Source organism: Nodosilinea sp. FACHB-141, from assembly GCF_014696135.1.
Lineage (GTDB): Bacteria > Cyanobacteriota > Cyanobacteriia > Phormidesmidales > Phormidesmidaceae > Nodosilinea.
This window is the reverse complement of sequence record NZ_JACJPP010000010.1, coordinates 57,672-98,921: the sequence shown is the minus strand read 5'-3', so window position 1 is coordinate 98,921 and position 41,250 is coordinate 57,672. Positions and strand designations below refer to the sequence as shown.

Annotated in this window: 52 protein-coding genes and 1 pseudogene (1 of these 53 cut by a window edge); 30 read left to right on the top strand and 23 right to left on the bottom strand. The window is 55.6% G+C overall.

Annotated elements, in window-relative coordinates; all coding sequences use genetic code 11:
- Positions 1 to 279: 279 nt before the first annotated feature.
- From H6F59_RS08525 to H6F59_RS08510, 4 genes are read left to right on the top strand one after another with little or no spacing between them, the layout of a single operon-like run.
- Positions 280 to 1,086 carry a sulfite exporter TauE/SafE family protein gene (locus tag H6F59_RS08525; RefSeq protein WP_190697725.1) on the top strand — a complete coding sequence of 269 codons (807 nt, stop codon included), beginning with the start codon at positions 280 to 282 and terminating at the stop codon, positions 1,084 to 1,086.
- The gene (locus tag H6F59_RS08520) at positions 1,083 to 1,553 is read left to right on the top strand and encodes an HAD family hydrolase (RefSeq protein ID WP_190520483.1); all 471 of its coding nucleotides are present in this window, start codon (positions 1,083 to 1,085) and stop codon (positions 1,551 to 1,553) included. Before H6F59_RS08525 ends, H6F59_RS08520 begins: the two co-directional genes overlap by 4 nt.
- A gap of 49 nt (positions 1,554 to 1,602) precedes the next feature.
- Positions 1,603 to 2,133 carry a hypothetical protein gene (locus H6F59_RS08515; RefSeq protein WP_190697721.1) on the top strand — a complete coding sequence of 177 codons (531 nt, stop codon included), beginning with the start codon at positions 1,603 to 1,605 and terminating at the stop codon, positions 2,131 to 2,133.
- Between the two features lie 16 nt (positions 2,134 to 2,149).
- Positions 2,150 to 2,839 (top strand): phosphatase PAP2 family protein, encoded by a 690-nt coding sequence (locus tag H6F59_RS08510; RefSeq protein ID WP_190697718.1) that lies wholly within the window; start codon positions 2,150 to 2,152, stop codon positions 2,837 to 2,839.
- A gap of 14 nt (positions 2,840 to 2,853) precedes the next feature.
- Here the strand turns inward: H6F59_RS08510 and H6F59_RS08505 are convergent, their stop codons facing one another.
- The 12 genes and pseudogenes from H6F59_RS08505 to H6F59_RS08450 all read right to left on the bottom strand — a co-directional run bounded on the left by H6F59_RS08505 (position 2,854) and on the right by H6F59_RS08450 (position 11,463).
- Positions 2,854 to 3,048 carry a hypothetical protein gene (locus H6F59_RS08505; protein WP_206755197.1) on the bottom strand — a complete coding sequence of 65 codons (195 nt, stop codon included), beginning with the start codon at positions 3,046 to 3,048 and terminating at the stop codon, positions 2,854 to 2,856.
- 76 nt (positions 3,049 to 3,124) lie between these two features.
- A complete protein-coding gene (locus H6F59_RS08500; RefSeq protein ID WP_190520477.1) occupies positions 3,125 to 3,802 on the bottom strand; it encodes a cadmium resistance transporter in 678 nt (225 codons plus the stop codon).
- A gap of 279 nt (positions 3,803 to 4,081) precedes the next feature.
- Complete coding sequence (locus H6F59_RS08495; protein WP_190697713.1) at positions 4,082 to 4,351, bottom strand: DUF5615 family PIN-like protein; 270 nt, start codon at positions 4,349 to 4,351, stop codon at positions 4,082 to 4,084.
- A 2-nt stretch (positions 4,352 to 4,353) separates the two neighbouring features.
- A pseudogene (locus H6F59_RS26985) lies at positions 4,354 to 4,679 on the bottom strand (DUF433 domain-containing protein).
- A 93-nt stretch (positions 4,680 to 4,772) separates the two neighbouring features.
- Positions 4,773 to 5,165 (bottom strand): GFA family protein, encoded by a 393-nt coding sequence (locus H6F59_RS08485; RefSeq protein WP_190697710.1) that lies wholly within the window; start codon positions 5,163 to 5,165, stop codon positions 4,773 to 4,775.
- A gap of 258 nt (positions 5,166 to 5,423) precedes the next feature.
- Positions 5,424 to 6,272, bottom strand: a complete 849-nt coding sequence (locus H6F59_RS08480; RefSeq protein WP_206755196.1) for a hypothetical protein — start codon at positions 6,270 to 6,272, stop codon at positions 5,424 to 5,426.
- Between the two features lie 281 nt (positions 6,273 to 6,553).
- A complete protein-coding gene (locus tag H6F59_RS08475) occupies positions 6,554 to 7,741 on the bottom strand; it encodes a YeeE/YedE family protein (protein ID WP_190697704.1) in 1,188 nt (395 codons plus the stop codon).
- Positions 7,742 to 7,765: 24 nt separating this feature from the next.
- The gene (locus H6F59_RS08470; RefSeq protein WP_190697701.1) at positions 7,766 to 7,978 is read right to left on the bottom strand and encodes a hypothetical protein; all 213 of its coding nucleotides are present in this window, start codon (positions 7,976 to 7,978) and stop codon (positions 7,766 to 7,768) included.
- 90 nt (positions 7,979 to 8,068) lie between these two features.
- Positions 8,069 to 9,019: a sulfurtransferase gene (locus tag H6F59_RS08465; RefSeq protein WP_190697698.1), complete on the bottom strand. Its 951-nt coding sequence runs from the start codon at positions 9,017 to 9,019 to the stop codon at positions 8,069 to 8,071.
- A gap of 109 nt (positions 9,020 to 9,128) precedes the next feature.
- Complete coding sequence (locus H6F59_RS08460) at positions 9,129 to 9,710, bottom strand: carbonic anhydrase (RefSeq protein ID WP_190697693.1); 582 nt, start codon at positions 9,708 to 9,710, stop codon at positions 9,129 to 9,131.
- A 52-nt stretch (positions 9,711 to 9,762) separates the two neighbouring features.
- Positions 9,763 to 11,001: an NAD-dependent epimerase/dehydratase family protein gene (locus H6F59_RS08455; protein ID WP_190697690.1), complete on the bottom strand. Its 1,239-nt coding sequence runs from the start codon at positions 10,999 to 11,001 to the stop codon at positions 9,763 to 9,765.
- Positions 11,002 to 11,463: a beta-lactamase hydrolase domain-containing protein gene (locus H6F59_RS08450; protein WP_190697687.1), complete on the bottom strand. Its 462-nt coding sequence runs from the start codon at positions 11,461 to 11,463 to the stop codon at positions 11,002 to 11,004. It abuts the gene before it with no gap.
- A gap of 266 nt (positions 11,464 to 11,729) precedes the next feature.
- Between H6F59_RS08450 and H6F59_RS08445 the strand changes: the two genes are divergently transcribed.
- The 6 genes from H6F59_RS08445 to metX all read left to right on the top strand — a co-directional run bounded on the left by H6F59_RS08445 (position 11,730) and on the right by metX (position 16,789).
- Complete coding sequence (locus H6F59_RS08445) at positions 11,730 to 12,296, top strand: MgtC/SapB family protein (RefSeq protein ID WP_199325706.1); 567 nt, start codon at positions 11,730 to 11,732, stop codon at positions 12,294 to 12,296.
- 64 nt (positions 12,297 to 12,360) lie between these two features.
- Positions 12,361 to 12,651, top strand: a complete 291-nt coding sequence (locus H6F59_RS08440) for a hypothetical protein (RefSeq protein ID WP_190697684.1) — start codon at positions 12,361 to 12,363, stop codon at positions 12,649 to 12,651.
- A 192-nt stretch (positions 12,652 to 12,843) separates the two neighbouring features.
- A complete protein-coding gene (locus H6F59_RS08435) occupies positions 12,844 to 13,056 on the top strand; it encodes a hypothetical protein (RefSeq protein ID WP_190697681.1) in 213 nt (70 codons plus the stop codon).
- Between the two features lie 120 nt (positions 13,057 to 13,176).
- Complete coding sequence (gene cysK, locus H6F59_RS08430; protein ID WP_190697678.1) at positions 13,177 to 14,166, top strand: cysteine synthase A; 990 nt, start codon at positions 13,177 to 13,179, stop codon at positions 14,164 to 14,166.
- A 128-nt stretch (positions 14,167 to 14,294) separates the two neighbouring features.
- On the top strand, positions 14,295 to 15,587 hold the full coding sequence (locus H6F59_RS08425; protein ID WP_190697675.1) for an O-acetylhomoserine aminocarboxypropyltransferase/cysteine synthase family protein: 1,293 nt from the start codon (positions 14,295 to 14,297) through the stop codon (positions 15,585 to 15,587).
- 101 nt (positions 15,588 to 15,688) lie between these two features.
- The gene (gene metX, locus H6F59_RS08420) at positions 15,689 to 16,789 is read left to right on the top strand and encodes a homoserine O-acetyltransferase (RefSeq protein ID WP_190697672.1); all 1,101 of its coding nucleotides are present in this window, start codon (positions 15,689 to 15,691) and stop codon (positions 16,787 to 16,789) included.
- Positions 16,790 to 16,844: 55 nt separating this feature from the next.
- Here metX and H6F59_RS08415 read toward each other — a convergent pair whose 3' ends face one another.
- The 6 genes from H6F59_RS08415 to H6F59_RS08390 all read right to left on the bottom strand — a co-directional run bounded on the left by H6F59_RS08415 (position 16,845) and on the right by H6F59_RS08390 (position 21,361).
- Positions 16,845 to 17,423 (bottom strand): hypothetical protein, encoded by a 579-nt coding sequence (locus tag H6F59_RS08415; RefSeq protein ID WP_190697670.1) that lies wholly within the window; start codon positions 17,421 to 17,423, stop codon positions 16,845 to 16,847.
- Positions 17,404 to 18,615, bottom strand: coding sequence for a sulfite exporter TauE/SafE family protein (locus H6F59_RS08410; RefSeq protein WP_190697667.1), 1,212 nt, complete (start codon positions 18,613 to 18,615; stop codon positions 17,404 to 17,406). The genes H6F59_RS08415 and H6F59_RS08410 overlap by 20 nt, the downstream gene beginning before the upstream one ends.
- A gap of 304 nt (positions 18,616 to 18,919) precedes the next feature.
- Complete coding sequence (locus H6F59_RS08405) at positions 18,920 to 19,195, bottom strand: hypothetical protein (RefSeq protein WP_199325705.1); 276 nt, start codon at positions 19,193 to 19,195, stop codon at positions 18,920 to 18,922.
- A 121-nt stretch (positions 19,196 to 19,316) separates the two neighbouring features.
- Positions 19,317 to 19,955, bottom strand: coding sequence for a hypothetical protein (locus H6F59_RS08400; RefSeq protein ID WP_190697664.1), 639 nt, complete (start codon positions 19,953 to 19,955; stop codon positions 19,317 to 19,319).
- A 28-nt stretch (positions 19,956 to 19,983) separates the two neighbouring features.
- A complete protein-coding gene (locus tag H6F59_RS08395; RefSeq protein WP_190697661.1) occupies positions 19,984 to 20,592 on the bottom strand; it encodes a cadmium resistance transporter in 609 nt (202 codons plus the stop codon).
- A 13-nt stretch (positions 20,593 to 20,605) separates the two neighbouring features.
- A complete protein-coding gene (locus tag H6F59_RS08390) occupies positions 20,606 to 21,361 on the bottom strand; it encodes a cadmium resistance transporter (RefSeq protein ID WP_313887157.1) in 756 nt (251 codons plus the stop codon).
- A 169-nt stretch (positions 21,362 to 21,530) separates the two neighbouring features.
- Between H6F59_RS08390 and H6F59_RS08385 the strand changes: the two genes are divergently transcribed.
- Entirely contained in the window at positions 21,531 to 22,466 is a 936-nt protein-coding gene (locus tag H6F59_RS08385) for a LysR family transcriptional regulator (protein ID WP_190697658.1), read from the top strand.
- 112 nt (positions 22,467 to 22,578) lie between these two features.
- Here H6F59_RS08385 and H6F59_RS08380 read toward each other — a convergent pair whose 3' ends face one another.
- From H6F59_RS08380 to H6F59_RS08370, 3 genes are all read right to left on the bottom strand, one after another.
- The gene (locus H6F59_RS08380; protein WP_199325704.1) at positions 22,579 to 23,439 is read right to left on the bottom strand and encodes a prohibitin family protein; all 861 of its coding nucleotides are present in this window, start codon (positions 23,437 to 23,439) and stop codon (positions 22,579 to 22,581) included.
- A 146-nt stretch (positions 23,440 to 23,585) separates the two neighbouring features.
- Complete coding sequence (locus tag H6F59_RS08375) at positions 23,586 to 24,035, bottom strand: YidH family protein (RefSeq protein ID WP_190520439.1); 450 nt, start codon at positions 24,033 to 24,035, stop codon at positions 23,586 to 23,588.
- Positions 24,036 to 24,246: 211 nt separating this feature from the next.
- Entirely contained in the window at positions 24,247 to 24,894 is a 648-nt protein-coding gene (locus tag H6F59_RS08370; protein WP_190697655.1) for a Crp/Fnr family transcriptional regulator, read from the bottom strand.
- Between the two features lie 420 nt (positions 24,895 to 25,314).
- Here H6F59_RS08370 and H6F59_RS08365 point away from each other — a divergent pair, with 420 nt between their 5' ends.
- The 8 genes from H6F59_RS08365 (at position 25,315) to H6F59_RS08330 (ending at position 30,678) form a co-directional block, all read left to right on the top strand.
- Positions 25,315 to 26,547, top strand: coding sequence for an RNA polymerase sigma factor (locus H6F59_RS08365; protein WP_190697652.1), 1,233 nt, complete (start codon positions 25,315 to 25,317; stop codon positions 26,545 to 26,547).
- A 275-nt stretch (positions 26,548 to 26,822) separates the two neighbouring features.
- The gene (locus tag H6F59_RS08360; protein ID WP_190697649.1) at positions 26,823 to 27,218 is read left to right on the top strand and encodes a YciI family protein; all 396 of its coding nucleotides are present in this window, start codon (positions 26,823 to 26,825) and stop codon (positions 27,216 to 27,218) included.
- A 132-nt stretch (positions 27,219 to 27,350) separates the two neighbouring features.
- Entirely contained in the window at positions 27,351 to 28,079 is a 729-nt protein-coding gene (locus tag H6F59_RS08355) for a DUF899 domain-containing protein (protein ID WP_190697646.1), read from the top strand.
- 99 nt (positions 28,080 to 28,178) lie between these two features.
- Positions 28,179 to 28,655 carry a DUF1579 domain-containing protein gene (locus H6F59_RS08350; protein ID WP_190697643.1) on the top strand — a complete coding sequence of 159 codons (477 nt, stop codon included), beginning with the start codon at positions 28,179 to 28,181 and terminating at the stop codon, positions 28,653 to 28,655.
- Positions 28,656 to 28,689: 34 nt separating this feature from the next.
- Positions 28,690 to 29,049 (top strand): YciI family protein, encoded by a 360-nt coding sequence (locus H6F59_RS08345; RefSeq protein ID WP_190697639.1) that lies wholly within the window; start codon positions 28,690 to 28,692, stop codon positions 29,047 to 29,049.
- Between the two features lie 142 nt (positions 29,050 to 29,191).
- The gene (locus tag H6F59_RS08340; protein WP_190697637.1) at positions 29,192 to 29,611 is read left to right on the top strand and encodes a nuclear transport factor 2 family protein; all 420 of its coding nucleotides are present in this window, start codon (positions 29,192 to 29,194) and stop codon (positions 29,609 to 29,611) included.
- 95 nt (positions 29,612 to 29,706) lie between these two features.
- Positions 29,707 to 30,111: a VOC family protein gene (locus H6F59_RS08335; protein WP_190697634.1), complete on the top strand. Its 405-nt coding sequence runs from the start codon at positions 29,707 to 29,709 to the stop codon at positions 30,109 to 30,111.
- A gap of 156 nt (positions 30,112 to 30,267) precedes the next feature.
- Complete coding sequence (locus tag H6F59_RS08330; RefSeq protein ID WP_190697630.1) at positions 30,268 to 30,678, top strand: VOC family protein; 411 nt, start codon at positions 30,268 to 30,270, stop codon at positions 30,676 to 30,678.
- A 177-nt stretch (positions 30,679 to 30,855) separates the two neighbouring features.
- Here H6F59_RS08330 and H6F59_RS08325 read toward each other — a convergent pair whose 3' ends face one another.
- Positions 30,856 to 31,254 (bottom strand): WxcM-like domain-containing protein, encoded by a 399-nt coding sequence (locus H6F59_RS08325; RefSeq protein ID WP_190697627.1) that lies wholly within the window; start codon positions 31,252 to 31,254, stop codon positions 30,856 to 30,858.
- A gap of 197 nt (positions 31,255 to 31,451) precedes the next feature.
- The gene (locus tag H6F59_RS08320) at positions 31,452 to 31,922 is read right to left on the bottom strand and encodes a BON domain-containing protein (RefSeq protein ID WP_190697624.1); all 471 of its coding nucleotides are present in this window, start codon (positions 31,920 to 31,922) and stop codon (positions 31,452 to 31,454) included.
- A 514-nt stretch (positions 31,923 to 32,436) separates the two neighbouring features.
- On the opposite strand from H6F59_RS08320, the gene H6F59_RS08315 reads away from it, so the two are divergent.
- From H6F59_RS08315 to H6F59_RS08265, 11 genes are all read left to right on the top strand, one after another.
- Positions 32,437 to 32,844 carry a phage holin family protein gene (locus H6F59_RS08315; protein WP_190697621.1) on the top strand — a complete coding sequence of 136 codons (408 nt, stop codon included), beginning with the start codon at positions 32,437 to 32,439 and terminating at the stop codon, positions 32,842 to 32,844.
- A gap of 99 nt (positions 32,845 to 32,943) precedes the next feature.
- On the top strand, positions 32,944 to 33,636 hold the full coding sequence (locus H6F59_RS08310) for an SRPBCC family protein (RefSeq protein WP_190697618.1): 693 nt from the start codon (positions 32,944 to 32,946) through the stop codon (positions 33,634 to 33,636).
- Between the two features lie 33 nt (positions 33,637 to 33,669).
- On the top strand, positions 33,670 to 34,092 hold the full coding sequence (locus tag H6F59_RS08305; RefSeq protein WP_190697616.1) for a hypothetical protein: 423 nt from the start codon (positions 33,670 to 33,672) through the stop codon (positions 34,090 to 34,092).
- Positions 34,093 to 34,217: 125 nt separating this feature from the next.
- A complete protein-coding gene (locus tag H6F59_RS08300) occupies positions 34,218 to 35,399 on the top strand; it encodes a zinc-dependent alcohol dehydrogenase (RefSeq protein ID WP_190697613.1) in 1,182 nt (393 codons plus the stop codon).
- 102 nt (positions 35,400 to 35,501) lie between these two features.
- The gene (locus tag H6F59_RS08295) at positions 35,502 to 35,795 is read left to right on the top strand and encodes a hypothetical protein (protein WP_199308892.1); all 294 of its coding nucleotides are present in this window, start codon (positions 35,502 to 35,504) and stop codon (positions 35,793 to 35,795) included.
- An 89-nt stretch (positions 35,796 to 35,884) separates the two neighbouring features.
- Positions 35,885 to 36,115: a hypothetical protein gene (locus H6F59_RS08290; RefSeq protein WP_190697610.1), complete on the top strand. Its 231-nt coding sequence runs from the start codon at positions 35,885 to 35,887 to the stop codon at positions 36,113 to 36,115.
- A 419-nt stretch (positions 36,116 to 36,534) separates the two neighbouring features.
- Positions 36,535 to 38,235: a beta-carotene ketolase CrtO gene (gene crtO, locus H6F59_RS08285; protein WP_190697737.1), complete on the top strand. Its 1,701-nt coding sequence runs from the start codon at positions 36,535 to 36,537 to the stop codon at positions 38,233 to 38,235.
- Positions 38,236 to 38,387: 152 nt separating this feature from the next.
- The gene (locus H6F59_RS08280) at positions 38,388 to 38,780 is read left to right on the top strand and encodes a BON domain-containing protein (protein ID WP_190520407.1); all 393 of its coding nucleotides are present in this window, start codon (positions 38,388 to 38,390) and stop codon (positions 38,778 to 38,780) included.
- A 278-nt stretch (positions 38,781 to 39,058) separates the two neighbouring features.
- Positions 39,059 to 40,084 carry a hemerythrin domain-containing protein gene (locus H6F59_RS08275; RefSeq protein WP_190697607.1) on the top strand — a complete coding sequence of 342 codons (1,026 nt, stop codon included), beginning with the start codon at positions 39,059 to 39,061 and terminating at the stop codon, positions 40,082 to 40,084.
- Positions 40,085 to 40,326: 242 nt separating this feature from the next.
- The gene (locus tag H6F59_RS08270; protein WP_190697603.1) at positions 40,327 to 40,788 is read left to right on the top strand and encodes a hypothetical protein; all 462 of its coding nucleotides are present in this window, start codon (positions 40,327 to 40,329) and stop codon (positions 40,786 to 40,788) included.
- A gap of 169 nt (positions 40,789 to 40,957) precedes the next feature.
- Positions 40,958 to 41,250: the 5' portion of a DUF3891 family protein gene (locus tag H6F59_RS08265; RefSeq protein ID WP_190520401.1), read on the top strand. It continues 442 nt past the right edge of the window; 293 of the gene's 735 nt are visible here — the first part of the coding sequence; it begins with the start codon at positions 40,958 to 40,960; the stop codon falls past the right edge of the window.

Sequence of the window (41,250 nt, the reverse complement as noted above, 5' to 3'; positions counted from 1 at the left end):
CGACAGCTTTATAACGTCTTATGTTCTACCGCTAAGGCGCCGAAGGGGCACAACTTTATGTCGTGCCTTGGGGGTACAACCTTACGTCGGATGACACACTGCAATGCCCCTACGGCGAACCTGTTCTGCCCCATGAACGTTGGTGATAGTTGGGGCAAGACAGCCGTTTAAGTCTGTTTGAATCTCAAAAATATTGAAACTGTACTGAAACTGTGGCATAGTTTTTGGAGGAAACACCGGTAACCCGATGGGTTTTTAGTGGTTTTTTGCGGACTCGCCATGGTTGATGTTGCGATCGCAGGTCAGGTCAGGCTCAGCTCAGGCGGGCTGGGGCCTTCTCCGACGGTGCTGGCGCTCTTGGTGGGGGTGTTTTTTATCACCAGCGCTGTCAGCATGGTGACCGGCAGCACCTCGCTGATTACGGTGCCCGCACTGCTGCAAGCGGGGGTAGAGCCGCAGGTGGCGATCGCCACCAACATGGCCGCCCTTACTCTAATGAGTGTCGGCGCTACCCTACCCTTTATGGGCCAAAGCAAACTCGACAGCCTCCGCGCTCCGGGGCTAATTGGCCTCACCCTGATGGGGTCGGCCCTGGGGGCGATGCTGCTTCAGCGGTTGCCCACCAGCGCCCTGTCGCCCTTTATCGCCGCCTCTATGCTGGTGGTGGTTGGGGTTTCTTTGACGATAGGCGATCGGGGCCTTCAGCCCAGCCCAGCTCAGAATTCTACCCTGGGGATTGCGATCGGGTACCTGGCCGCTTTTCTGTTGGCCATCTATGGCGGGCTGTTTAGCGGCGGCTACGTCACCCTGCTTACTGCCACCTTTGTGGGCTGCTTTGGCCACAGCTTTATTGAGGCGATCGCCACCAGCAAATTGGTCAATATTTTTTCTTCTCTGGTTGCCACCCTGGTATTTATCTACCTGGGGCTAGTAGATTTTGGCCTCGGTTTGCTGTTAGGTGTGGTTATGTTTCTGGGCGCGTTTTTGGGAGGCCGAGTGGTGCTGCGCTTGCCCAACTGCTGGCTCCGCCGCATCTATGTTGTCACCGTGATCGCTCTTGCCCTGAGATTGTTGCTAAGCTCATGATCGACATCAACATCCCCGGCTTTCGCCATCTTCAGCTGTCTGATCTCGTTTTAGACTACAACGGCACTCTGGCCACAGACGGTCGCCTCATTCCCCAGGTGGGCGAAACCCTCGCGGCGATCGCTGAGGCGTTGCAGATTCACGTGATTACCGCCGACACTTTTGGGCTGGCCCAAGACGAACTGGCGGGTCTGCCCCTCAGTCTGACCATTGCCCCACCCGAAAATCAGGCCGAAACCAAGCTGGCCTACGTTAGCGATCTGGGCACCGAGCGGGTAGTGGCGATCGGCAACGGCCGCAATGACGGCCAAATGCTCAAGGCCGCCGCCCTGGGTATTGCCCTGGTGCAGTCCGAAGGGGGCGCGGTTGAAACCCTGGTTTCGGCCGACGTTGTCTCCACCAGCATTCTGGACGCCCTGGAGCTGCTGCGTCAGCCTCGGCGACTGGTGGCTACTTTGCGATCGTAGTTTTGCAGCTCCTCTACTCAACGTTAGCCCTTTAGTTAGGATGAACCCCTTGTCACTCCTTCAGTCCGATACCGAGTTAAATTCTGATACCGAGTTAGCACCTGCTGTCTACGACGGCGTAGGCAGCACCCCCGTAGCGGATGACGCCCAGCCGGCAGCTCCCTGGCTGCGTCGACTGTGGGGCGGCAGCCTGGTGGTGGTTGGCTACCTGCTCTCACCCCTGTGCTGGTGGAATGATTTGGTGATTAACCTACCCCTGGCCCTGGGTTTTGGCTATCTGGCCAGCCGCCCGTTTCCCGATACCCTGGTGCCCATGACCGGGCTGGGCTACTGGCTGACTAACGTCGTCGGCTTCGTGCTCATGCAGCAGGGGGCGGTCACCGCGCTACAAAAAGAGGGGCAGGGCAACAGTGCTCACTCGCTGCGCAATGGCCTGATCACGTCCACGCTGTATACCCTGGCGATCGTGGTGTTGCTACAGCTGCACATCCTCGATGTGCCCGATTTTCTCACGGGTGATGTACTCACTAATCTCAGGGCTGTGCTGCCCGACTGGCTCATGACCTGGATTTCAGCCTAAGTTAATTTCTATTCAAATGGAACAGTCTGCTCGCTCTTCAGCCCCCAGCCCACTCTGGCTGGGAGTCATTTTACCGCTGCTGGCCCTGGTGATTTTAATTGGCCTGGGGCTACTGGTAGCGGCTTACCCGGCTCTGCCCGCTTGGGATGCGGCCTTTTTGCTGCACTTGCACCGCTACGCTACTCCAGAGCTAAATCAGGGGGTGGCGATCGCCACCAAGTTAGGCACCAAATGGGGCGTGCTGCCCGCTTCCCTGGGGCTGATAGCTCTAGGCCTCTGGCATCGCCGCTGGCAACCGGCCAGCTACCTGGCCTTGGTGATGGCGGGCAGCGCCGAGCTTAACCAGGTTGCCAAGGTGCTCTGGCATCGGGTGCGTCCCGCTCTCTGGGAGGGCATTCCGCCCCACACCGACTTTAGCTTTCCGAGCGGCCACGCCACCTACTCGATGACCTTTGTGCTGGCCCTCATTTTGCTCAACTGGGATAGTCCTAAGCGCCCTTGGCTGCTGGGTTTGGGTGGCTTGTTTGTGCTTTGCATTGGGGCTAGCCGGGTATACCTGGGGGTGCATTTTCCAAGCGATATTTTGGGGGGCTGGCTGCTGGCTGCCGCCTGGGCGCTGAGCCTGCATCAGGCTATGTTTCGCTGGCTACCACTGCTGCCGGGGTTGGAGCCTGAAGCCGAGGAGCAGCCCATTCAGCACCGCTAGCGGGCACTACTCACTCATTTATTTATTGCCTGCGATCGCCAAGCTAAAAATGCTTCAACGGTGGGAAAGTAGCGCACCACCTCATCTAGCCCTGTCGACCTGCCCAAGCGATCGCCCTTCCAATAGTCGGCGTTGGTGCTTTGGGGCAGCAGGTCCGTGCTGCGATCGCGGCATCCTTGCTCAAACAATCCCTCTCGTCGATTCTCCATAACCATCTTCAACAACTCATCCACTCGTCCACCCATCTACCCATCCACAACTTCCACGCCCTACCTCCGCCGTCCGCTACAACCCAGGAGCCAAAGCATAGAGCAACTGATAGCTGCCGTTTTCGAGCACAATCGAAGAACCCAGCCAGATCAGCACAAAGGGAAACGCGCGCCGCACGTAGTTGGCCATCACAAAGGCCGCCTGCGGCTGGCGAGTCAGGCTGTAAGACAAGGTCAACCACAGGCCGATCGCCGCATAGCACACCGCCAAAATAATGCTGAGGCGCGGCAGGGTGCTGCTGGCAAATAGGGGAATGTAGATAGCGATGTTGTTGCCGCCGTTGGCCAGGGTAACCGCCGACACCCGATAGGTTTGAGGGTCGCGCAGGGTGTGCCACAGCGACTGGCGGCGCACCTGGCGGTAGTGGGGGTGGGTGGGGTTGGCCACTGACACATCTACGGTTTCGTCTTCGGCAATGGTTTGGCGGCTGAGCAGGGCGTTGACGCCAATGGCGATGGGCAAAAAGCCCAATAGACCAATCCAAATGTGAGGAATCATTAGCCCGGCAAAGTAACCAATTAGGCTAATGCCCACTAGCCCGGTAAAGCCTACAAACTCGCCCACCACAATGTGACGCGGCCGAAAGGTGCGGTTGGTTTTGCTAAAAAACATCGTCAAGTAGATGTTGTCATCAAAGGTGGTGGCCGTAGCGGTGGCCAACCCAAGCATAACGGTCGGTACGATCCAGTCCATATGTAACCCCTGAAGGATGAGCACCCTCAATTTACGGGGAGCGAAAAATAAGAGCAAACGCTATTTTTTGTGGAATTGATAGATTGAAGTTATAGATGCAGCGCAAAGGCTAAAACCCTTATCTGACAAAGGTTCTACCACAGTGTCTTGGCCCATTGACAGTACCCAAACGGGTCATTTTTGCAGGGCTGGTTGGCAATTTCTGATTGCGATATGGCTACTTGGTAACGCGCAGAAGCTGAGCCGAAATGTTGTCTTGGCGCCCAAGGCACGATGAATTTAAGCGGTGTACGCATCCCAATCTAAGTTTTTAGAGCACACAACAATGCCCGCATGGGCAGAAGATTGGTTGTGGAGCTTGACAAAGTCTCGCCGATTTTGCGTGATCACGGCCCGCTCTTGACTCGCTGCAAACTGCAAAACCTGCTCATCTGGAATGCGTTGATTGGCTTGCCCAGCCTCTTGCACCGTGAGAATGTCGTAGCCTAACGCTCTTAACCGTTGAACTACCGGAAACGGAAACTGTTCGTCAGCGTAAAGACGCACCACGGTTAAGCGGCCTCATTCTCACAAATGGCCGCCTCAATTTCAGCCTGATAAATGTCGGCGTAGTGCCACGCATTGGCTAAGTTAATGGCTGTGAACTGTGGATAGGCTTCCAAAATTTTGGCGTCGGTGGCCCCTAGTCGACGATACTGCACCAAATCCCAAACGGGAATGCGGGTATCGGTAATGCAGGCATCGCCGCCAACAATGCCAGGTGTTTTTTCGATGCCGGGCCAAGTATTGCTGAGGCTTTGCACTAAAAGCTGTACCGCTTCAGCTTTTTCGGCGGGGTTAGGGCGAGAAGATGGGCTTGCAATTCCTGGAGGGTCATCGCTTGGGCCTGAGCGCTCAATAGGCGCAAGTGCTTTGCGCGCAACGGCTATGAGTCTACGATACTTTGAAGGTGAAGATTTGACCGTGCAACCTACTCTTCAAAGCGACTTGTGGGGTCGCGATCGCGCTCATATCGTCTGGTGAGCGGAAACGGCGGCAGCCAAGATTCGCGACGGGTAATCCAATTTTCGTAGGTCGGTGTCAGCTGGTTAGGGGAATCTAGAGAGCCTAGGTACACTTCAACTTCGTCTGCGGTGCGGGCGAAAACGGACGAGCCGCAGCGGGGACAAAAAAACCGCCCGCCGTAGTCGCGGGTTTCGCCGGCGATCGCTACCGCATCCTGAGGGAAAATCGCGGAGGCGTGAAAAAGAGCCCCATGATGCTTGCGACAGTCGAGGCAGTGACAAAGGCCAACTCGGTAAGGGAGCCCCGTTGCTACTATTCGAACGTTGCCGCATAGACAACCACCGGTGAATTGCTCCATACTGCGTCTCCTCTGAAATAGGCGCTCGGAATAGCTACAACAGCCAGCACTAATACAGTTCCCACGGTGTATTTGGCGCCCGCCGTCACTGTTGAGAGAAAGAGGGCTGCCAAGCCTACGGTAGTACACACAATGGCTGTTAACGCCCCTGTTCGCCGACACAAAAACTGCTCGAACTCACTGAAAGGAGCTTTGCGCGGCCGGTGTGCAATGACTTTGTTAGCTAATTTTCACTCAGTATCACCATAGTTGGCACCATCACGGAGGTGGCATCCACTGACCCTGGCTAATCAGACGGATATCAGTACCCGTGATGTTGGTGTGGTAGACCCAGAGAGGCTGCTGTATCGACGTGCCGGAGATGGCCTGGTCGACCATGATTTGCACCGCCCACCCTGAACGAATAGCCATGCCACAGCTGGGGGCATCTTCACGGGTATTCAAAGAGCGGTCAAAGAAACGCGCCTCTGCCCAGAACAGGCGCAAACTGGAGGTAGAGATTCCAGCTTCCTCTGCGACTTGGGTAAGAATTCGCTGTTGTACGGCTTCTGATAGACTTTGCAACCCATCCGGTTGAGGTGTCCAAAGACCGACTTCAGCCCCTTGCGGGATGTAGTAAACCAAACGGAGCGGCTCGGAGAACCCCTGTCCTACAACAACCACTCGCCAACCAAATACATTGATGTCAGGGCAAATGCCACGCATGGGGCGGGAGGGGCCAGAATCACCCCTACATTCGTTCCACGTAACCGGTTCAATCAATTCAACCTCGACACCGATATCGGTTGGTGCATCTGGAGCCATTTCAAGCATCAGTTCAGTGGTGTTGAACCATTCTTGAGCATCCTGTAAAACCGCAGCGGTTAGCGCATTAGGAAGGCTGCCCATGTCAAGGGGCGAGCGCATTTCTTCCGACACGTTTTGAATGGGAGCGGCAACAGGGCGAGGTAATCCCACGCGCTCAACCACAACGATGGGCTGCGATGACGCGATCGCTGGGCGTCCAATAACGGAGAATGAGGACATGGGCTGAAAATGGGCATGGCTACTGCTAGCGATCGCAACTGATAACCCAACTGCCCCATATATGACTCGTTTAACCTGCATCACCCCACATCCTTCGATAACCGATCTGTCAGAGAATACGACTTGAACCTGTTGCTACCGTAAGTAGAAACGGTTGCTAAATAGTTGTGGTTGCTAAAACTGCAACATACAGCACCCCAAAACACTGGTGGTCTCAGTCGAGATATGGACGGTGATCATGACAAAACCCTGCGGCTAAGGTAGCCCTGTAGATCGTCAAGCCCCAGGATTCCTCAAGAACCCTGGGGCTTGACCTAGGCAGCCGCTGATTGAAGAAGGATAGCTGCGGGAGACCAGCCCAATCAGTTGGAGAGCTGGAACAACGGCCTGAGCTTGACCCCCAGCAGCGTGCCAAGCAGCGCAAAGGCGATCCACAACCAGCCGTGCAGACTGGTAGAAGCAATGCCGCTGAAGTATGCGCCGACATTGCACCCAAAGGCCAACCAGGCTCCATAGCCCATCATCAGGCCACCGATTAACGCCGCCAGCACCGCCAGCCGTGAGGGGGGCTGCCGCACCGTTAACCGCCCGGCGATCGCCGCCGCGATCGCTGCCCCCAGCACAATGCCCACATTCATCACCGAGGTGATATCGGCGAAGACGCTGGCTTGCAGCACCTCAGCGATCGCCTCCTGGCTCCAAAATTCGCTGCTAGCCGGGTTCCAGCCCAGTAGGGTGGCCAGCTTGGCCGTCCAGAGGGTAAACCCCCAGGTCACCCCCCAGGGTCGACCGGCCAGCAGCAAAGTTAGCGTATTCAGCAGGGCCAGCACCACCGCCCCAGTTACCAACGACCAGGGGCCGTAGAGCAGCGATCGCCAGTGCAGCAGCGGTTTCAGCGCCAGGGTTTCATGGCCTTGCCGCCGCTGCCAGTGCCATAGGCCAATCCCTAGCAGTCCCAGCAACGCCAGTTGCAAGGCCACCCCGCCCCAACCCCACAGCGCCACCAGCGCCAGGGGCTCGGTCTGGGGCAGCCCCTGCCAAAAGCCGTTGGTCAACGTGCCCAAAAACGACCCAAGGCCAAAGGTCAGCAGGGTAAACAGCATCATTGAGCTGCCGCCACCAATGGTATAGAGCGTGCCGCAGGCGCAGCCGCTGCCTAATTGCATGCCCACCCCAAACACCAGCGCCCCGATCGCCCCCTGGAGCGCAACGGGAGCCAGCGACCCCCGACCCAGTTCGCCCATCAAGATGGGGGCAAATAGCACCGTCGCCAGCGCCAGCATCACCACCTGCGCCAGCACCCCCTGGCCATCGCCCTGCACCACCAGCCGCCGGTAAGACGACGCAAAGCCAAAACTAGCGTGGTAAAGGGTGAGGCCAAACAGAGTGCCGATCAAAAACAGCAGGCTCTGCCGCCAGCCAAAGCGGATTAAGCTAGCAGCGATCGCCACCACCGCAGCCAGCAGCAGATAAAGCCACAGCGGTTGTGATGGCCCTCTAGAGCCAGTTTTTGACCATGGCGATGCCGTTAAGTTACCAATCGGAGTCATAGCGTCAGCGTCAGGGTAGGGGGTTTAAGAGAATCGCCCGCGAGTTGGGCGGCGCGGCTTCTTGTCGTCTTCGTCTTCATCAGCCTCGTCATCGTCATCGGGCTGGGTGGGGGCGCAGGAGGCAACCGGATCGACGGTGTCACTACCAGCAGCCCCGTGGGTAACCGACCAAAAACTATGCCCCCCCAGGCTGAGCGGGGTGAGCACACTGGCGAGCAGCAACAGGCGTAACAGCATAAATTAATAGATTCCTTCAACGTTAGGTGGCCCCTTCCCGTTGTTTCGTTCAACTGGAAAAGGCCACCGCATTACAACCAATAAGCGCAATTAAACATTCGGATCTTGCCCAGTGGCAACGGGTAAATCAGGCTGGGCTGAATACTCCGTCCAAGCCCCCTCGTACAAACGAACGTTGGGGTAGCCCAGCAGATGCTTGAGCACCACGTACTGAAGCGACGCTTCGCGTCCGGTGCTGCAGGTCACGATAATGTCGTCTTCGGGAGTAATTTCTCGGCGGGCTAGCAAGGCGCGAATGTCGTCGAGGGGCTTGAGCTGGTGAAAGTTGGCTTCACCCACGGTAAAGCTAGGCCAGGGAAGATTGTTGGCCCCCGGAATGTGGCCGTTGCGAATGAACAGGTCTTCTTCACCGGCAAACAGCGCGGGTGGGCGCGGGTCAATAAAGGTAACGCGGGCGCTGCGGTCACGCACAATCGATCGCACCTCGTCGAGCGATACGCGAATGTCGCTGTTGTCTTCCAAAGCGAAGTTGCCCTTGGCATACTCAGGGAACTCCTTCGTCACCGGCAGACCGGCATCTTTGTAGGCTTTAAACCCACCATCGAGTACCGAAACCTCACCGCCAAAGCTGCCTCGCTCTAGCAGGTAGGCCACCTGGGTGCTGCCCAAAATGCTATTGCCCTCGGAGTAAATCACCACATGGCTGTCGCTGTTGACCCCAGCTTCTTGAAACAGCGCCTCAATTTTCTGCTGCTCCCAAAACTGCACCGGCAAACGGCCATTGGGGCCCCGGAAGGTGTTTTCGGCAATGTTCACCGCGCCGGGAATGTGGCTGCTGATGTAGTCGAGCGGGTTAGTGCGCACGTCAAGAATGCGCAGGCTGCGATCGCCCGAATGCTGTGCCACCCACTGAGGGGTCACAAAATCGATGGTCGTCGCCGCTGCACCGGGCTGCACCAGCCCCGGCAGAGTCGCTACGGCGATAACCGCCGCCAAAAAGGCAGCCAGCTGGATCTTCCAGCGCTGTAGTTGCTTAAGCATTGAACGTATCTCCTTTGTATTGATTGATTGTCAATGTGAGGGGTAAGGGGGTGGGCAGGTGCTCAAAATTTTGAACGTTGAATGCCGCCTAGCTGCCCACCCTTTACCCCTAAATCCCTACCCCTACCGCCGTTGCCTCCGGTACCTCCACCAACTCCCCCGTCTTCACGTCGTAGATGTAGCCGTAAATGGGGATGTTGGCGGGCACCAGCGGGTGATTGCGAATGCGGGCCACATCTTCTGCCACGCTTTTGGCCTGGTCAGAGATGGTCAGCCAGTTAATGAAGTCACCCTCATTGGAGCCTAGACCCTGGCCCACGTCGTGCCAGCCATTGGCATCGACCTTAGCGGTCTCCAGGCTGTTGGCCAACAGCCCGCGAATCACGGTATCGGTAAAGGTTTCCATGCCGCAGTTGCTGTGGTGGATGACAAACCACTCGCGGGTGCCCAGCAATTTGTAGGAAATCACCAGAGAGCGAATGGCGTCGTCGCTGGCCCGCCCCCCGGCATTGCGAATCACGTGGGCATCGCCCTCGCTCAGCCCGGCAAACTTGGCCGGGTCGAGGCGAGCATCCATGCAGGTGAGCACCGCAAAGCGGCGACCGGGGGGCATGGGGAGGTTACCTTTGTCGCCGAAGTCGGCGGCGTAGGTCTTGTTGGCGGCGAGGACGGCTTGGAGGGTTTGGGACATGGGAGAGTTGGGGGTGGATGGGTGAAGGGGTAGGGGGTGGATGGGTAGGGGGTTAGTGGGTTATTCCGGTACTCTTCGTTCCCTGCTCTCCACGTCTTACCCATTTCGATGTGGAGGGAATTTTGCTGCGATCGCACCGTTCTGCATACTTCTCTGCCACTTCGGTTACTTCCAGCAGCAGCCCTTTGCTGAGGGTGATGGGCTCTAGGCCCAGTTCGAGAAAACAACGGTTTTCGACGAAAAGGTCGTTTTCGGCGGCTTCTTTGCGGGGGTTATCGAGGTAGGTGATTTCGGCTCCGGTGAGGTCGCTGACCAGCTGGGCCAGGTTGCGAACCCGGTGGGTTTCGGTCATCTGGTTGAAGATTTTGACCGGTTCCCCAGGGCTGGGCGGGTTTTCGAGCGCCAGCTGAATGCAGTGCACGGTGTCTTGAATGTGGATAAAGGCGCGGGTTTGGCCACCGGTGCCGTGGACGGTGAGGGGGTAACCGATCGCCGCCTGCATAAGAAAGCGATTCAACACCGTGCCGTAGTCGCCGTCGTAGTCAAAGCGGTTGATCAGCCGCTCGTCCTGACGGGTTTCGCGGGTGTGGGTGCCCCAAACTACGCCCTGGTGCAGGTCGGTAACGCGCACGCCGTCGTTCTTGTTGTAGTAAAAGAAGAACAGCTGATCCTGGGTTTTGGTCATGTGGTAAACGCTGCCCGGATTCGCTGGGTAGAGAATCCGCTGGGCAATACGCTCCCCACTCTCGGTGGGAATTTCTACATCTAAGTAGCCTTCGGGAATTTTCATGCCCGCCGTGCCGTAGCCGTAGACGCCCATGGTGCCGAGGTGGGTGACGTGGATATCCAGCCCCGACTCGACGATGGCGCAGAGCAGATTGTGGGTGGCGTTGAGGTTGTTGTCAACGGTGTAGCGCTTGTGGCGGGGCGACTTCATCGAGTAGGGAGCGGCCCGCTGCTCAGCAAAGTGCACCACCGCATCGGGGCGATACTGCTGAATTAGACCCAGGAGCTGGTCATAGTCTTGGGCAATATCGACTCGGTGAAAGGGAATGTCACGCCCGGTGAGGGCTTTCCAGGTGGCCAGGCGGACTCCGAGGGGTGCGATCGGGGTGAGGGAATTAACTTCTAGCTCGTTGTCGATGTTGCGCCGAGAGAGGTTGTCGAGAATGACGACCTCGTGACCCAGGTTCGACAAATGCAGGGCTGTGGGCCAGCCACAAAACCCGTCACCGCCCAAAATAAACACCTTGAGCGGCTGGGTCGAGGTCTGACCGTTGGCAACTACCATCTACCCAACCTCCTGCTGGTCAGGTACAGGGTCGCCGTAATAGTCGCGCAAAAATTGCTGAATCTGCGGCTGCTCTGGCCCCAGCCCGTGGGTAGTGGCCTGCTCTAGAAAGGCGTCACGGGAAAGCTTTTCTTGGTTGGCGATCGCAATTAACGCCACCGCCGTCGCCCGTCCGCCCCCCCGACAATGAATCAGCACTGGCTTAGGCAGACCATCCAGCGCAGCCAGGGCAGCGTTGAGGGGGTCGCCCTCCGGCGAGGTTGGGCTTACCGGGGCCTGAGCATAGCCCAAACCAGCGGCGGCGGCCTGCTCAGCTTCGTCGGGCAGCGTACCGGGTTCGTGGGGCGACCTGAGATTTAGCACCGCCTGAAACCCTTGCTGGGCCGCTTGCCGAATCTGCTCTGGGGTAAGCTGACCGGCGCTGCTGTAGTCGTCATTTACGGGGCGAATAGGGTCTGTCATAGCCTGCTTTCTCCAACAGGAAACAAGAAGCGACGCATGGATGTGCCTCTAGGCAACCAGTGCTCCACAAATACTTAGGCGCTTACGAAGAAACTAGCGGAGAGCTTCGTAGCGCGCTTGGCAAACGCATCCGAATCGTACATGAAACCAAAAATGTTTGCAATCTGATTGAAAATTATTTGATGCCATGCCATAGTTGTCAAACACAAATCAATCACCGGTAAACCTACCGGGTTTTCGGTGTATGCAGTGGCGAGGGGGGCATTTTGGCGATTCAGGCTGGCTATATCGAAGCCAACGACTGGCTCAACCTGATCTTTCGAGTCGGGCTTTCCGTCATCATCGGCGGGCTGATTGGCTTCGAGCGCCAGTGGACTGGCACCAACCGCTCTGCCGGGGTCCGCACCCACATGGTGATTAGTCTGGGGGCAACGCTGTTTATTCTGCTGCCCCTTCAGATCCCCCAAGACTATTCCTCCGTAAACGCCCTCAGCCGCACCATCCAGGGCATTGCCACCGGGGTGGGCTTTATTGGAGCGGGGCTAATCTTGCAGCAATCCCACCGGGGCAAGGTTAAGGGGCTAACCTCGGCAGCGGCGATTTGGGCTACGGCCGCCCTCGACACCGCCATTGGCCTAGGCTACTGGCAACTCGCCGTAGTGGGCACCGTGGCCATGCTGCTGGTGCTCAGCGGTGTCAAGCAGGCCAAACGGCCGATCGCCGTGCGTTTGGGGCGAGCGTCGTCCTCATCAAAAAAGCGTCCTGCCGACACACCGTCACCGACTCCGACTGATCGGCGTGCTCACCCACTGTTTTTCGCCCAAGATGACTAGACGCACCTTTACTATTCCTAGTCCTCAACGATTTTCACCTGTTGTTTCCGTTGGTTTACGCACCATGACAACTCCCCAAACTCAGCTCAGGCTTAGAATTTACGGTTCTCCCCAAATCTCCGTTAGAACGCTGCTTGAAGAGCTGGCCGAAAGCTGTCGGGTCGTGGTGCGAGCCATTGCGTTAACCGGGCAGCCAACCACGCTCTCGATCAGCAGTTCGGTCCAGTCAACGGCCTTGGAAGTGGAGCTATCTGGCCCACTCAACGCGGTGCAGTGCTGGCTGAGCCAGCTGCAAAAATATCCCCTCGTCATTCAGGGCAAAGGCAACCCCGATGGCGACGGCTGGCATTACTAGACAGCGCCAGCGGAGCACAGGCGACTTTAAGTTTTCTTGGCCGCAATCCAGGGTTTCACTGCGGGGCACAACAAACCCGACGGCCGAAGGGGGAACCCTAGATGACCGGCTCAGCTCTTGGCCTAAAGCCTGTCTCCGCGCCTTTTCTAGTCAAATTTTCCGTTGTTCTCTTTTCTCTCTTTACTTTTTGCCATGACTTCCTTCTCTCTCAACCAGGCTGAAACTCAGCAACCTTACTCTTCCACCCCCCTACTCATCCACGCCCTACCTAAACCCCTAAAAAGCCGCTGGAGCCACGGCCGCGGCTATGTCGTAATCGCCCTAATTGCGCCGCTGCTGCTAGGCAGTCTGCTACTGGTCTATCTGCACAACGTCACCAAAACGCGACTAAGTCTGTGGCAATGATAGATCTTTGTTAGACAGTGGAGAGTAGGGAGTAGAAGACCCCTAAGCCTGAAGACTTACAAAGCCCTTCACCCATTCACCCCCTACTCCTCACCCATCCACCCCCCACTCCTTTCCCCCATGCCCATCGCTAACAACATCACCGACCTCATCGGCCACACCCCCATGGTGCGCCTCAATCGCATTCCTCAGTCTGAGGGAGCCGTGGCCCACATTGTCTTCAAACTAGAGAGCTTCAACCCCGCCGCCTCGGTCAAAGACCGCATCGGGGCCAGCATGATTCAGGCAGCCGAAGATGCGGGTCTCATCAACCCAGAATCCACGATTCTGGTAGAACCTACCTCCGGTAACACCGGCATTGCCCTAGCCCTAGTCGCCGCCGCCAAGGGCTACCGACTAATTTTGACCATGCCCGACACCATGAGTCTAGAGCGGCGGGCGATGCTGCAAGCTTACGGTGCGCAGCTGGAGTTAACCCCTGGCAGCCAGGGCATGGTCGGAGCCATTCGACGGGCCGTAGAAATTGTCGATTTCTTGCCCGATGCCCACATGCTTCAGCAGTTTCGCAACCCGGCCAATCCCAAAATCCACCGCGAAACTACCGCTGAGGAACTGTGGGCCGACACCGAGGGGGCGATCGATATTTTGATTGCCGGAGTCGGCACCGGCGGTACCATCACCGGCGTAGCCGAGGTGCTGAAGCAGCGCAAACCAGGGTTTCAAGCCATTGCTGTGGAACCCGTCGAAAGCCACGTCCTCTCTGGCGGTACCCCCGGCCCCCACAAAATTCAGGGCATTGGCGCAGGCTTTGTGCCCGAAGTGCTGAACATTGATCTAATTGACGAAGTAATTCAGATCGACAGCGAAACCGCCGTCAACTACAGTCGCCGCCTGGCCCGAGAAGAAGGCATTCTCTCCGGCATTTCTGCCGGTGCTGCCCTAGCCGCCGCCATTCAGGTTGGGCAGCGCCCCGAAAACGCTGGCAAACTCATCGTCGCCGTCCAACCCAGTAACGGCGAACGCTATCTCAGCACCGTCCTATTTAACAACCTGCCGCCCAATCAAGTCGCCGATCTGTCAGCCCTGCGAGGTGATTTGATCAGCGTCTAAAGAGGATGAGGAATGAGGGGTAGGCAATAGAGGCGAGAAATCAAAGCCTATAACTTCCCACCTTCCCCGACCCCCTTACCCATCCACCCCCTACCCTCCCACCCATCTACTCCTCACCCCCTACCCCCATGCCCCACCGCTACGAAACCCTACAGGTGCACGCCGGCCAGGAACCCGCTCCCGGCACCAACGCTCGCGCAGTGCCCATTTACCAAACAACCTCCTACACCTTCGACGATGCCGACCATGGGGCTCGCCTGTTTGCCCTGCAAGAGTTTGGCAACATCTACACCCGCATCATGAACCCCACCACCGATGTGTTTGAAAAGCGCATCGCGGCGTTGGAGGGGGGCGCGGCCGCCCTGGCTACAGCCAGCGGCCAGGCAGCGCAGTTTCTCGCCCTTAGCACTCTGGCCCAGGCGGGGGATAACATTGTCGCCACCAGCTATCTCTACGGCGGCACCTACAACCAGTTCAAGGTAATCCTACCTCGTCTGGGCATTGGGGTGAAACTGGTAGAAGGTGACGATGCCGAAACCTTTCGCCAGGCGATCGATGAGAATACCAAGGCGCTCTACGTGGAGAGCATCGGCAATCCGCAGTTCAATGTGCCGGACTTTGCTGCCCTAGCCCATGTGGCTCACGAAAACGGTATTCCTTTAATTGTCGATAACACCTTTGGGGCAGCAGGCTACCTAGTGCGGCCCATCGATCACGGCGCCGACATTGTGGTGCAAAGTGCCACCAAGTGGATTGGGGGCCACGGCACCTCCATCGGCGGCGTGATTGTTGACTCGGGCAAATTTGACTGGCGCAACGGCAAGTTTCCGCTGTTTACCGAGCCGTCACCGGGCTACCACGGGCTAAATTTCTCCGATACCTTTGGCCCCGATGGCCCCTTTGGCAATATTGCCTTCATCATTCGGGCGCGGGTCGAAGGGCTGCGCGACCTAGGCCCCGCCCTCAGCCCCTTTAACGCTTTTTTGCTGCTGCAAGGGCTAGAAACGCTGTCTTTGCGAGTCGATCGCCACGCCAGCAACGCCCTGGCCCTGGCCCACTGGCTAAAAGACCAGCCCCAGGTAGAGTGGGTCAACTACCTAGGGTTGCCCGAGCACCCCTACCACGATCGCGCCACCAAGTACCTGCACAACGGCTTTGGCGGCGTGCTCAACTTTGGTATTAAAGGCGGTTTGGAGGCGGGTCGCAAATTCATCAACCAGGTCAAACTCGCCAGCCACCTCGCCAACGTCGGCGACGCCAAAACCCTGGTGATTCACCCCGCCAGCACCACCCACCAGCAGCTCGGCGAGCATGAACAACGCTCCGCCGGGGTGTCTCCTGATCTGGTGCGCGTTTCAGTCGGCATTGAGCATATCGAAGATATCAAGGCGGACTTCGAGCAAGCGTTTGAGGCGCTGTAAGGGGAGTGGTAGGGGAGTGATGGAGTAGGGGGGACGGGAAGCCAAGCAGTGTCTACACTCCATCACTTTTTTACCCATCCACCCATCCACTTCCTACCCCTATGTCCTACCTCCACCTTGTCTCGTCGCATACCCGGCTCTACCACCTACCCGATCCCCTAGAGCTAGAACTGGGCGGCATTCTCCCCCAGGTGCAGGTGGCCTATCGCACCTGGGGAGAGCTGAGCGATCGCGCCCACAATGCCGTGCTGGTCTGCCATGCTCTCACTGGCACCGCCGACGTCGATGACTGGTGGCAACCGTTGCTGGGGCCGGGGCGCACCCTCGATCCAACCCAAGACTTTGTCGTTTGCAGCAATATTTTGGGCAGCTGCTACGGCACCACCGGCCCCACGAGCCCTAACCCAGCCACGGGACAGCGCTACGGGGCAAACTTTCCCGCCATCACCGTGCGAGATATGGTGCATGTGCAAGCCAAGCTGCTAGAAGGGTTGGGCGTAGAATCTTTGCGCTTAGTCATAGGAGGCTCCCTCGGCGGCATGCAGGCGCTGGAGTGGGGCTTGCAGTATGGCGATCGCGTAGAAAGCTTAGCCGTCATTGCCGCCCCTGGCCGTCATTCCCCCTGGTGCATTGGTCTGAGTGAAGCCCAACGTCAGGCCATCTACACCGACCCCCTCTGGCAGGGCGGCCACTATTCTTCCGATCGCCCACCCGCCCAGGGGCTAGCGGTGGCGCGGATGATCGCCATGAGCACCTATCGTTCCTGGGCCAGCTTCCACCACCGCTTTGGCCGCAACCCACCAACCGACTCTACCGCTCACGCCTCCACTCCCTACGCCGTCACCCAATATCTCCACCACCAGGGCGACAAGCTAGTGAAGCGCTTCGACGCTAACACCTACGTCACCCTGACCCACGCCATGGATCGCCACGATGTTGGGGCCGCCTATACAGGACAAGATGCCGATCGTCGCTACCAGGCAGCCCTGGCCAGCATTCACCACCCCACCCTAGTGGTGTCGATCGACTCTGACCTCCTCTACCATCCCGCCGAGCAGCAAGAATTAGCCGAACTGATGCCCCAGGCCCAGCTCGGCTGGCTCTATTCTCCCCACGGTCATGACGCTTTTTTGATTGATATGGAGAATCTAAATGAGCAAGTCATGGCCTTTCAGCAGCGCTGGGCGTTGGTCAATCGCTAGCTGAAAGACAGCCTCAGCAGTCCGTTAGAACCCTGTGCTAAACCATTTTGAACAATTAACGCAGCGATTTCCCTTCGTTGAAGACTGCGGCTAGGGCTGCGATCGCAACCACCGCCCCGCCCACTCCGCCTACAATCCACATCGGGGAACGCCTCGCCTCAGGCGCAGCTTCCGGGGCTGGGGCAGGGGTGGAGCTACGGCTACCCGTAGCGACAACGGTGGTATAGCTGAGTTCAAAGGGGGCAAAGGTGGCGTCGGCCTGGGGACGACCGGTGAGCACCAGGCGATATTCCCCCACCTTAGGAAACGTGATCTCGGCCCCGGGAATATTTTGAAACCGCTCGGGCGACATCGCTTCCAGGGTGGGCTGCATAACCGGCACGGCCCCAGACTGGTTGGCGGCATAGACGGCGAGGGTGCAGTCACACTGCTCTAGAGGAATGACCTGGCCACCCTGTTGGGTCAGGGCCACCCAGACTTGCGCTGGTTCTCCGGCTTTGGGGCTGTGGTTGGGTTCCAGGTGCCAGGTGCCCGCAACATCGCCCGACACTTCGGTCTTGTGGGCCTGGGCCGGTAGCCCGGCCAGGATGGCGATCAGTAGCCCGGCCACCAGACTAAGACTTGGCGGGCGCATAGTACTTCTCCAGAGACAGCAGAGACCAAAACAGCCGCCAACGCAACAGCAGTGCCAGTAGCGCCAGCACCACCAGGGCCGCAGCTGCCAGCCAGTGGCGGGTAGAGCGCTCAAACGCACCCAAATAGCTCGAACCCAAGAGCAGTGTGTGGGTCACCGCTAATCCAAAAATGGGGATGATGAGCAGATGGAGCCGTCGCCACTGGTGGCCCAGGCGAGCCTGCGCTCGATTGAAGCTAGTTAGGGCCAGGGGCACCATCAGCCCAAAGGCGACCATGCCCGACCAGCCGCCCGCCTGCAGGCTCGGCAAGAGAAACGGCAAAGCGGCCGGATTCCACCCCATGGTGACCATGTGGGCAACGTGGGCCACAGAGAGCACAAAGGCCCCCACTCCTAAGGTGCGCCGATAGACAAGTAGAGCTGGCCAGAGGCGGCTAAGGGGGCGAGCGATCAGCGCCAGCAGCAATAACACCAGCGCCCCATGGCCAGTGAAGTCGATCATGTCGCTGCCCCGAATCAAGGTCAGCAGGCCAATCAGTAGGGTGATCCAGCCACCTAGGCGAAACAGCTGCCCCCGGCGATCGCCGCTGACCCAGGCCGTCGATACCCCGACCCCAAGCATCATCGGCAGGGTGCCCAACCCAAAGGCCAGCATGATAGCTCCACCCCACCAGAGGTCAGTAGTCTCTGCTGCCTTCAGCTGGGCCGCGTACAAAAATCCACAGGGCATTAGCCCCCAAGCTAAACCCAGCAGCAACGGCGTCCACCGCTGAGGGTTGAGGGAGAGGGCCTGCATGGCGCGGCTCAGCCGATTGTGCCAGCTCGCTTGAGCCATAGGGTTGAGCAGTGGCACGTGAGGCACCTGGCCAGGGCTGATTTGGGCTAGGCCAAACCAGATCAGCAGCAGCCCGGTCACTAGGGCCACCCCCCGCCGTAGGGGGCTGCCGATGCCCGCCATCTGCCCGCTGGCCACCAGCACTGATCCCAATGCCCCAATCATCAGGCCCACCAGGGCATAGCTCGCCAGCCGCCCCAGGTTGAGCAGCAGGTGAAACCTAACCTGCTGCCAACGATCGCGATCGCTGTCGGGTTGCGATAGCGAAAAAGCTACGGTAATGGGTCCACACATGCCCAGGCAGTGGCCAAAACTGCCTAAAAATCCCAAGCTGGCCATGAGCAACAGGTCGAGCATGCTGGCACTGATAGACAATCTTTGAGCGTAACACCCCGCCAAGCGGGTGTCTTGCGACAGCCTGTCTGTTGACTCTAACCCTAGTCTGTTCTCGATATATGCTCCCTAGGGAAGAACGGCAACGCTGTAAATGCCCCAAATAAGAGCCCACGAAAATGGCCTGATTAATCAGGCCATTTTCGTGGGCAGGAGCCTAGGACCGTTGCCCAAAGAACTACCAATTTGTTACGACAGCGCCCAGCTGCGCCGTGGTTTTAGTAGCCAAATTTTTGCCGTCCATGGGATACCCCGCACCCGACAAAACTTAGCCAACACCATCATCTATTAGCTCGACCAGGCGCGAAAACCAGTAGGCAATTTCTGGATCGCAGCAGGTGGTGAGGCGGGCAATTTCTCGGGCCAGTTGAAAGGTGGCCTCTCCCTTAGGATGGCGAGTCATGCCCGCGTGGTGTAGCAGTGCTGCCTTAAGGTCACCAGGGTAGACGGGCAACGATTGACCATCGGTTGGCTGCATTTGGTTAAGAATAGGCTGCCAGTCGATGGCCTGTTTGGGGCGCTTCGGGGGGAGAGGAATTTTCATTGTAGGCCTGCTTTTTATAGGTTTATTTAGGGTTAGTTTTCCCGCTCGGGGAAGGGAGAAAAACAGGCGGGGGTGGGCTGGGCGGGTGAAAATTTACTTCTCACCCCCCACTCCCTACTTCCTAATCGACTGGGGCTGTCGCCACTTGGGTAGCCACGTCGGCCAGGGTAAACTCGGGCAGCGGTAGGGTAGTGTCGGCCGCTTTCAGCACCTTGTAGATCGGGGCATCAAACTCGATCGCGCCAGTAATAGGGTTTTCGCTGATGGTAAGGCGGGTGCCATCGACTAGAGAGGCGATCGCCCCCTCACCGCCTAGGTCAATACCGGTTACCGAGGCATCGCTAGGCAGAAACACGCCGGTACAGGCCCAGTCGTCGTCGGTGGTTTGGCCTGCGCCCAGGTAGGCAATCTCGGGGGTGGCATTTTTGTGGTCGGGGTCATAGCCGTAGACACCGACGGTGGCAGCGGTGGTGTTGCTGCAAATGCCCCAGTCTTCGCTGGTGTCTTGAATGTACTTTTGAAAGCGCAGGTCAGAGAGCTTTTGAGCGAGCGAGTCCGCGGTGTAACCCTCAGCTTTAAGGTCAGCATCGGGGTTAGATTGCAGCTGTTGTAAGTCGGTTAGCGCCTGGGTGATTTCGGCGTATTGAGAGCTTTTTTGAGCGATGGGGTCGGCAAAGGCCGGGCGGGCGACGCCGACGAGCACCAGCAAAATTCCAGCGAACAGTAGAAAGCTCAGAGCATTTTTGATTGTACGAATCATAGGAAAAGTCTCCTTTTTAGGGTGAAAGCTAGCGGCCGATCAGGCGGTAAGTTCCGCTGTCGACCAAGATGAACAGGCCCAAACCAATTAACACCAAGGGCATCAAGCGGTGACCGACGACGGTGAGGCGATCGCGCACCCCAGGCTGGCCAACCAACCCCCGAGCTAGCCAGTACCAGAGGGCGACCAGCACCCCAAACACCAGCAGGGTCACGCCCAGCTCGGCCCAGGTTTGGCCTACAAACAGCGACACATAGATACCGATGTTGTCGCCGCCGTTGGCCAGGGTAATGCCTGCGATCGCCGCCATTTGGGCATTTAGCAGGGGCAGCTTGGGCGGCACAACCTGCTCCTCGGCCCCATCTTCTCGCCTGAATAGCTGCCTGAGACCAATGGCGATGGGCACTAGGCCCAGCAGCCCCACGTAGGCTTTGGGCAGCACCAGACCGCCAAAGAAACCAGGCAAGCTAAGGACAACCAGGGCGGCAAAGCCGAGGTAACGACCCCAAAAAATCTGGCGGTGGGAGAAGCGGTTGGGCACCTGAGAAAAGAACACCATAAGTAGAACAAAGTCGTCTAGGTTGGTGGCTACAAATGCGATCGCGGCTTTGACCAGGGTTTGCGAGAGCGAGGGCATAGGGGCAAAAATGCTACCCGTCCATTCTCTGGGCTGCGGGCATGGGTTTACCAACGGCAACCGCCGCCGAGAGCCGCATCGTCTCCCGCAGCAGATGAATGACGCAGATGCCGAGGATGGTGAGGGTCAGAGCCGTCAACCCTCGGTACTCCAGGGTGTGGCTGTCGACCAAAATCAGCCCGCCCAAGGCCATCAGCACAAAGGGCACCACCTGAGACCCATAGCGGGTGAGCAGGGCTGCGATCGCCCCCACCTGGGTCAGCTGGTAGGCCACAAAACACCACACCCCCACCAGCCCAAAAAACACCGCCAGTGTTACCCCCAGCCCCAGCCCGTCGCTGCTAGCAAACATAGGCATGTAGATGCCCACATTGTCGCCGCCGTTGGCCATGGTAATAGCGGCCACGCTGGTGGTCTGGGGCGACAGCCAACCCGACCCGCCGCTGGTGGGCGCTAGTAGCACCTCGCCGGTATCTTCACCATTTGTCTCATCGGCGACCACCGACAGCAGCTGGCTCAAACCAATGACGATGGGCACCACCCCCAGCAGCCCAATCCAGGGACGGGGGAAGAGTAAACTGCCAAAGAATCCGGGCAAGCTCAGAGCCACCAGACCCGCAAACCCCACATACTGACCTGCCACAATGTGGCGCTTGCCCAGAGCTGCTCCTACCTGGGAAAAAAACAGCATCAAAATGACGATGTCGTCGAGATTGGTGGCGGCAAACGCCATGGAGCTACGCCCCAGAGTGGTCAGTAAGTCAGTCACGATCGCAGCACCTCGTCGATGGGGGTTAACAAACTTTGCCAATTGCCCCTTACCTTAGGTTGAATAAACGGACGGATCAAACAGTCTTTTTTGTGAGTTTGATAAATAGAATTTATGCAATAATTGAACAGTCTTTTTAAACTGTTCAGTCATCACAAAACTAGCTCCCATGAAGCTTGAGCAACTCCGAGTTTTTTTGGCGGTGGCCGAACATTTACACTTTACCCGCGCGGCAGATTCGCTCTACATTACTCAGCCAGCGGTCAGCGCATCTATTCAAACCCTAGAAGAAGAGTATGGTGTAAAGCTATTTCATCGCATTGGCAGGCATATTGAGCTGACCGACGCTGGTGAAATGCTCCAGATTGAAGCCCAAAAAATTCTTGATCAGGTGGAGCTAACTGCCCAGGGTTTGCGTGAGCTAAACGACCTCCAGCGGGGTGGCTTAAAAGTTGGCAGCAGCCTCACCGTAGGCAACTACTGGCTGCCCCATAAAATCAGTCACTTCAAGCAGCATTACCCTGGAATTTCGATCAATTGTACCATTGCCAACGCGGAGGAAATTGTCAGCGGCACCGTGAGCGGTATGTTTGACCTAGGGCTAGTCACCGGAGAGGTAAAACCTTCCCTCAGCCAAAACCTATCGGTGTCGGTGATCGGTCAAGATGTGGTGGCGATCGTAGTTGGCCAAAGTCATCCCTGGTTTGGCCGCGATCGCATTTCTCTCGCTGAGATCACTGACACCGGCTGGATCATGCGCGAACCTGGATCGGGCTCTCGCTACATGTTTGAGCGATCGCTTCAGGGCTGGGGCGTTGACCCCAGCACGTTAGAAATAGCCCTCATTCTAACCACCAGCGAAATGATCAAAGCCGTGGTCGAAGGGGGCATTGGAGCTGCGGCTTTGCCCCGATCAATCGTGCGATCGGAGCTAAAGCTCGGCACCCTAAAAGCGATCGAAATTGTGGATGATATCAACGCGCCTCAGCATACCTATGAGATGACTCAGCCGGTGATCTTGCTGCGCCATCAAAAGCGATTTCGCACCCGCATTTCTAAAACTTTTGAAGAAATTTTAGTGGAGCCGGAGAAAGTGGCGGTTTAAGCTTTTTGAGGATAAAGGGATAGGGAGTATGAGTCTAGTTTTGAATATTGAGTTTTGAGTGTCTATCGTACAAAAATAACTTAACGCTCAAAATTGAAAACTCAAAGCTTCTTTATTTCTCATCACTTGGCAACAAATCGTCCAATTCAATCACCGTACTGGTTCCTTCTCCACTAATCATAGGCAGTCGTCCATCCCACTTTTGTAGCGCTTCATACTTGAGCACACTAGGGGTTAAGGTTTCTAGCAAAATTTGGTGAGCTTCAGCGGTTCCTCTAGCCAAATTAATCTCGATTTCGGCCTGACGCAGGGCTTTTTTGGCAACAAATTCTGCCTGTTTAGCCTCTTGTACGGCGATTTGCTTAGCCTCTACTGCATCGCGAAACTGCTGCGAAAAGTGAATGGTAGTCAGCGAGACATCGTCGATGGCCAGATTGTAGGGAGACAGGCGCGATCGCAGCCCTGCATCTACCTCAGCCTTTACCTGGTCGCGCTGAGTGATCACTTCTTCGGCGGTGTAGTGGGCGATCACGGCCTTGATCACCTCTTCTATGGCGGGGTTGATGATGGAGCGCACCACCGCAGGCTCATCGCCGATTTGTCGATATACCAGGTTGGCTTGGTCGGGCAGAATGTGCCAGTTGAGGGCGACATCGCTAAACACATCCTGCAAATCTTTAGACGCTGCTTCGGTAGCGATTTCCTGCTTTTGCACCCGAGTGCTCAGGGTCTCCACCGAATCCACTAGGGGAATCAAAAAGTGCAGCCCCTCGGCGAGAATTTCCTCCTGCACTTGGCCAAAGCGCATCCACACGCCGCGCTCCCCAGCGGGAATAACCACCCAAAAGCTGGCGGCCAGCCCCAGCGCCAGCAGCCCCAGCAAAATCCAGGCCGCTAGGGTGGCCCCACTCCCCCAGGGGGAAGCGGTGGCTGGCCTGGCGGCGCGATCGCGGTTGCTACTGAGATCAACCAAGGGTGACGGACTCCTGAGATGGGTGGATGGGTAGGGGGGTGGATGGGTAGGGGGTGGGCGGGTAAGGAGTGGAGGTGGAAGCTTTGAATCTTGAAGTCGCCCTTCGGATCAGCAGCTTCATCCCCTACTTCCCATCCATCCACTCCTTACATCATCGAAAACCCTTTCACCGACGCTGGGGCTGAAAACAGCACGTACAGTACCCCTGCCCCCAGCAGCGTGACCACCAGACTAAAGAGAATCACCCAGCGGCGGCTGGGTTCATAGGTGCTGCTTTCAATGGCGTCAAGGACCGCAAAGTAGTGCCAGGTCGACAACAGCACGGTAATCAGGCCAATGGAGGATAGACCTAGCCCCACCAGCCAGCCTTGGCCGGTGCCGGGCACATCGGGCGAAACCAGGTAGCGCAGGCGAGCAATTAAAACGCCGAAGCCAATCAGGGCGATCGCGGTACGCATCCAGGCTAGGTAGGTGCGCTCATTGGCCAGGTGATCGCGGGTGCGAGAGGCGGGTTTTGGGGACGGGGCAGGGGCGGTTGTGCCCTGGGGGCGATCGCCTGTGGGCGGGGTGTCAATTGCTTGAGAAGACTGGGTCATTAACGCAGCAGAGAGTCAGGACAGGCAGCAAAGCTGGCGGGCCAAACCTGACCAGCTTAGGCTAAAGTCTACAGCAGTTAGATTCAATCTGCGATCAACTTGCGATTGATTTTCAATCTAATGCCCTGTGGATTGAGTTATAGAACTCTGTGCCCTGCCCGTCGAGACAGCAGTACCAGGCTCGTTCGCTGCGTTATCACCTTAGCCCTAGCTAAATTTCGTAATGCCAGTGGTCGCTGGATTCAGCCAAAATCAGCTGGCGCGATCGCCGGTAGATCAGCCCCTGCTCTTCAAACTGGCGCAGCAGGCGAGTTACCGTCACCCGGCTAAGACCACTAAAGTCGGCTAGGTCTTGGTGGGTAATTTTGAGATCAATCAGGCAGCCGCGCTCAAGCTGTAGCCCAAAGCGGTTGGCCAACCACTGCAACAGCCCCAGCAAAGCAGCCTCGGCTCGGCGATGGGTGCGCACCACCATCAGCGCTTCGGCGTGCTTGAGGTAGCTGGTGATCACATCCACTGGCGGCTGCCAGTCAGACAAGGAAATGCACACCGCCTCGACATCGTTGACGGCTTCAATTAAATAGGGCTCCGCATTGGAGAGAAATTTCCCTATAATATCGCCCGCGCTCCAAAGGCCTAGGGCGATCGCGGTGCCATCTTCTAGGTAAGTTAGGGTGCGTACCGCCCCGGCTTTCAGCAGCCAAAGGCGATCGCTGGCAGCGGGCAAATAGCTGCGCCGTCCAAAATGACTAGACCCAGACACCGGCAGCCGCTGTAGCTGCTCCAACGAAAGGCCCTGCAAGCGAGCAGCCACCGGCGGGTTTGATAGACCCGCTAAACTATCCAGTTGTCCCAACATTGAGTGACTCCTATGTAAGGATTTGTGAAAAATCCAGCGTGCAGATGCCTTTAGGAAAAGACTACGTGGCCTGGGGTTTGGCTAACCTTGCTAGGGATAAGCGTCAACTATCCAGCCTGTTCTCCAAGCGAGCCGCCCAGCTAGCAAAGGGCTAAAGGGCAGCTCCAGAACTATTCCTAAAAATTCATCTCTGGAGCATAGCTCAATTTCAAAACATTTTCAAATGAAATTCATTTTAGTTCTGACTCCCATTCGTCCAAAGAGTTATAGGGCAATGATCTGAAGCAAGATAGCAGCTGAGTCAGGCTTTCTTGACTTGTTGAATGGCTAAATTGGCGAGCGAATTGGTCGGATAGCAGTACAATTGCACTAAATTAAAATGAATCTAGACGACTGACTTTGCTGGCAGGAGCGCTAACCATGAACGAATCCCTCCAGATGCAGAGGCAGGTAGATGCCATTTATCGGGCTGAGTCGCGTCGGGTTTTTGCCACGCTGATTCGCCTACTGGGAGATTTTGACCTGGCCGAAGAAGCGCTGCACGACGCCTTCGCCGTGGCGATAGAGCAGTGGCCACGGGATGGAATGCCAGTTAAACCAAGGCCGTGGCTGGTATCGGTGGGTCGGTTTAGGGCGATTGATCGCCTGCGTCGCCGCACCCGCTTTGACGCGTCGCTGGCCGAGCTGGCCCAGCAGCTCGATGCCCAGCCCGAGTTGCCCGACGACGATGTCGAGGACGATCGCCTGCGGCTGATCTTCACCTGCTGCCACCCGGCCCTGCCCCAGGAGGCCCAGGTGGCCCTCACCCTGCGAGAGGTCTGTGGTCTCAAAACCGAGGAAATCGCTAGCGCCTTTTTGCTCGCCCCACCTACCTTGGCCCAGCGCATTGTGAGGGCCAAGGCCAAAATCCGCGCGGCGGGTATCCCCTACCAGGTGCCCGCCCTGGAAGATCTGCCCGATCGCTTAGACACCGTACTCCAGGTAATCTATCTGGTGTTTAACGAGGGGTATGCGGCCTCCTCTGGCCCATCGCTGACGCGGGCCGATCTCTCGGGCGAGGCGATTCGGCTGGGGCGACTGGTGCTAGAGCTGCTGCCCAACCCTGAGGTGATGGGGCTGCTGGCGCTGATGCTGCTGCAAGAGTCACGGCGGCAGGCCCGCACCTCCCCTACGGGCGATCTGATTCTCTTAGCCGATCAGAATCGCGCGCTGTGGAACCAGGAGCAGATTGCCGAGGGGCGATCGCTGGTGCAGCAAGCCCTATCCTCAGGGCAGGTGGGACCCTACGGGATTCAGGCGGCGATCGCTGCCGTTCATGCCGAAGCCCCCCAACCAGCTGCAACGGACTGGGCACAGATTGTCGGGCTGTATAGCCTGCTAGCCCAGATCGAACCCACTCCCGTTGTCCATCTCAATCGAGCCGTGGCCGTGGCAATGCGCGATGGCCCCCAGGCAGGACTGCAACTGCTAGATGAGATTCTCGCTGAGGGCGATCTGGCTCACTATCACTTGGCCCATGCGGCCCGAGCCGACCTGTGCCGCCAACTGGGCGAAACCGCTGAAGCCAAGGTGTCTTATCAGCGAGCGCTCGATCTAGTCAAGCAAGAACCCGAGCGCCGGTTTCTCGAAAGCCGCCTGCGCGAACTGGTCTGAGTAGCGCTGAATAGGGCCAATGGCAGTCCTCAAAGCTCCCACTGAATGGCTGATTTAGCCTTGGAGTGGGGAATCCCAAAAAACTTAGAAAAACTTTTGCGCTGCTGTCGATCTGCTCCCTAGCCAAACGACTAATTCACAAAGGTGAGAAATTCAGGCCAAATCCACAGTCAATCACCTTGTTGCCGATGAGAAACCCCAAGGGCGCTACGCGTCCCTACAGAAGGGGGAATGCAAACGGGATTTGGTATTAGACCTAAATTTTGGAGGCAAGCATGAAATTCATCTGTCTGGGCTACTTCGACGAAACGCAGTGGGACAAGCTTTCTGAAGACGAACAGGGGGAGCTAATGGCCGACTGTTTTGCCTACGACGACGAACTGCGGCGGGGCGGCCACTTTATCGGTGGAGAAGCGTTACAAAGCGTTCGCAATGCAGCGACGCTGCGATACCAGAACGGTCAAGTTGTCGTCACCGATGGCCCCTTTGCTGAAACTAAAGAGCAGATCGGCGGCATTTTGATGCTGGAGGCCCGCGATCTCAACCACGCCATCCAGCTAATGTCGCACCATCCCGGAGTGCGCAACGGCCCCTTTGAAATTCGCCCAGCAGATGAGGAGATCAACGCCCAGGTCAACGAAAGCAAAACCTTTCAGACCAATCTGCACTGAGCACGGATCAGGAATTGCGTAGGTTGGATGAAACGCAGTGCAACCCAACAATACTCACCACCGTTGGGTTCCGCTGGCGCTCTACCTACCAACATTGGAAATTCCCCCTCAGAAATCTACGGAGAAATCGCCATGACTACCACTACTCTTGCCCATCCGCCCGTGGTGTCAGCCGACACCTGGCTGGCAGAACGAAAAGCGCTTTTAGCAGACGAAAAAGCCTTAACTAAACAGCGCGATCGCGTCAATGCCAAGCGCCGCCGTCTGCCCATGGTCAAGCTAGAAAAAACCTACACATTTGAAGGGCCTAAAGGTGAGACCAGCCTGCTCGATTTGTTTGAGGGCCGCCACCAGCTGCTGGTTTACCACTTTATGTTTGACCCCGAGTGGGAGAACGGTTGCACGGGCTGCACTGGCCTGGTCAATGCCATAGGTGATTTGAGTCTGCTGGGCGATCGCGACACCAGCTTCGCACTCATATCCCGTGCTCCGCTGGCCAAACTTGAGCAATATAAAGCCCGTCAGGGTTGGACTCTGCCCTGGGTTTCTTCCTTTGGCAGCGACTTTAACTACGATTTTCACGTCACGCTCGATGAAGCGGTGGCTCCGGTGCAGTACAACTACCGCGACCAGGTGGAGCTGGCTAGCAACTCAGAGCAGCACTTTATGAAAGGCGAAAGCCACGGTATGAGCGTGTTCTTTCGCATCGACGACGAGGTTTTTCATACCTACTCGACCTATGCTCGCGGCTGCGAGGGCCTGACTGACGCCTATAGCCTGCTCGATCTCACTCCCTACGGTCGGCAGCAAGACTTTGAGGATTCTCCCGCAGGCTGGCCGCAGCGACCGACCTACGGCTAGCGCCCAGCGGGTGGAAGTAAGGTCAAGGCCAGCTCGGCAAAACCTACTGCCAACCCGCCTGCCCCTTCAAACTTGTATCTAAAACATTGGAGAAATATTATGCACGTTCAACCGCAGACAGAACACCAGTGGCTAGACCGACTAGTTGGCGAATGGATCAGTGAGTGCGAGTGCATCATGGGGCCAGATCAGCCCCCATCAACGACTCACGGCAAGGAAGTAGTTCGCTCCCTAGATGGCGTTTGGGTTGTAGCCGAGGGCGAAAGCGAAATGCCCGATGGTGGCACCGGCACTACCCTGATGACCCTGGGCTACGATCCCGAAACCCAGCGTTATACAGGCACCTATGTTGGCTCGATGATGACCCATCTGTGGGTGTATAACGGCTCTTTAGATGAGGCAAAAAAGGTCTTAACGCTAGAAACTGAAGGGCCTGATTTCAACGGAAATTCAATGACCCAGTATAAGGACATCATTGAGTTCTTAACTGATGACCACCGCACCATGACGTCGCAAATTTTGACCGATGATGGTCAGTGGCAACAGTTTATGATCACCCACTTTCGGCGACAGTAGCCGATTGAAATCCGTCAATCTTGGGAGCTAAACCATGAAATACATGCTGCTGATTTACAGCGATGAAAACGTCTGGGGCGAGGGCGAGCAGGAGCGCTGCTACCAGGATTCGGTCAAGCTCACCCAGGATCTGCACGCCAAGGGTCAATATTTGGGTGCGTCGCCGCTGCACTCGGTAGCTACAGCCACCAGTGTGCAGATGCGCGACGGCAAGCGCCTGGTGACCGATGGCCCCTTTGCCGAAACCCGAGAACAGCTCGGCGGTTATTTTCTGATCGAGGCGGAAGATTTGGACGAGGCGATCGCGATCGCCGGCCGCATTCCTTCTGTGCACAAAGGCACCGTCGAAATTCGCCCCTTAATAGAGTTAACTGGCCTGCCATCTGGCCAATAGAGGCTAATCTTTTCAGGTTTTTTTTCAAAAGGGTCAGCTCTACCTGTCGATCTCGCCCCCCTCCATTCGACTACTTAACAAAGCAGGGAGATTTTAGTTGCAAACAACTCCCTGACCCCCGCTCGATATCGGAGATATTTCTATGACTAGCACGATCACGGTTACCCGCGACGAAGCCCAAATCCGACAGCTAATTACCGAGCAGGCCAACGGTATCTGTGCCAAAAATCTTGACCAAATCATGGCTCACTATGGCTCAGATGCCGTTCTATTTGACGTTAAGCCGCCACTCCAGCTCAAGGGTGTCGCTGCCATTCGCCAGATGTGGGAAAGCAGTTTGCCCTATATGCCCAACTCTTCGGGCACCGAGATGCAGGATCTCACTATCACCATCAGCGACGACCTGGCGCTGGCCCACTGGATGCTGCACTATACCGGCATTGCGGCCGATCATCCAGCGGCGCAGATGTGGTTGCGCATCACCGCTGGCTATCAGAAGCGGCAGGGTGAATGGCAGATTTTGCATGAGCACTGCTCGAGACCCTTTAACCCAGGCTGTTGAGCCAATGCCCAAAGAACTGTTTAGGGCGTCGCCCTAGATGATGCGCCCTAAACAGCCGATTTCCAGCCCTCACAAATCGCATAAGGAACCCCACCATGGGACGCAAAATTTTTGTCAATCTGCCTACTCAAAACCTCGACCAGGCGATCGCATTCTTTACCCAGCTCGGCTTTGCATTCAATCCGCAGTTTACCGATGAAACCGCTACCTGCATGATTGTCAGCGATGACATCTACGTCATGATTTTGACCAACGATAAGTTCAAAACCTTTACGCCCAAACCTATCTGCGACGCCACCAAGAGTACCGAGGTGCTAGTCTGTCTATCCTGCGACAGCCGCGAAGAGGTTGATAGCTTGGTTAGCAAAGCCGTTAGTGGCGGTGGCTCAACCTACAACGACCCTCAAGATCACGGATTTATGTATGCCCACGGCTTTCAAGATTTAGACGGTCATATTTGGGAGCTGATGTACATGGAACCCGGCGCTATCCCTCAGTAAGTAGTTGTTGGGTGGGTCATCAATTCGTGTGACCCACTACACCTGTCTCAGCAGTTCGTTTCGCTCATCATTTTTTGCACTAGCTGGGTTTTCGCTCCCTTGACGTTGAAAACCAGTTTTAATTGTTCACGAATTTTTTAGTCCTAGGAGGGCGCTATGAAACTGTATTCTTACCTCAACTTTAATGGCAATTGCGAGGCTGCATTCGATTACTATGCGCAGGTCTTAGGCGGCAAGGTTGGTGACAAGATGACCTATGGAGAATCGCCAATGGCCGACCAAACACCTGAAGATTGGCGCGACAAAATCATGCACTCTCAGCTAATCCTAGGAGATCAGGAGCTTATGGGGGCGGACAGCATGCCCGACTACTTTGAAGAGCCTAAAGGCACCTCTGTCTTAATCGCCATTGAAGATCCAGATAAGGCCGAGCATGTCTTTGCAGCCCTGGCTGAGAATGGCACTATTAAGATGCCCATTCAGGAGACTTTTTGGGCGGCCCGGTTTGGCATGGTAGTCGATCAGTTTGGCACACCGTGGATGATTAACTGCGATCGCGCCGCCTAGCCCTTCAAAGAAAGCTGCGTGAGGGTTGCTGTCAGTGGCAGCCCTCACACTACAGCGATAAAGGACGCATTTCCTAATCAGGCTTTCGGTTCGTCTACTTAATAGTCGGTAGCTTCAAGGCTACTGATCTGGCTACGGACCAACCAAAGGGATGTTTTGCGGCGATCGCCTAAATCACTAAACAGCTCGATTTTGAGTTCCTTCGCCAGGAGTAATAAACAACACAGAGCAGGGCTGGTGAACTTTAGCGGTGTGCCAAATGCCCTTGGGCACAATCACATAGGAGCCAGGGGTGTCTAGCGGCAGCCTGTTTTCAACACCGTTCTGCTTAAGAATGAGATCAATCTGCCCTGAGATCAGGCACACAAACTCTTCACCAGCAGGATGCATTTCCCATGTGCCCCAATCGCGGTCAAAGTTAAGTTGAGAGACAAGTCGCTTGTTTTTAAAGTCTCCAAAGGTACGGCTTAGTTCTTCATAAAAGGTGTCGCTTACTGACACTGGCATGGCATTGCCGCTACCATCCATCACAACGTAGGTGGAGTTTATATTTAAGGGCTTAATTTCGCTGGGCATTGACTAAGTCTCGAATGATTGTGGCTGTGACTGAATCTATTTAAACTGCTTTGTATGTTTCTACAGTCACTTTATACGTTATTGGACGAGCTTTTCAGACTTTGGGAATTAATAAATAAAAATAATAAAAATTCTAATGATTTAGGCACAAAAAAATCGGCGGTGTGCCGCCGATTAAATAAGCTTCTATCTGTTGCTTATTGAGTTATTTCCTTAAGACCTAAATCGTAGGAAACCTCGTGTACTCCAGGAATAGCTTTGACATCTTCAATAATGGCTCGGGCCGTGTCGCGACTCTTTACCTTGCCCGATAGCTGTACAGCACCGTTGGAGACGCCGACCTTGAGGTTATCAGGAACTTTGCTCATGATTCTGTCGGTGATATCCTGATCGCCCAGAGGAGTACCTTTGGCTTCGGCATACTCAATGCCCTCATATTGACTGTCGTTGGGCGTGGACTGAAGCGTCTCGTTGAGGTCTTTTTGCTCGTCGGTTATCGCCGCACCGTTAACCGCACCAGCGAAGGCGGGTTGGGTGAAGCTAACCAGCATGAGAGCCAAACAGATCATGGCGATTATGCCAGACTGCCCAGCTTTAGGAAGACGCACCAGCATTAGGGCTAAGCCTAAACCGACCACTACCATTCCAATTTCTAACGATATCAACATAGGTCTACTCCAATCAAAATTTATAGGTAAAGGCGCAAAGCAATTGTCAGAGACCGGCCTTGGGGGCGATCGCATTCTTGCTAGCGCACTTCACCGCTTAACTCTGGAGTTTACATAACCTAGCCAAATTCCATATCTCCCGCCGGCAGTAAGATGCCTACGCCAAAAGGCATAGCTTGTCGATTCCGTCTTCTTTTTTCGCCGTGGTCAGAAATTTTTGGCCTCTCCTCTGACTTCCCGAGTGAGAAATTTTAGGAAAACCATTCACAATTTCCGATTTTTCGCTGCCGACAGGATCGCCAAGCTTCTAAAAAACATCAGGACAGATTTTTGCTTATCTATCCAATAGTAGACACACATATTGGCATAGGTTTTTACCGTGGAATTAAGCGAAGCAAATTAGACCATTTGCAGTTGCCCTGGCTTGTTTGAGGCTGCTAACCACTAACCGCTTCACTTAGGCCCGGCAAAACTTCACTTATCCAAGGCTTGTAGTTTTTCAGGAGACGACACTATGTGGAGCATTCTTTTATCTGGCTTGGCAACGGCCCTTAGCCTGCTGGTTGTGGATCTAGTTGTGCCTGGGGTTACCATCAACACCCTAACCGCAGCGGCGATCGCGGCTGCTTCGGTCGGCGTGGTCAACGCTTTTCTCAAGCCGACGCTGCAAACCCTGACCATGCCTATCAACGCCGTTAGCTTCGGGGCATTTTCCCTGGTTCTAAACGGCCTTTGCCTGTGGCTGGCCTCTCTGGTGGTGCCCGGCTTCTACATCACCGGCATCATTGGTTTTCTGGTAGGTCCGCTGGTGCTATCGGCGGTGAACACCTTCATCAACAACTACTTTGACAAGAAAGCTCCTGCTTTCCTGCGCGATGGCACGGGTTCTGAGCTCAGCACCGAGCGCTCGTCTCAGCTCTAGTAGCCAGTTCTCAATCTAGCTCGCCCCATGGCCCTGAGCCGTCGGGCGAGTTGATTATCAAGCCCATAGAAACAGCGTTTTTGCCCAGAGGTTATCGAAGTGGAAGATTCCGTTAGCACGCAACCGTCAAAAGATACGGAGGCCGGTAAGTTAGAGCGGTGGGCGTCAATCATTAGCGGTGGCGCTTTGGTGCTCGGCGGCTTGCAGCAGCGATCGCTGCGGGGGATCTTGATGGCGGCTGCCGGTGGCAGCTTAGCCTATCAAGGTGTTCAAAAGAAAAGCACGCTCAAGCAGGTTGGCGAAGCCGTTGGTATTGAAAAGTCCATCTTGGTTGAGAAAACCGTCACGATCAATCGTTCGGCAGCAGAGCTCTACAGCTTCTGGCGGAAGTTTGACAACCTGCCCAAATTTATGCGCCATGTCAAGTCTGTGCAGGTTCAAGATGATCAGCATTCCCACTGGGTGGCCAACGCCCCCCTCGATCAGAGCATTGAGTGGGATGCGGTAATCGTGGATGACCAGCCCGATCGCCTAATTGCCTGGACCTCGACTGACGATGCCGAAGTGAACCACTCTGGGTTTGTGCGGTTTCAGCGCGCTACTGGCGATCGCGGCACCGAGGTCAAAGTGGTCATGGAGTATGAGCTGCCGGGTGGTGCTATGGCTGCTGCGATCGCCAAGCTCTTTGGCGAAGAACCCGAACAGCAGATCGGCGATGATCTCAGCCGCTTTAAGCAGCTGATGGAAACCGGAGAAATCGCCACTACTGACGGTCAACCCAAGGGAGCCTAGCCTTAATCTGCCCATGTTTTTGGACGTATTGCCATGAATTCTTTGTTTCATTCTCTCTCCTCTCTCTTCTCATTCGCTAAGACCGCCGTTGTGAAGGCTCGGCTCGGTCGGCGGGTGGCATGGGCTGTCCTGGCGATTGCCCTTTGGTTTGGCTCGGTCGGCTACATGCCCAGCGCCCAAGCGGCCAATGCGCCTGAAACTGGCGCTGGTGACACTAGTGCCGTTCGTCCTAGCCATAACCCGATCAGCAACGAAAACTTCCAGGGTGGTGTCGACCTAACGGCCCTCGATCGCCAGGGCAAGAACATCCAGCCCCCTGCCGAGTCAAAACCCGGCATTGGCGATCGGCTCAAAAATTTGATACCGGGGCTGTCCTCAGAGAAGTTGCCTACCGATGCGCCCCGCAGCACCATCCAGCCCGAGAGAAACCCCACCCTAGACCGCTACCCCAACTAGGAGTGAAATCCTGTTGAGCTACCAAGCCCCCTAGGCATTGTCCATTTCCCAACCCCTGGGTTAATGCGTCATTGTCACGGGCGTTGACCGAGATCGCTGAACGTAACTACCTCAGGAGAAGTTTAATGAAAGCAGTTTGCTGGCATGGCACCCACGATGTTCGGGTAGACACTGTGCCCGACCCGACAATTTTAAATCCGCGCGACGCCATTATTAAGATCACCTCTACGGCGATTTGTGGGTCTGACCTACACCTCTACGATGGCTTTATTCCCACCATGCAATCAGGGGATATTTTAGGCCACGAATTCATGGGGGAAGTAGTCGAAACCGGGCCAGGGGTGAGCAACCTCAAGCAGGGCGATCGCGTGGTGGTGCCATTCACCATCTCCTGCGGCAGCTGCTTTTTTTGCAACCAAGATCTGTGGTCGCTGTGCGACAACTCCAACCCCAACGCGTGGATGGCCGAGAAATTTTACGGCCACTCGCCCTCAGGTTTGTTTGGCTACTCTCACCTAATGGGGGGCTATGCCGGGGGTCAGGCCGAATACGTGCGGGTGCCCTTCGCTGACGTCGGCCCGCTCAAGGTGCCCGATGGCCTCACCGATGAGCAAGTACTCTTTCTCACCGACATTTTTCCCACCGGCTACATGGCGGCCGAAAACTGTGACATTCAGCCCGGCGACACGGTGGCTGTGTGGGGCTGTGGCCCAGTGGGTCAGTTTGCCATTCGCAGTGCCTTTATGCTCGGCGCTGAGCGGGTAATTGCTATTGACCGTGTGCCTGAGCGCTTGGCTCTGGCCCAGGCTGGCGGAGCAGAAGTTCTCAATTACGAAGAGCTTGACCCTGGGGAAGCCCTAAAAGAGATGACCGGCGGTCGGGGACCCGACAGTTGCATCGACTCCGTCGGCATGGAGGCCCATGGCACTGGCCCCATGGCGCTCTACGACACCGTGAAACAGGCGGTGCGTCTGGAAAGCGATCGCCCTCAGGTGCTGCGGCAGGCGATCGCCGCCTGTCGTAAGGGGGGCAAGGTTTCCGTCCCCGGTGTCTACGGTGGGTTTATCGACAAAGTGCCAATGGGTGCCTTTGTCAACAAAGGGCTAACGATGCGATCGGGCCAAACCCACGTTCACAAATACCTCAAGCCGCTGCTAGAGCGGGTGCAAAAGGGAGAAATCGATCCCTCTTTTGTAATTACCCACCGGCTACCCCTCGATGAGGCTCCCCGCGCCTACAAAATCTTTCGTGACAAAGAAGACAACTGTATCAAGGTCGTCCTCAAACCTTTTGCTACCACTGCATAGGTAGACGAGGAAACTTACGTAAGCCAGCACCAGGTCAATTAGACAGGGTCCAGTTGGCCTGGTCACGGCTCTACACTGTCAATCACCCGAGGAACAAAGCCCATGGCAAACGGTAACGAAAGCGAAGAAAACGAATTGATGGCGAACGTTGACGATAAAGAAAGCGAGCAAAACAGACTGCTAGAGGAAGTTGCCGACAATCCAGGCGCTAGAACCGCTGCTATTCATCAGAATCCAGAACTGATGCAGCAAGAAGCCCGCAACGCTGCTGCTGGCGAGGGACCAAATGGTTCTGGTGGGTCTGGTGCCTCGTCCTCAGCCGAAGACTATGTGCCCAGCAGCTCTGATCCAGAAGCAACCGATTTGCCGACCGCCAACTCTCCCCGTCGGGGCTAATCTATCGACTCAGTCATAAACTCTCCTTTGAGAGAGGGAGCAAGCCCAAAATAGAGTCACAGTAAATACAGAACTTGGAGGCAATTGCCATGACTACCGGAACCCAATCTCAGCAAGTCGTAAGCAACCTGGAATATGACTGGCTGACCGTTATGCAAAGCAAAGCCGAGGCTCTAAACGCCTACGACAAGTACATTCAAGACGCTCGCGAAGCCAACTCTGAGGAATGCGTTGAGCTGTTTAATCGGCTTAAGCAGACCGAGGCAGAGCAAATCCAAGAAATTCGCCAGCACCTCACAAAAACGATGTCAGCTAGCTAAGGAGCTGCGCCATTTACTTCAAATCAGTTAACTGCCTTATCCCCCTTCTCTACCTAAATAGAAGAAGGGGGTTTATTACGTTAATACTGTCGTGAAGGGACTCAGTTTTTGATCTTGAGCTGGGGCGATCGCATCTCTACTAGCAGCAAATAACTTTTAATTAACGCAATTATTTGTTTTTGGCAAGTAAAGATCTGGTTAGGAAGGCAGAATTACCTACCAATCTCAAGGTAATTAAAGGAGTACAGTAACGTAATACTTCTGCCAGATAATATAATTCAAAACTTATCTTAATGATAAACAACAGCTCCGTTAAAGCAGACCTAAGGGAGCTATTTAGGCGAATCTATACCTCGCGACAGGTCGCCTCTAGATAACAGATTATTTACGATTGGGACATCATTGTGAGCGATCGTCCTATGCAAACGTTTGATGTCATTCTTATTGGTGCAGGCCACAACGGCTTGGTTTGTGCCGGTTATCTATTGAAAGCGGGCTACAGTGTTCTGTTGCTAGAGCGACGGTCAATCCCCGGCGGAGCTGCTACTACCGAAGAGGCTATGCCAGAGGAAGCCCCCGGTTTTCATTTTAACCTCTGCGCCATCGACCACGAGTTCATTCATTTGGGGCCGGTCGTTGAGGAGCTAGAGCTAGAGAAGTACGGGTTAGAGTATCTCTTTTGCGACCCAATTACCTATTGTCCCCAAGCCGACGGCAGGGCGTTTTTGGCCCACCGCTCGGTTGACAAAACCTGCGCCGAAATCGCTCGCTACAGCGAAAGAGACGCGGTGAAATACAAAGAATACATGACCTTCTGGGACAAGCTCACCCAGGGAATTACTCCTATATTTAACGCCCCGCCAAAATCTATCGTCGACATTCTAGGCAACTACGGTCTGCACAACATTAAAGATCTACTGTCGGTTTTGGGTGGTGTAGATAAAACGCTGGATCTGGTGCGCACCATGCTCACTAGCCCCGAAAACATCCTCAACGAGTGGTTTGATACGGAAGTGGTTAAAGCTCCCCTGGCGCGACTGTCGTCAGAACTAGGAGGCCCACCCTCTGAGAAAACCCTGGCCATTGGCTCAATGATGATGGGGCTGCGTCATAACCCTGGGGTAGCTCGCCCCCGTGGTGGCACAGGAGCCCTAGTCTCGGCCCTGGTACGGATGGTTGAAGACCACGGGGGCACTATTCTCTGCGACCAAGCGGTAGAGCGACTTTTGATTAACGCCGAAGGGCGGGTTGAGGGAGTGCGCGTGGCCGATGGGCAAGAGTACCGTGCCACCAAAGGGGTGATCTCAAATATTGATGCCCAGCGAGTCTTTCAAGACTTGGTGCCCGCCGCCGATGCCCAATCCTTTGCTCCTGAACTGAGCGAACGGCTCGATCGCCGCATCGTCAACAACAACGAAGGCATTCTAAAAATTGACTGCGCCCTGTCAGAAATGCCCCGCTTTGAGGCCTACAATCACCAAGACGAGTATCTGATTGGCTCTGTCTTGATTGCCGACACGGTGGATCAGGTGGAAACAGCCCACACCATGCCTATGCAGGGGTTGATTCCCGACCACGATCCCTCGCTGTATGTGGTGGTTCCCACGGTGATGGATCCGTCGATGGCCCCTCCGGGTCAGCACACCCTATGGATTGAGTTTTTTGCCCCCTATCAAGTTAAAGACGCTGAGGGCACTGGGCTGTTCGGCACCGGCTGGACGGATGAGCTGAAGAATAAGGTCGCCGATCGTGTGATCGATAAGCTGGCCGACTACACCCCCAACCTCAAGCAGTCGATTATGGCTCGACGGGTTGAAAGCCCTGCTGAGCTGACCCAGCGGATTGGGGTGCGCAAGGGCAACCACTACCATATCGATATGACCCTCGACCAGATGGTATTCTTTCGCCCGCTGCCCGAACTGGCCAACTACCAAACCCCAATTGAAGGGCTGTTTTTGACCGGGGCAGGCACTCACCCAGGCGGCTCGATTTCGGGCATGCCGGGGCGCAACTGTGCTCGGGTATTTCTCAGTGTGCAAGAACCCCTGGCTTATAATTTAAAAGAAGCCGGCAACTGGTTGAAAGATCGGTTTAAGTCTGTGGCTGGTTTAGGCAGTTAGGGCATTCCCAATTACTCCAATTAAAGGAGTTAAAGGAGTTTGGTGTTGATTAGTAAACAAGTTGAGGATAGGGCTACAGACACAAACGATTATTAGGCCAGGTAGATCAATTACAGTTCCTTAAACATTCTTTAGTAACCTGTTTTTGAACCATGACTTGGCACAACAAAATCGATTTTGATCACTGCGATGACGGCCCTGCCCACGGGGCCTCATCGCACAGCCCCATGACTCCAGGTCTTACCAACACCTACGACGATGAACTGCGAGAGAAAGCGGGTATGCACACGCCACCGCCGCCGCCTGAGTGCATGGGCCTAGAAGGGGAATACGACTCTTTTGGGTTGGTGCGGCGGCTGGCTCAAACCCTTGACCAACAGCCCGATCTAGCGTCTATTGACACGCTAACTCTGACCCAACATGGCAGCGCACTCTGCTTAGCTGGCTCGGTAGACGGTGCGGCTTTAGACCGCATTGTGGATATTGCCAGTCACCTTGACGGCACCCGCGAGGTTGATGTCAGCCAGGTGGCGGTAAATCACTAGCTCGTAGTTGCACTGCACTCAAAGCTGCTCTTAACCTCTGCTCAACAGGGGTGAGAGCAGCTTTTGCTGTGAATGTGGCCGCCAGGAAAAAGCAATTGGGTACTCTATTCTGGCTAAATCTAGTATTGCTTCCATTCTGTCTGGAGAAGCTTTAGAGCTGTGCCTATGGGAATAGATTGCGCCAGTAAAATTCAGACGTAATCAGCTCTATCGGCAGATATCACCTTGGGTTAGAAACCTTAGACTGTGAGCGAATTCTAAGATGGAGCCCCTCCACTATGCCTGCCACGCTTGACGATCAAAAGCGTTCTGCGATCGCAGAGAAGCTAGCCGACATCAAGGCTATTCAGAATTTGATTATTGATAACGAGCAGCAGTTTCTCAGCGAGTGCAGCGATAACCACCTGCGCCATCGTCTGGAAGACATGCTTGAGGATGACCAAAAGAATTTAGATATCGTTGAAACAGCCATTACCCAATATGGGATCCAGGCTGAGCCTAAACCTACAGTGCAGGAGTTTGTCAGCCAGGCAAAAGAAACTCTCGCAAGTTCTCGACTGAGCATGTACGAGAAAATTGCTCAGCACGAGTTGCTGAAGCATGGCCAGGTGATGTCGGGTCTGGTAGTTCACAAAGCGGCTCAGGTCGTTGGTCAAGATATCGAGGCAGCGATCGCTCCCCTCAACACCGTCAACTTCGAGAACCGTGCCCACCAGGAGCAACTCAAGGGCATGCTTGAGTACTTAGGAACCCTAGAGCTCACTGGTCAAGAACCCAAGCAGGGCCTGTGGGCTCGGGTGCAGGATGCTGTTGCCGCCGCCACTGGCGTTGTGGGCAGCGCTGTTACTCAAACCTCTGACAAAGAGTCTGCCGACGTTATGGACCTGATCTTTATGGATCACCAGAAGGCCAGGACCCTAATCAGCGAAATCAGAAACGCAGAGAACGACGACCAAGTTAAAGCGCTGTTTGGCCAACTGTACAAAGACCTCGTGGTGCACGCCAAGGCTGAAGAAGCCGTAGTCTACCCTGCGGTACAACCGTTCTATGGTGACGACACCCAAGAGCTGTTTGACGAAACGGCTGAAATAGAAGGCATTCTCAATGAGCTTAAAGCCATGCCCTCGGCAGGTGACCAGTTTATGGCTAAGCTCAAGGAGCTCAAGGCCATGATTGGCGACCACACCCGCCAAGAAGAAAGCACCATGTTTGCCACCATTCGCAAGAACATGTCGAGCGAAGAGCAGCAGCAACTGGGTATGCGCTTTAAGGAGACCAAGCAGTCGCTACAGAGCCAAATGTAGGGCCGCTTGATTCGCTGAAATTTGTGGACAGGCCAATCTTCCTTTATTTGAGAGGCTATTTCAAGGGGCGTCTATTGTAGCTTTCAATCTTTCGCTACACAGGCAAAGCTCTTGAACCAGCCTCTCAGCAGGGACTACCTTATGGCTCACTGCTCAAAGGTCAAGGAAGATTTCATTGACGGCCTTTTCCCTTGGAAAAATCGCAAACTGTTCAAATTTAGTTCTTCAAAGGAGCATTACTTATGCAAACCCTAAAACGCATTTTCAACCCTAACGCCTTACGACAGTGGATAGTTGTCTTTTTAGCCGGCCTAGTTGTGCTGACGACAACCGCTTGTGGCACCGCCCAAGCCGCTTTGCCGACCGGCAACAGCTCTGGCAGCAACAACCCAGCCACCGCCGACAGCGAGGGCATGTATCCCCATAAAGATACCGACATGGATACCAGTGGGGCCGATGCCAAAGCCGATCGCATGATTCGTCAGGCTGAGCAGCGGATTCAGGAAAACATTGATAGGCCCATTCCTCAGCGGTACGGCGACGCCGCCAAAGACGTCGGTCAGTCGGCTAAGGAAACCGCCCAAGACGTGGGTCAGTCAGCTAAGGAAGCCGTCAAAAATATTGGTAAGTCGACCCAGCGCGCTGCTGACAATGCCGCTGAAAACGCTCGAGGCGTGGTAAATGGATCCCAGCCCAACAGCTAGTTTTAGCTTTAGCAAAGTAAGCCATTAAAACCAGTATCCAGACGGAGTTAACCTGCAACGGTCCGTCTGGATATCTGCTGAATGGGTAAACCTTAGCTCTAGCTATTTTTTGCGTCAGCACTCACACCGCCACTAGCCATACCCACTTTATTTTTCGAAACCAAGGTCTATGATCGTCAATCTTCAAACTGATGGCTGGGAAATTATTTACCACCGTGCTCACGCACTTTTAGCGGCTCAAATTGCCGGCTATTGGGACTTTAGCAAAAAAACCTACCGACTCTACGAAACTATTGCCGCGATCGCCCATCACGACCACCTCGAAAAAGAGTGGGAAGGCAATGAGCTAACCGAAGCAGGAGCACCGCTAGACTTCACCCTCGACAAAGAATCGCCCATCGACAAACTCAAACAGCACGCTGACGAAGCGCTGTACCAGGGCCGCTGGGTAGCGATGCTGAT

What these genes read in the sequence shown, in the direction of transcription:
- H6F59_RS08525 (WP_190697725.1), top strand. Translation starts at nt 280, where the DNA reads ATGGTTGATGTTGCGATCGCAGGTCAGGTCAGGCTCAGCTCAGGCGGG.
- H6F59_RS08520 (WP_190520483.1), top strand. Translation starts at nt 1,083, where the DNA reads ATGATCGACATCAACATCCCCGGCTTTCGCCATCTTCAGCTGTCTGAT.
- H6F59_RS08510 (WP_190697718.1), top strand. Translation starts at nt 2,150, where the DNA reads ATGGAACAGTCTGCTCGCTCTTCAGCCCCCAGCCCACTCTGGCTGGGA.
- H6F59_RS08505 (WP_206755197.1), bottom strand. Translation starts at nt 3,048, where the DNA reads ATGGAGAATCGACGAGAGGGATTGTTTGAGCAAGGATGCCGCGATCGC.
- H6F59_RS08500 (WP_190520477.1), bottom strand. Translation starts at nt 3,802, where the DNA reads ATGGACTGGATCGTACCGACCGTTATGCTTGGGTTGGCCACCGCTACG.
- H6F59_RS08485 (WP_190697710.1), bottom strand. Translation starts at nt 5,165, where the DNA reads ATGGAGCAATTCACCGGTGGTTGTCTATGCGGCAACGTTCGAATAGTA.
- H6F59_RS08480 (WP_206755196.1), bottom strand. Translation starts at nt 6,272, where the DNA reads ATGCAGGTTAAACGAGTCATATATGGGGCAGTTGGGTTATCAGTTGCG.
- H6F59_RS08475 (WP_190697704.1), bottom strand. Translation starts at nt 7,741, where the DNA reads ATGACTCCGATTGGTAACTTAACGGCATCGCCATGGTCAAAAACTGGC.
- H6F59_RS08470 (WP_190697701.1), bottom strand. Translation starts at nt 7,978, where the DNA reads ATGCTGTTACGCCTGTTGCTGCTCGCCAGTGTGCTCACCCCGCTCAGC.
- H6F59_RS08465 (WP_190697698.1), bottom strand. Translation starts at nt 9,019, where the DNA reads ATGCTTAAGCAACTACAGCGCTGGAAGATCCAGCTGGCTGCCTTTTTG.
- H6F59_RS08460 (WP_190697693.1), bottom strand. Translation starts at nt 9,710, where the DNA reads ATGTCCCAAACCCTCCAAGCCGTCCTCGCCGCCAACAAGACCTACGCC.
- H6F59_RS08455 (WP_190697690.1), bottom strand. Translation starts at nt 11,001, where the DNA reads ATGGTAGTTGCCAACGGTCAGACCTCGACCCAGCCGCTCAAGGTGTTT.
- H6F59_RS08450 (WP_190697687.1), bottom strand. Translation starts at nt 11,463, where the DNA reads ATGACAGACCCTATTCGCCCCGTAAATGACGACTACAGCAGCGCCGGT.
- H6F59_RS08440 (WP_190697684.1), top strand. Translation starts at nt 12,361, where the DNA reads ATGACAACTCCCCAAACTCAGCTCAGGCTTAGAATTTACGGTTCTCCC.
- H6F59_RS08435 (WP_190697681.1), top strand. Translation starts at nt 12,844, where the DNA reads ATGACTTCCTTCTCTCTCAACCAGGCTGAAACTCAGCAACCTTACTCT.
- cysK (WP_190697678.1), top strand. Translation starts at nt 13,177, where the DNA reads ATGCCCATCGCTAACAACATCACCGACCTCATCGGCCACACCCCCATG.
- H6F59_RS08425 (WP_190697675.1), top strand. Translation starts at nt 14,295, where the DNA reads ATGCCCCACCGCTACGAAACCCTACAGGTGCACGCCGGCCAGGAACCC.
- metX (WP_190697672.1), top strand. Translation starts at nt 15,689, where the DNA reads ATGTCCTACCTCCACCTTGTCTCGTCGCATACCCGGCTCTACCACCTA.
- H6F59_RS08415 (WP_190697670.1), bottom strand. Translation starts at nt 17,423, where the DNA reads ATGCGCCCGCCAAGTCTTAGTCTGGTGGCCGGGCTACTGATCGCCATC.
- H6F59_RS08410 (WP_190697667.1), bottom strand. Translation starts at nt 18,615, where the DNA reads ATGCTCGACCTGTTGCTCATGGCCAGCTTGGGATTTTTAGGCAGTTTT.
- H6F59_RS08405 (WP_199325705.1), bottom strand. Translation starts at nt 19,195, where the DNA reads ATGAAAATTCCTCTCCCCCCGAAGCGCCCCAAACAGGCCATCGACTGG.
- H6F59_RS08400 (WP_190697664.1), bottom strand. Translation starts at nt 19,955, where the DNA reads ATGATTCGTACAATCAAAAATGCTCTGAGCTTTCTACTGTTCGCTGGA.
- H6F59_RS08395 (WP_190697661.1), bottom strand. Translation starts at nt 20,592, where the DNA reads ATGCCCTCGCTCTCGCAAACCCTGGTCAAAGCCGCGATCGCATTTGTA.
- H6F59_RS08385 (WP_190697658.1), top strand. Translation starts at nt 21,531, where the DNA reads ATGAAGCTTGAGCAACTCCGAGTTTTTTTGGCGGTGGCCGAACATTTA.
- H6F59_RS08375 (WP_190520439.1), bottom strand. Translation starts at nt 24,035, where the DNA reads ATGACCCAGTCTTCTCAAGCAATTGACACCCCGCCCACAGGCGATCGC.
- H6F59_RS08370 (WP_190697655.1), bottom strand. Translation starts at nt 24,894, where the DNA reads ATGTTGGGACAACTGGATAGTTTAGCGGGTCTATCAAACCCGCCGGTG.
- H6F59_RS08365 (WP_190697652.1), top strand. Translation starts at nt 25,315, where the DNA reads ATGAACGAATCCCTCCAGATGCAGAGGCAGGTAGATGCCATTTATCGG.
- H6F59_RS08360 (WP_190697649.1), top strand. Translation starts at nt 26,823, where the DNA reads ATGAAATTCATCTGTCTGGGCTACTTCGACGAAACGCAGTGGGACAAG.
- H6F59_RS08355 (WP_190697646.1), top strand. Translation starts at nt 27,351, where the DNA reads ATGACTACCACTACTCTTGCCCATCCGCCCGTGGTGTCAGCCGACACC.
- H6F59_RS08350 (WP_190697643.1), top strand. Translation starts at nt 28,179, where the DNA reads ATGCACGTTCAACCGCAGACAGAACACCAGTGGCTAGACCGACTAGTT.
- H6F59_RS08345 (WP_190697639.1), top strand. Translation starts at nt 28,690, where the DNA reads ATGAAATACATGCTGCTGATTTACAGCGATGAAAACGTCTGGGGCGAG.
- H6F59_RS08340 (WP_190697637.1), top strand. Translation starts at nt 29,192, where the DNA reads ATGACTAGCACGATCACGGTTACCCGCGACGAAGCCCAAATCCGACAG.
- H6F59_RS08335 (WP_190697634.1), top strand. Translation starts at nt 29,707, where the DNA reads ATGGGACGCAAAATTTTTGTCAATCTGCCTACTCAAAACCTCGACCAG.
- H6F59_RS08330 (WP_190697630.1), top strand. Translation starts at nt 30,268, where the DNA reads ATGAAACTGTATTCTTACCTCAACTTTAATGGCAATTGCGAGGCTGCA.
- H6F59_RS08325 (WP_190697627.1), bottom strand. Translation starts at nt 31,254, where the DNA reads ATGCCCAGCGAAATTAAGCCCTTAAATATAAACTCCACCTACGTTGTG.
- H6F59_RS08320 (WP_190697624.1), bottom strand. Translation starts at nt 31,922, where the DNA reads ATGTTGATATCGTTAGAAATTGGAATGGTAGTGGTCGGTTTAGGCTTA.
- H6F59_RS08315 (WP_190697621.1), top strand. Translation starts at nt 32,437, where the DNA reads ATGTGGAGCATTCTTTTATCTGGCTTGGCAACGGCCCTTAGCCTGCTG.
- H6F59_RS08305 (WP_190697616.1), top strand. Translation starts at nt 33,670, where the DNA reads ATGAATTCTTTGTTTCATTCTCTCTCCTCTCTCTTCTCATTCGCTAAG.
- H6F59_RS08300 (WP_190697613.1), top strand. Translation starts at nt 34,218, where the DNA reads ATGAAAGCAGTTTGCTGGCATGGCACCCACGATGTTCGGGTAGACACT.
- H6F59_RS08295 (WP_199308892.1), top strand. Translation starts at nt 35,502, where the DNA reads ATGGCAAACGGTAACGAAAGCGAAGAAAACGAATTGATGGCGAACGTT.
- H6F59_RS08290 (WP_190697610.1), top strand. Translation starts at nt 35,885, where the DNA reads ATGACTACCGGAACCCAATCTCAGCAAGTCGTAAGCAACCTGGAATAT.
- crtO (WP_190697737.1), top strand. Translation starts at nt 36,535, where the DNA reads ATGCAAACGTTTGATGTCATTCTTATTGGTGCAGGCCACAACGGCTTG.
- H6F59_RS08280 (WP_190520407.1), top strand. Translation starts at nt 38,388, where the DNA reads ATGACTTGGCACAACAAAATCGATTTTGATCACTGCGATGACGGCCCT.
- H6F59_RS08275 (WP_190697607.1), top strand. Translation starts at nt 39,059, where the DNA reads ATGCCTGCCACGCTTGACGATCAAAAGCGTTCTGCGATCGCAGAGAAG.
- H6F59_RS08270 (WP_190697603.1), top strand. Translation starts at nt 40,327, where the DNA reads ATGCAAACCCTAAAACGCATTTTCAACCCTAACGCCTTACGACAGTGG.